The following is a 57671-nucleotide window of genomic DNA, read 5'->3' as shown; positions in this document are numbered from 1 at the left end:
CAGCTCCTTGGACAGGTACGGGTCCTCGGGCACGTCCGAATGGACCAGCTGTTCGAACGCCACCAGCTTGGAGTACGACAGCAGGATCGCCAGTTCCGGCCGGGTCAGGCCGAGGCCACGCGCCTTGCGTTCGGCGATCTCGGCGTCCGACGGCAGGTATTCGATCTGGCGATCGAGCAGGCCCTGCGATTCGAGCGTCTGGATGAAGTGCTGCTTGGAGCCCAGCCGCGACACGCTCATCCGCTCCATCAGGCTCAGCGCCTGGTTCTGGCGGTAGTTGTCGTTGAGCACCAGGCCGGCGACCTCGTCGGTCATCGACTTGAGCAGCTTGTTGCGCTCCTCGATCTTCAGCTTGCCCGCCTGCACCTGGCCGTTGAGCAGGATCTTGATGTTGACCTCGTGGTCCGAGGTATCCACGCCGGCTGAGTTGTCGATGAAGTCGGTGTTGAGCAGCACGCCGTTCTTGGCCGCGTCGATGCGGCCGCGCTGGGTGAAGCCCAGGTTGCCGCCTTCGCCGACGATCTTGCAGCGCAGCTCGCCGCCATTGATGCGGATCGCGTTGTTGGCACGGTCACCGACATCGGCGTTGGTCTCGGCAGCGCCCTTGACGTAGGTGCCGATACCGCCGTTCCACAGCAGGTCGACCGGCGCCTTGAGCACCGCGCTCATCAGCTCGTTGGGGCTCATCGTGGTGGTGCCGTCCGCCAGTCCGAGCGCGGCGCGCATTTCCGCCGACACCGGGATCGACTTGGCCGAACGCGGGAACACGCCGCCGCCCTTGCTGATCAGCGCCTTGTCGTAATCGTCCCAGCTCGAACGCGGCAGCTTGAACAGGCGCTGGCGCTCCTTGTAGGACCTGGCCGAATCCGGGTTGGGATCGACGAAGATGTGGCGGTGGTCCATCGCCGCGACCAGGCGGATGTGCTTCGACAGCAGCATGCCGTTGCCGAACACGTCGCCGGACATGTCGCCGATGCCGACGCAGGTGAAGTCCTCGCTCTGGCAGTCGTGGCCGAGCGCGCGGAAGTGGCGCTTGACCGACTCCCAGCCGCCGCGGGCGGTGATGCCCATGCCCTTGTGGTCATAGCCGACCGAGCCGCCGGAGGCGAAGGCATCGCCGAGCCAGTAGCCGTGTTCCTGGGCAATGCCGTTGGCGATGTCCGAGAAGCGCGCGGTGCCCTTGTCGGCGGCAACGACCAGGTACGGGTCGTCACCGTCGTGGCGCACCACGTTGCGCGGATGCACGACCTTGCCGTCGACCAGGTTGTCGGTGACGTCGAGCATGCCGTTGATGAACATCTTGTAGCAGGCAATGCCCTCGGCCTGCAGCGCGTCGCGGTCGGCCGGCGGCTGCTTGACGAAGAAACCGCCCTTGGAACCGACCGGCACGATCACGGTGTTCTTCACCATCTGCGCCTTCACCAGGCCCAGTACTTCGGTGCGGAAGTCCTCGCGCCGGTCCGACCAGCGCAGGCCGCCGCGCGCCACCGCGCCGAAGCGCAGGTGCGTGCCTTCGACGCGCGGGCCGTAGACGAAGATCTCGCGGTACGGGCGCGGCTTGGGCAGGTCCGGCACGCGCTCGGGATCGAACTTGAAGCCGATGTAGCCCTTGTCGCTGCCGTCGGCGTTGCGCTGGTAGTACCCGGTGCGCAGGGTGGCGTCGATGACGCCCATGAAGCTGCGCAGGATGCGGTCCTCGTCGAGGCTGGCGACGCGGTCGAGCAGCGCCGTGAGCTTCGTGCGCGCGGCCTCGTACTGCACGTCGCGGGCCTTGCCCCGCGCCTCGACCAGCGGCTGCAGGGTCTTGAACGCCTCGGCGTCGTCGCCGCACAGCTGCTTGAGCTGGCTGGCGAATTTTTCGGCGACCGCGGCGTCCGCCTTGCCCGGCTTCTCCCTGGCAGGATCAAAGCGCGCCTCGAACAGCTCCACCAGCAGCCTCGCAAGCAGCGGGTAGCGGGCGAAGGTTTCTTCCACGTAGCTCTGCGAGAACGGCACTCCCACCTGCAGCAGGTACTTGCAGTAGCCGCGCAGCATGGCCACCTGGCGCCAGTCCAGGCCGGCACCCAGCACGAGGCGGTTGAAGCCGTCGTTCTCGGCGTTGCCGCGCCAGACCTGCATGAAGGCATCCTCGAACACGTGGCCGACCGCGTCGATGTCGAACTCGCGCGTCGCCTCGACCTCGAAGTCCTGCAGGTAGGTCGCGGTATCGTCGATCGACAGCCGGTACGGGTTCTCGGTGATCACGCGCAGGCCCATGTTCTCCATCATCGGCAGCGCATCGGACAGCGGGATGTCGTTGTTCCGGCGATAGAACTTCAGGCGCAGGCCGCCGGCACCGGCGTGGTGCCGGTGCAGCGCGAGCGCGAGGTCGTCGGGCCCGCGCAGCGAGGCGAGTTGGCGCACGTCCTCGACCGCGATCCCGGTACCGGCTTCCTGCAGGTAGGCAATGGGCAGTGCGCGGCCATAGCGCGCCGCCAGCGCCAGTCCTTCCGCCTCGCCGTTCGCCGCGACCAGCGCGTCGCGCAGGTCGTCGTGCCAGTTGCGTACGATGTCGGCCAGCTGGGCCTCCAGCGCCGCCTGGTCGAGCTCGAACTTCTCGCCGGCACGCGGGCGCACGATCATGTGCAGCTGCGCCAGCGGCGATTCACCCACCTGCATGTTGGTGTCGACGTGGTCGGCGTGCAGCTCGTGCCTGAGCAGCGCTTCGACGCGCATGCGCAGGTCGGTGTTGTAGCGGTCGCGCGGCAGGTACACCAGCGCCGAGTAGAAGCGGCCGTAGCGGTCGCGGCGCAGGAACAGCTTGCTGCGCACGCGCTCCTGCAGGCCGAGGATGCCGGTGGCCAGCGCCAGCAGCTCTTCCTCGCTGGACTGGAACAGCTCGTCGCGCGGCAGCGATTCGAGGATGTGCTTGAGCGCCTTGCCGCTGTGGCTGTTCGGCTTGAGGCCGGACTCGCGCATCACGTATTCGAAGCGCTCGCGCACCAGCGGGATGTCCCACGGCCGGCGGTTGTAGGCGCTGGACGTGTAGAGGCCGAGGAAGCGCTCCTCGCCGACCGGCTTGCCCTGGTCGTCGAACTCGAGCACGCCGATGTAATCCATGTAGCCGGGGCGATGCACCGTCGAGCGCGCATTGGTCTTGGTCAGGATCAGCGCGTCGACCGCGCCCGACTGCGGCATGTAGTGCGCGGCCAGCGACTTGAGCAGGCGCGGCTTGCCGACTTCCTTCGCCCGCAGCAGGCCCAGGCCGCTGCCTTCCACCGCGCACAGGGTCTCTTCCTTGCCCTTCTTCTTCACCGCGTACTCGCGGTAGCCGAACAGGGTGAAGTGGTCGTCGGCGGCCCAGCGCAGGAACTCCTCCGCCTCGCGCCTGCCGGCCTCGTCGACCGGCATCCTGCGCGACGCGATCTCCTGCGCCACCTGCAGCATCTTTTCGCGCATCGGCGCCCAGTCGGCGACGATCCCGCGCACCTCGGCCAGCACCGACTGCAACGTGGCCTGCACGTCGTCGATGGCGTTGCCGGCCTGGCGGTCGATCTCCATGTGCATCAGCGATTCGGGATTGCCGCTGCCCACCTCGACCAGCTTGCCGGCCTTGTCGCGGGTGACCGGCACCACCGGATGACCCAGCACGTGCACGCCGATGCCCTTCTCGGCCAGCGCCATGGTCACCGAGTCGACCAGGAACGGCATGTCGTCATTGACGATCTGCAGCACGGTGTGCGGCGATTCCCAGCCGTGCTGCTTCATGTTCGGGTTGAACAGGCGCACGTTGGCGGTGCCGCGCTTGCGGCTGCGGGCGAAATCCAGGAAATCGGTCGCCAGCGCCGCCCAGCCGTCGGGGCTGTGCAGCGGCAGTTCGTCCGCGGTCAGGCGATGGTAGAAGGCATCGGCGAATGCGATCGCGTCATCCTGGCGGGCCTTGCCGGCGCGCTTGCGGACCGCCTGGAAAATAGGGTCCAGCATCGCCGCGACTTCGCGGCTGGGCTTGCGGCGTTGACCGGTGGCATCGGCCTTGCGCCCGGACGGGCGTGCGGCGGCGGCTTTGCGTTGCGTACTCATGGGAGAAGTGTCCGAGGATGGGAGCCCGTGCACAGGCCGGGCCCAGGGTGGGGATTCACCACACAGGCGTTGCAGCAGGACGTGCCGGGCCTAGGAAGGACAAGGCCAGGAGGGACATGGCCAGGACGGGGATGGCGGGCTGACCAGGCCGGGCACGACGATCCGGGTTTCGCGGCGATCGCGGCCGCGCGAGGCGGGACAGGCGGTTCTGTCCGATCTGGGAATCATGGTCGGCGCGCTCCGCTCAACGCAGCCCGGTCTCGTTGCGGGCGATGACCAGCCGCTGGATCTCGCTGGTGCCCTCGTAGATCTCGGTGATCTTGGCGTCGCGAAAGTAACGCTCGATCGGCATTTCCTTCGAGTAGCCCATGCCGGCGTGGATCTGCACCGCCTGGTGCGCGATCCACATCGCCGCTTCCGAGGCGGTGAGCTTGGCGACCGCGGCTTCGGTGGTGAAACGCTTGCCCTGCCCCTTCAGCCACGCCGCGCGCACGGTCAGCAGCAGCGCCGCGTCGAGCTTGCACTTCATGTCGGCGATCTTGGCCTGGATCATCTGGAACGCGCCGATCGGCTGGCCGAACGCCTTGCGCTCGCGCACGTACTCCAGGCTGGCCTCGTACGCGGCGCGGGCGATGCCGACGGCCTGGGACGCGATGCCGATGCGGCCGGCGTCAAGCACGCCCATCGCGATCTTGAAGCCCTGGCCTTCCTCGCCCAGCACTTCGTCGGCACTGACCACGTAATCGGTGAATTCGATCTCGCAGGTGGCCGATGCACGGATGCCGAGCTTGGGCTCGGTCTTGCCGCGGTGGAACCCGTCGCGCGCGGTGTCGATCATGAACGCGGTGATGCCGCGCGCGCCCTTGTCCGGGTCGGTCATTGCGAACAGCACGATGTACTTCGCCACCGGGCCGGACGTGATCCAGCTCTTCTTGCCGTTGACCACGAAGCTGCCGTCGGCCTGTTTCACCGCGCGGCAGCGCATCGCCGTGGCGTCGGAGCCGGACTGCGGCTCGGTCAGCGCGAATGCGCCGATTTCCTTGCCCTCGGCGATCTCGCGCACGTACTTCTGCTTCTGCGCCTCAGTGCCGTGGGTCAGGATGCCGTTGCAGAACAGCGAGTTGTTGACCGACATGATGGTCGAATGCGCGGCGTCCGCAGCGGCGATCTCGACCATCGCCAGCACATAGGCCACCGGGTCCATGCCGGCGCCGCCGTACTCGGCCGGGACCTCGATGCCCATCAGGCCGTTCTCGCCCAGCAGGCGGATGTTCTCGAGCGGGAATTCGCCGCTCCGGTCGAAGTGTTCGGCGCTCGGCCCGACCTTTTCCTGCGCGATGCGCCGCGCAACGTCCTGGATCATCAACTGCTCTTCGGTGAACCCAAAATCCACGTTGCGCGCTCCGCGATGAAGTCAGATGCGGAATTGTAGCCGGGGGGCGCGCGGAACCGAAGGGAACACCCTGGCCGCCCGCCGAAGGCATGGCCGTCCGCGGGCTCGATCCCGTACCCGCCTGGCACGCTCCGCCGGCGTGTCGCAGTGCGCAGGCCCTCGGGGCAACGCCCGGCACTTGCTTGACCTTCCCGCGCGCACGGAGGACACTTATCTCTGTATCGCGATAGGAAGATATTTATGGATCTCGAAGGCTGGTCGAGCCGCCTGAAGGTGCTCGCCGACTCGACCCGCGTGCGCCTGCTGACGCTGCTGGAGGGCGAGGAGCTGACCGTGGCCGAGCTTTCGGCCATCACCCAGCTGGCCCAGCCGCGCGTGTCCACGCACCTGGCCAAACTCAAGGAAGCCGGTCTGGTGCGCGACCGCCGCTCAGGCGTGTCGGCCTACTACCGCTTCGACGAGGCAACCCTCGACCCGGCGCAGCGCAGCCTGTGGCAGGCGCTGAGCGCCGGCAGCGACGACCCGCTGCTGCGCCAGGACGCCGAACGCGTCGCCGGCGTGCTGGCGATGCGCGCGGCCGACCAGAACTGGGCCGACTCGGTCGCCGGCGACATGGAGCGCCACTATTCGCCCGGCCGCACCTGGGAAGCGCTGGCGCGCTCGGTGCTGCCGCTGTTCGAGACCGGCGACGTGCTCGACATCGCCTCCGGCGACGGCGTGCTGGCCGAGCTGCTGGCACCGCACGCGCATCGCTACGTCTGCATCGACAGCAGCAAGCGCGTGGTCTCCGCCGCTGCCGAACGGCTGCGCCAGTACCGCAACGTCGAGGTGCGCGAGGCCGACATGCACGCCCTGCCCTTCGAAGCCGGCAGCTTCGACCTGGTGGTGCTGATGCACGCACTGACCTATGCCGCCAAGCCGGCGCAAGCCGTCGCCGAAGCGTCGCGCGTACTGCGCCCCGGCGGCCGCCTGCTGCTGTCCAGCCTGGCGCGCCACGAGCACCGCAGCGTGGTCGAGGCCTATGGCCACGCCAACCTCGGCTTCACGGAAAAGGAGCTGCGGCGCTTCGCGGAGAAGGCTGGCCTCGCCCTGCAGACTGCGGAAACGGTGACGCGCGAAAAGCGCCCGCCGCATTTCGAGGTGATTTCACTGATCGCGAAAAAGCCGTGACGGCATCCTTCGCCAGCACGGCATTCAAAGCCCTCCCCTTCGAGGGGAGGGTTGGGTGGGGATGGGTTTCCCGTCCGCCCCGATCAAACCCATCCCCATCCCGGCCTTCCCCTTGAAGGGGAAGGAGGCAAGCAAGGCTTCGGAGTGAAACGATGAAACAACTTCCATGGCTGCAGCCGGAGCGCGTCGCCGCGCTTGAATCCGCGCTGGCCGAACGCATTCTCGTGATCGACGGTGCGATGGGCACCATGATCCAGCGCCACCGCCTCGAGGAAGCCGACTACCGTGGCGAACGCTTCGCCGAAGGCTTCGACAGCCGCTTGCCTGCGCAGGCGCATGACCACGGCCCGCGCTGTGGCCATGACCTCAAGGGCAACAACGACCTGTTGCTGCTGAGCAAGCCCGAAGTGATCGCCCAGGTGCATGCCGAGTACCTGGATGCCGGCGCCGACCTGGTCGAGACCAACACCTTCAACGCCACCGCGATCAGCCAGGCCGACTACCACCTGCAGCACCTTGTCTACGAACTCAACAAGGAAGGCGCGCGCGTCGCCCGCGCCTGCTGCGACGCTGCCGAAGCCAGGACGCCCGACAAGCCGCGTTTCGTGATCGGCGTGCTCGGCCCGACCAGTCGCACCGCTTCGATCAGCCCCGATGTCAACGACCCGGGCTTCCGCAACACCAGCTTCGACGCCCTGCGCGAAACCTATCGCGAGGCGATCGAGGGCCTGGTCGATGGTGGCGCAAACCTGCTGATGGTCGAGACGATCTTCGACACGCTCAACGCCAAGGCCGCGCTGTTCGCGATCGAGGAAGTGTTCGAAGCGCGCGGCGGGCGCCTGCCGGTGATGATCTCCGGCACCATCACCGACGCTTCGGGACGCACCCTGTCCGGGCAGACGGCCGAAGCGTTCTACGCCTCGATCTCGCATGGCCGGCCGCTGTCGGTGGGGCTCAACTGCGCGCTGGGCGCGAAGGACCTGCGTCCGCACGTCGAGACGCTGGCGCGGATCGCAGAGGGCTACGTCAGCGCCCATCCCAACGCCGGCCTGCCGAACGCGTTTGCCGAGTACGACGAAACACCCGAGGAGATGGCCGCGACGTTGAAGGAATTCGCGGAATCCGGCCTGCTCAACTTCGTCGGCGGCTGCTGCGGCACCACGCCGGACCATATCCGCGCCATCGCCGAAGCCGTTGCCGGCATCACGCCCCGGCGGTTGCCGCGAACGCTGGAGGAAGCAGCATGAGCGCCGCACCGCGCCATACCCGGCTGTCCGGCCTCGAACCGCTGGTCATCACCCCCGAACTGCTGTTCGTCAACGTCGGCGAACGCACCAATGTCACCGGCAGCGCGCAGTTCAAGAAGCTGATCAAGGAAGACCGATTAGAAGAAGCCGTCGAGGTGGCGCGCCAGCAGGTCGCCAACGGCGCGCAGATCCTCGACGTCAACATGGACGAGGGCATGATCGACTCCGAGAAGGCGATGGTGCGCTTCCTCACCCTGATCGCCTCCGAGCCGGACATCGCCCGCATCCCGGTGATGGTGGACTCGTCGAAGTGGAGCGTGATCGAGGCCGGCCTCAAGTGCCTGCAGGGCAAGGGCGTGGTCAACTCGATCTCGATGAAGGAAGGCGAAGCGGCGTTCATCGAGCACGCGCAGAAAATCTTGCGCTACGGCGCCGCGGCCGTGGTCATGGCGTTCGACGAGCAGGGCCAGGCCGACACCTGCGAGCGCAAGGTCGAGATCTGCACCCGCGCCTACCGGATCCTGGTCGACGAGGTGGGCTTCCCGCCCGAGGACATCATCTTCGACCCCAACATCTTCGCCATCGCCACCGGCATGGAGGAGCACAACAACTACGCTGTCGATTTCATCGAGGCCGCGCGCATCATCCGCAAGACCCTGCCGCACTGCCATATCTCCGGCGGCGTCTCGAATGTTTCGTTCTCGTTCCGCGGCAACGAGGTGGTGCGCCAGGCGATCCACTCGGTGTTCCTGTACCACGCGATCAGCGCCGGCATGGACATGGGCATCGTCAACGCCGGCGCGATGCCGATCTACGACGAACTCGACCCGGAACTGCGCGAGCACGTCGAGGACGTGATCCTCAACCGCCGCGCCGACGCCACCGAGCGGCTGCTGGCGCTGGCCGAACGCTACAAGGGCAAGAAGGGCCAGTCGCAGGCCGAAGACCTGTCGTGGCGCGAGAAGGACGTGCGCGCGCGCCTGAGCCACGCGCTGGTGCATGGCATCGACCAGTACGTCGAGGGCGACACCGAAGAAGCGCGGCTGCAGTCCGAGCGTCCGCTCGACGTGATCGAAGGCCCGCTGATGGACGGCATGAACGTGGTCGGCGACCTGTTCGGCGCCGGCAAGATGTTCCTGCCGCAGGTGGTCAAGTCGGCACGGGTGATGAAGAAGGCCGTCGCCTACCTGCTGCCCTTCATCGAAGCCGAGAAGGTGCGCACGGGCGATGTCGGCAAGTCCAACGGCAAGATCGTGATGGCCACCGTCAAGGGCGACGTGCACGACATCGGCAAGAACATCGTCGGCGTGGTCCTGGCCTGCAACAACTTCGACGTGGTCGACCTGGGCGTGATGGTGCCGGCGCAGAAGATCCTCGACGCCGCGATTGCCGAGAACGCCGACATCATCGGCGTCTCCGGGCTGATCACGCCGTCGCTGGAGGAAATGGGCAACGTCGCCCGCGAGATGCAGCGCCGGGGCTTCACCATCCCGCTGCTGATCGGCGGCGCCACCACCTCGCGCGCGCACACCGCGCTGAAAATCGACCCGCACTACAAGTCGGCGACGGTGTGGGTGAAGGACGCCTCGCGCGCGGTCGGCGTGGCGCAGTCGCTGATTTCGAAGGAACTGAAAGGCCCGTTCGTCGCTGCCAACGAAGCCGACTACGCCGAGATCCGCGAGCGCCACCGCAACCGCGGCGACGCCAAGCGGCTGGTATCGCTGGACAAGGCGCGCGCGCAGCGCTTCGACGGCCATTGGGACGAGTACGCGCCGCCGGCGCCGATCAAGCCCGGGATCACCGTCTTCGACGACTACCCGCTGCAGGACCTGGTCGAGATCATCGACTGGACGCCGTTCTTCCAGGCCTGGGAGCTGGCGGGCAAGTTTCCGGCGATCCTCGAGGACGATGTTGTCGGCAAGTCGGCCAGCGAGCTGTACCGCGACGCGCGCGCGATGCTCGACCGGATCATCGCCGAGAAGTGGCTGACGGCGAAGGCCGTGTTCGGGCTGTGGCCGGCGAACGCGGTGGGCGACGACGTCGTCGTTTCCCTTCTCCCTCCGGGAGAAGGTGCCCAAAGGGCGGATGAGGGCACGCACTACCAGACGGCGGGAAGGGATCCGCAAGCTGGAACGTCCTTTCCCTCATCCGTCGCTTCGCGCCACCTTCCCCCGGAGGGCGAAGGAAGAACCGTCACCTTGAATTTCCTCCGCCAGCAGGTCGACAAGCCGGTCGAACGGCCGGACTTCTGCCTGGCCGACTTCATCGCGCCGAAGGACAGCGGCCGGCAGGACTGGATCGGCGCGTTCGCGGTCACCGCGGGGCTCGGGATCGACCCGCACATCGAGCGCTTCCACGCCGACCACGACGATTACAACGCGATCCTGCTCAAGGCGCTGGCCGACCGCCTGGCCGAGGCGCTCGCCGAGCACCTGCACCGGCGCGTGCGCAAGGAATTCTGGGGCTACGCCCCCGACGAATCGCTCGACAACGATGCCCTGATCGCCGAAAAGTACCGCGGCATCCGCCCTGCCCCGGGCTATCCCGCCTGCCCCGAGCACAGCGAGAAGCGCAAGCTGTTCGACATGCTTGGCGCCGAGGACAACGCCGGCATGGAACTGACCGAAGGTTTCGCGATGCTGCCCACCGCGGCGGTGTCCGGCTATTACTTCAGCCATCCGAAGAGCCAGTACTTCGTCGTCGGCCGGGTGTCGAAGGAACAGGTCGCGGACTACGCCCGCCGCAAGGGCGCATCACTGCAGCAGGCCGAACGCTGGCTGGCGTCTAACCTGGACTACGATCCGGAGTAAGGCGGGGATTCGGGATTCGGGATTCGGGGTTGGAGCAGGAGCAAACCATCCTCCGCCTTTTCGAATCCCCAATCCCCAATCCCCAATCCCCAATCCCTGCCCTCAAAGCTTCCCGTGCTCCAGCGGCCGCTCACGGTGCATCAGCGCCCATTCGGCATGCTCGGCCAGCGTGGCTTCGCCCAGTACCTGCAGGATCTCCTGCCGCTGGCGTTGGTCGGTGCACGCATCCAGCGCGTTGCGCGCGTTGCGGTAGATCCGCTGCATGAAACGATACTGCCTGACCAGTTCCTTGTCGGCCTTGCGGAATGCATACGCGGAGCGCACCGCCGCGATGATCGACAGCGTGCCGAGCGCGATCTCCAGGGCGTTGCGCACCGGCAGCGGCAATCGCGGCCACGCCAGCGCGAGCAGCAGGCAGATCCCGATCCCGCTCCACAGGCACGCCGCGCCCAGCACCTGGGTCATGCGCTCCTGCCGGCTGCGCTCCAGGGCACGGCGGGTGTACCAGCCAAGCTCGGCGCCGCCGCTGCCGCTGCCATCGTCCTCGCCCACCCACTCGTCGCAGACGCGCACGACGTCGTCGGGGGCAATCGGCCCGGTGACCTGCAGGCCCGCGAAACGCATGACGTTGCGGATCCAGCCCAGTTCCACGTCCTGCTTCTGCAGGAAGTTGTCGTGGGCGAAGTTCTGGTCGCCGGTCGCGGAGATCCCCGCCCGGCGCCAGAACCATTGCACCCGCAGCCCTTCGGCCAGCGAGCGGTAGTCGATGTACTTGCGATGCCACTCGCGTCGACGCGCAGCCCTGGCCAACAGCAGCCCGGCTGCGAACACGGCAAGGAACAGCCACAGCAGCCATCGCGGATCGGTTGCGTACTGGTACAGCAGCAGCGCGATACCCATGAGCGCAACCATCACATGGGTGACGCGCAGGGCCAGCAGCACGCGACCGCGGAAATGCACCGCCAGCCGGTCGGCCCCCGTGAACAGTTGTTGCACCACGCTGCCGTCGGCGTCCGCGGTGGGTGACTGCATCTCCGGATACTTGCGCAGGTCGCGCGCGAACGATTGCAGGCGATCGAAAATGGTGCGAAAGCCCGCGGGCATGGGCTGGCCGCCGGGACTGCTGCCGCGCGAGGTCAGCCATGCCGGCTGCTCGTCGGGCGCCTGCAGGTTGTCGGGGTGCTGCCGCCGCCCGGCCGGGATGTGGAAGACCAGGCTGTCGTCGTCACTGGCCAGCACCCTGCGCACCCGCGTGCGTGCGTCACCGGCACCGGGCATGGGCTGGCCCAGGTAGTAGCCGACCACTTGCGCGGTGCCCCCGAGTCTCGACGACGGGCGACCGTCCCACAGGGCAAGCAGGAGATGGCAGTGATCGGCCACGTACAGCCCGCAGCGTGCGTACTGCAGGTCGCGCAGCGGGCCGGGTTCGCGCAATGCCTCCGTGCTGGCGTCATCCGGCAGGGGCAGCGGCAACGCTTCGCCGCGGGCCAGCAGGTCGAGGAAGTTCGACCGCTGCGCCTGCCCATGGAAGTCGCCCAGGTAGATGTCGACCGGCAACGGCAGCGGCACCAGCAGCCGCGCGCCCTGGCGCAGCCCCTCTTCGGCAACCAGCTGGTCGCCGCCCTCGGCCAACGGCGAAAGCACCGTAAGTTCAAGGTCCGGATATCCTTCGCGAAGCCGCTTGAACAGCCCTGCAACCTGCCCGCGCAATCCGTCGAGTTCGTCTTCGCGCAGGTCGCGGTGGCTGGTGACGCCGACGATCAGCGGGATGGCGCAGGCATCGTGCATGGCCGCCACCGGTGCGGCGCTACCTGTTGATGATGCGCGGATCGATGCAGACGAGGCGCTGCGTCCGGTCATGCTCGGTCACCAGCACGTTGAGCTTGTAGGCGTACTGGTTCTTGCCCGGCCCGCCCGGATTGTCGTTGATGACCGACACCATCTGCCCGGTGGTGTCGCGGAGCACGTCGTGGAACGGCGGGGTCGCCATCCTTTCGGGACAACCGTCCGTACCGGGCACGCCGATCACCAGCGCGGGCCAGTCCTGCTCGGGCACCCCGGAACCAGTCGGCGCATCGGGCGGCCCCTTCGTGAACATCGCGCTCTTGAAGTGCTTGGGGCTCCAGACGAGCTTGAAGATGAGCAGGCACCTGTCGAAGGAAACGCAGGCGACATCGCCGTCACCGGTGACGTACTTGCCGGCGCGGAATTTGTGCACGGGCTTGCCGCCCTGCTGGGCGGGCGGCACGACAAGCACATCCACGAACACGATCTGGTCCTGGGCAAAACTCTCGAGGGTCCTGTCTTCCGGACACTGGGCTTCGTCGAATCTGGGCATGGCGTGATCCTCATTCGGTTGGGGAATACCGGCTCCCTGGGTTGCGCGGCCTGCCGGCGGCCTTCCGACGGCCGGCAGCTGGAACGACATCGCCACCTTCCCGGGCGGCCTTGCGCGGGATGTCCTCTTTCCAGGTCCTGGCCGGCACCTGCGCTACGCCGTCCAGTCCGTGGCATCCGCGGCCGGCGCAGTGCCGGCCGCGGATGCCGCTTGCATCGCGCCTTCAGCGCCGGAGCGCCACGCCGGCGCGCTCCACACCTGACGGAACCTGCCGGTAGCCTGCGGCGAGCAGGGTCGACTGCAGCCGCCTGGCCTCCGGCTCCCTTTGCACGCCCCGCATGGCATCGGCGAGAACGAACGTCGTCTCGCCATCGATCCGCTGCTCGCGGCCGTGGGCCAGCGCGATGACCTGCCTCCAGTGCGCCTGCTCCGCGCCGGCATCGCCGCGCTTTGCGTCAAGCCGGGCCTGCAGCGCTTCGTTGAAGATCCGGTAGCGCAGCGTCAGCACCTCATGCGACGGGTCCAGCGCGGCTTCCCGCAGTCGCTGCTGCGAAGCCACCAGCACGCCTTCGGCATCCTCCAGGCGATCGGCATCGAGCATCTGCGCCGCCCGCTCGAGCGCAATCTCCTCCTGGACGTCGACGCGCCATTCCCAGGTCACGGAGTCGCGCTGCAACTGTGCGTCCAGCAGCGATGCAGCAGCATCGAGGTGCTGCCGGGCCCGCTCTCCGCGGCCGGAGATGCGCGCGATCTGTGCCAGCATCACGTCCGCCTTCGCGGCCGATTCCTGCCATTCCAGGTTGTCCGGATCGAGCTCGCGCAGTTCGTCGGAGAACTCGAGCGAGCGTGCAAGCTCCTTCCTGGCGCGCTCCACCTCGCCCGCGGCCAGGTGCAGCTTGGCCAGGAAGCGGTGCGCAAGCATCTGCCGCGACTGCAGGATCGAGTCGCGCGGCGCCTTCTTCTGCAGGCGCTCATAGACGGCCAGTTCGGCTTCGCGCTCGGCGACGGCTTGCCCGAGCTGGTGGTTGGCGAAATATGCGGACGACAGCCAGGAATGATCCTGGGCGATGTCGAGCTGCGCCGGCGCGGCGTCATCGGCCAGCATCGCGCGCTTGCGGTCGATGCGCAGGCTCTGCGTGAACTGCGGGATCGCGTCGCCCGCGCGCAGTTGTCCGAACAGCATCGTGCCCAGGTTGGAGTGGGCGCTGCCGACTTCGGTGAGCCAATCGGGGTTCTCGGGATCATGGGCAAGGAGCCTGTTCGCAAGCCGCGCGTACTCGCGGAATGCACGCTCGGCCGCACGGATGTCCCCGTACTGCAGGTCGGTATAGCCATTCCAGAACACGCTCTGGGCGTGGTCGTAGATGCGTTGCGGCCGGTCCGGCTCGCGCAGCAGCAGTTCGGCCGTGGAGGCGCGCGCCCGCGTGAAGGCCGAGCGCGCGGCCTTGATGTCGCCACGGCGGTCGTCGATCTCGCCGATCAGGTGCAGCGCGCGCGCACGCTGCGCCAGCGAATCGGGATCCAGCGACTTGACCGACTGCCGGTCGTAATAGGCCAGCGCGCGCTCGCCAACTGATTCCAGGGCATCCAGCCGCCCCACCGGCTCGAGGCGCTTGCGCAGGTCCACCAGCATGAATTCGATCAGGCTTTCAGCCTGCGCCCGCTGCTCCCGCGCCTCGTCGCGCGCGCGATAGGCAAGCACGGCCAGCGTTCCCAGGACCACCGCGACCGCGATCAACGCCAGCGACAGCCAGGCCATGCGCCGATGGCGCCGCTGTGCGTCGCGCTGCACCAGCTGGTCCAGCGGCAATCCAGTCAGGCCAGCCACGATCTTGTGCACCGCAAGGCGCCAGCCGTCGCCATCCTCGCGCAGGTCGACCGCGACCGGGGTGTTGAAGTCGAGGCCGGCCCCGGTGCTGAAGCGCGCACGCGCGACCGGCGGCAGGCATTCCAGCGACGGACCGTGGCCGTTCGACGACGCCAGCGGCTCGCCGGCCAGGATCACGCAGAACAGCGGCCCCTCTTCGTGCAAGCGGATAAAGGCGCTGATCTCCGCATCCACCCAAGAGGATGCGGCCGAGGATGGCGTGCACAGCACGATCAGCGAACGACTCACCGCCAGCGCGTGTTCCACCTCCGGCCCCAAGCGGCCGCCGGCATTGAGTTCGTCGCGATCGCGGAAGATCGGCAGCAACCGTGCCGGCACCGGCCCGAACGGACCTTCAAGCCCGACCAGGCGCGCCGGGATGCGATAGGCCTCAAGCGCCTTGTGCAAGCGTTCCGCGTCACGACGGTCGTCGTGGCTGTAACTGAGGAAACCCCAGTAGCGGAAGCTGCGATACATGTGCCGTCCTCGCGTGGAGGAAGCTGAATGAAACGCTGGATCCTCCGTCCAACGCGGGACGTTTACCGGAACGGCCAACCGGCGATTGGATGGTCGGGGGCCTTACCAGACCAGGTCGTCGGGTACCTGGAAGCGCGGATCGGCATAGGGATCATCCGCCGCAGGAGCATCGGGATCGACCTTCAGCGCCACGGCAGGCGCGAACACCGCCTCGGCCTCGGCCAGCAGCGCGGCGGTGACCAGCAGGTAGCGGCCATCGAGCTGGACCACGCCAAGCTCGCCGGCATTAAGTGCCTTGAGCTGCGCGGCGTTGACGTGGATGCGCTTGATCTTGCCGCCATAGTCGAAGTGGCGCACGAGGTCGGCGCTGGCGTCGTTGAGCGCCTTGTCCTTGAGCAGCGCGGCGAGCCTGGCCTTGGCTTCTCGGCGCTCGCGTGCCTGCTCCTGTTTGGCGCGCTCGGCGGCCAGCCGCTCGTCCTTCTCGCGCTGGGCGCGGATCGCGTAGGCCTTGGCCAGGTCGATGTCCTCGCGCGTGCCGGGCTTGCGCGGGTTTGTTTTCGGCTTCCCCTTCCCCTGCCCTGCAGGACGCGAGTGCAGCGGCGGCTTGCCATCGCGCCCGCCCGTCCTTCCCTTGTCGTCGCGCGGCGGCTTCGCGGGCTTCGGGGCCGGCTTGAAGCCCAGGCCGAGGAGTTGGTCGCGCAGTGAGTCGGTCATTGGAAGCGGGGATTGGGGGTTCGGGATTGGGGATTCATCAAGGCGGCGTTTGCGAGTCTGGCATGGCACACGACTGGACGGGTGAATTGAAATCCGCCGAGGATCGCGCGCGCTTCCGAATCCCCGATCTCGGATCCCGGCTCCTCAATAGTGCGGTGGCGGCGGCTCTTCCGAAGGATCGGCATAGAACTCGCCGCGCGACTGCTTCAATGCATCGAGCGTGCGACGCAGCACCTCGGCGTTCTCCGCCGCTTCGATGCGCGAGGCGGCAAGCGCGTCGTTGAGTTCGACCAGCGCCTGTTCCTGGAAAGCCAGGCGCGTTTCCAGCTCGACGATGCGTTGCTCGAGTTGTGCGGGCAGTTCGCTGGGCATCGGGCGGTCAGTCGAGGCGGATCGAGCGGCCGCGGCCAATGCCGTAGTAGGCCAGGCCCGCGGCTTCCACGTCTTCGGGTTCGTAGAGGTTGCGGCCGTCGAAGATCACCGCATCGGTGAGCCGCTGCGCCAGCGCGCCGAAATCCGGGCTGCGGAACTGCTTCCATTCCGTGATCACCACCAGCGCTTCGGCGCCGTCGAGGGCATCGTCCGCGCTTTCGCACAGCGCCAGGTCCTCGCGCTCGCCGAAGATGCGACGGGTTTCGTCCATCGCCTCGGGGTCGAAGGCACGCACCGCCGCGCCGGCATCCCAGAGTTGCTGCAGCAGGCGCCGGCTGGATGCCTCGCGCATGTCGTCGGTGTTCGGCTTGAACGCCAGCCCCCACAGGGCAACGGTCCTGCCGCGCAGCGCGGACGCATCGCCGTAATGGCGAAGCATCAGTTCGAACAGATGGCCCTTCTGGCGTTCGTTGACGGACTCCACCGCCTCCAGCAGCGTGGGCGCATGCCCGTGCTGCTGCGATGTGCGCGCCAGCGCCTGCACGTCCTTGGGAAAGCAGGAGCCGCCGTAGCCGGCACCGGGGTAGATGAAGTGCCAGCCGATGCGCGGATCCGAGCCGATGCCCTGGCGCACCATCTCGATGTCGGCGCCGACTTTCTCGGCGATGTTCGCGATCTCGTTCATGAAGCTGATCTTGGTCGCCAGCATCGCGTTGGCGGCGTACTTGGTCAATTCCGCCGAACGCACGTCCATACTGACGATGCGCTCGTGGTTGCGGTTGAACGGCGCATACAGGCGCCGCAGCTTCTCCACCGCCGCCGGGTTGTCGGCGCCGATCACGATGCGGTCCGGACGCATGCAGTCCTCGACCGCCGCGCCTTCCTTCAGGAACTCGGGATTGGACACGACATCGAAATCGACCTGCACGCCACGTTCGGCCAATGACTCCGCGATCGCCGCACGCACCTTGTCGGCGGTGCCCACCGGCACCGTCGACTTGTCGACTACCACCGCCGGCTTGCGCAGGTGGCTGCCGATGGTCTTCGCAACCGCCAGCACGTACTGCAGGTCGGCACTGCCGTCCTCGTCGGGCGGCGTGCCGACAGCGATGAAGATCACCTCGCCGTGCGCGATCGCCTGTCCGGCATCGGTGGTGAAGCGCAACCGCCCGGCGGCATGGTTGGCCTTCACCATGGATTCCAGTCCCGGCTCGTAGATCGGGATGATGCCGTTGTCCAGGCCGTCCACCTTGGCCTGGTCGATGTCGACGCAGACCACGTCGTGACCGACTTCGGCAAGGCAGGTCCCGGTGACGAGTCCGACGTAGCCGGTTCCGAAGATTGCAACGCGCATGCGGTGGTGCTCCTTACTTCTTGATGCTTGATGCCTGGTGCTTGGTAGTTAGTGCTTCGCGTCCGCAGCGTCGGGCTTGACGATGTCGAGCAGCTCGACTTCGAACACCAGCGTCGCATTCGGCGGGATCGGGCCGCCGGGGGTGCCCTGCTCGCCATAGCCGAGCTTGCTCGGGATCCACAGCTTGTACTTGCTGCCGACCGGCATCAGCTGCACGCCCTCGGCCCAGCCCGGCGCGACCTGCTGCAGCGAGAACACGGCCGGCTCGCCGCGATCATGCGAGCTGTCGAATTCCGTGCCGTCGAGCAGTTCGCCCTTGTAATGCACCTTGACCATGGCGTCGGCGGTCGGCTTGGGGCCCTTGCCCTCGGTCAGCACCTGGTACTGCAGGCCGGACTCGGTGGTCTTGACGCCCGGCTTCTTGGCGTTGGCGGCAAGGAAGGCCGCGCCCTCGGTGGCGTTCTTCTTCGCCGCGGCCTCGGCTTCGGCCATCTTCTTTGCCTGCAGGCGCTGGTCGAAGGCCTGGGCAACCTGCTGCGCCTGCTCGTCGGTCAGCAGCACCTTGCCGCCGGACATCACGGTCTTCATCGCCTTGATCACGGTGTCTACATCGACGTCGTCCTTGATCGGTTCCAGCGACTTGCCGACCGACATGCCGACCATGTAGCTCGCCTGCTCCTTCTCGGTCTTCAGCCCGCTGCTCTTGGCGATGTCGTCGTTGCCGGCAGCTGCGGCCTTGTCTTCCTTCTTCGCGTCGTTGTCGATCGGCTTGCAGGCGGCGAAACCGAACGCCAGCGATGCGGCGAGCAGGCTGGCAACGGCGAAACGGGTTGGGGATGTCATGGCAGGGCAACTCCGGGTTGTGCGGCGGATGCCGGCGACAGGCCGGCAAGGGGGATGTGGATCAGGCAGCCAGGGATGGCGGTCAAACTGGCAGCTGGGCTGGTGCGGTCAGAGGATATCGAGCAGTTCGACATCGAACACCAGCGTCGAGTTCGGGCCGATCGCTGGATTGCCCTGCTTGCCGTAGGCCAGATCGGCGGGGATCCAGAAGCGGTACTTGCCGCCGACCGGCATCATCGACACGCCCTCGGTCCAGCCGGCGATCACCTGGTTGAGGCCGAACTCGGCGGGGCCGCCATGCTGCTCGGAGCTGTCGAACACGGTACCGTCGAGCAAGGTGCCGCGATAGTTGACGCGGACCCGGTCGCTGGGCCGCGGATGCGCGCCGGCCCCCTGGCGCAGCACCATGTACTGCAGGCCCGACGGCGTGGTGAACACGCCCTTGACCGACTTGTTCGCGGCGAGGAAACGCTCGCCCTCGGCGGCATTGCGGGTCGCGGCCTCGGCGGCTTCGGCCTGCAGCTTGGCCTGCATGCGCTCGCCGAACGACTTGCGCACGTTGTCGGCCTCGGCGTCGCTGAGCAGGGTCTTGCCCCCGGCCAGCGCCGTGCGCAGCGCCTGCATCACCACCGGCAGGTCGACCTCGTCCTTCAGCGGGGCCAGTGAGCGGCCGATGTCGGCACCGAGCAGCAGCCCCACCTTGTTCTTGTCCACGGCAGGCGGCTGCGTGCCCGGCGGCGTGCCGGCCACCGGCCGACCGCTGCGCGCCGCGACGCGCTGCATCAGCGCCTGCCCGGTTGCGATGGCGTCCTTTTCCTCGATCAGCGGCTCGCCGCCATCCAGGCCGTTGCGCACTGCGCGCTCGAACGATGCCAGGTCAAGGTCGTCCGCGGCCGGCACGAGCGACTTGGCCACGTCCATGCCAACCATGTAGCTGCTCTTCTCGCGCTCGCCCGACAGGACCTGCTTGTCCTGCGCGGTGGCGATGTCGGAGGCCGGCAGGGCGGCCAGTGCAATCAACAGCGCAGCGACGCCGCGCAGCAAGGACTTCATCCGGTACGACTCCTGTACGGCGCCAGCGGGTTGCGGCGCGAAGTCGCCTATTGTCGCGGGCCGGGCCGATGCGGGCAATCGCTGGCTAGTCATGAAGGGATATCCATACAACCCCGCTCCACCGCGGCAACAGGCGGAGTGAGTGCCGCTTGTGGCAACCGGGAAGTTGCCCCGCTTCGACGCCTCATGATGCGGGAGCGATCGGGCACGCGGGCGCAGGCAGACATGTCGCGAAAGCAGGGTGGCAAGACCGCTCGACATCGGCCCGCCCGACGAATGCCGGCGACATCCCGCGACTTCCCCCGTCCGGCCGGAGGTCAACCGGCCATGTCCGCCGGCGCATGACGGACTTCCGGACCGCCGGCAATCCCGCTCCGGAACTCCTGCGCGCATCAATCACGCGGCGGCCCCCCCCTCCCTGGGCGAGCAGCTTGGTCTCAAGACTTCTAACCAATTGATATACAAGTAAATATCATGAATCAAGCCCGCTTTCCGGGACCATGACTTCAGTTGGGTCGGACAGTGATCAAATTTCGTTGACAACGCGTGTCTTGGTGTTATAGTTACATACAACACCGATCACCCAGAGCAGGACGTTCCCCATGAACCGCAAGCTCCACAACTCGATGCTCGGCCTCGGCGCCACCGGCCTGATGCTGGTGTTCGCACTGATCGCCGCCTCCCCCGTGTTGCCCGGCCAGGACGTCTCCACGCCAGTCGCGCTTGCCGCTGACACCACAGCGGCCACGGACCACGCGGACGTGCAGGCCGACGCGCAGGCGAATGCCGAGGCCATCGAGGCCCATGCCCGCAACATCGAAGCGCACGCCCGCCGGCTGGAAAGCGAGCTCGACCGAAGCACCTCGCTCGGCGAAACCATTGCCAGCGCGGTGAGCTTCGCGGCCGTGGTATCCACCGAGGCCGCGCTCAGCGCCGCGTTCGAAGCCACCTCGGACGAAGCCGAGCGCCAGCGCGCCGCGACCAGGGAGAAGCGCCGCCACGCGCGGCAGGTGCGCGGCGCGCTGGCCGTCCCCTATTTCTCGTTCGCGCAGGGCCTGCGCCGCGGCAGCCGGAGCTGAGCCATGAGCGGAATCCAGTGGAATGACGGCGCCCCCATCTATCGCCAGCTCAAGGAGCGCGTCATCGCGATGATGCTCGATGGCGTGCTCAAGCCAGGCGATGCGCTGCCCTCGGTGCGACAGGTGGCCGCCGAATACCAGCTCAACCCGATCACCGTCTCGCGCGCCTATCAGGAGCTCGCGGATGAAGCACTCGTCGAAAAACGCAGAGGCCTGGGCATGTACGTCACCGAAGAGGCATCGAAGAAACTGCTGAGCAACGAACGCGACCGCTTCCTCAAGGAGGAATGGCCGCTGGTCCTCGAACGCATCGCGCGCCTCGGCCTGTCGATGGAAGACCTGTTGAAGCCGGCCTTCGGCGGAGGCGCGGCATGAACGCCGTCGCCACGCACGAACACGTGGTCGCCGCGCGCAACCTGCGCAAGGCCTACAGGACCACCGTCGCACTCGACAACACCAGCTTCAACATCGACAGCGGCAAGATCATCGGCCTGATCGGCCCCAACGGCGCCGGCAAGACCACCGCGCTCAAGGCGATGCTCGGGCTGACCCCGTTCGAGGGCGACCTCAAGGTCCTCGGCCGCGATCCCCGTACCCAGCGCGACGAGCTGATGAACGACGTGTGCTTCATCGCCGACGTCGCGGTGCTGCCGCGCTGGATCCGGGTCAGGGAAGCGATCGACTTCGTCGCCGGCGTGCACCCGCGCTTCGACCGTGCCCGCTGCGAACGCTTCCTGGCCAACACCCAGCTCAAGCCGCGACAGCGGGTGCGCGAGCTGTCCAAGGGCATGATCGTGCAGCTGCACCTGGCGTTGGTGATGGCCATCGACGCGAAGCTGCTGGTGCTCGACGAGCCCACCCTCGGCCTCGACATCCTGTACCGCAAGCAGTTCTACCAGCGCCTGCTGGAGGATTACTTCGACGAGCAGAAGACCATCATCATCACCACCCACCAGGTCGAGGAGGTCGAGCACATCCTGACCGACGTGATGTTCATCCGCGCCGGCAGGATCGTGCTCGACGCGCCGATGGACGCCGTGGGCGAGCGCTTCGTCGAAGTGCTGGTCAACGCCGACCAGGCCGACAACGCACGCACGCTCCAGCCCATCGATGAACGCGCCCTGCCCTTCGGCAAGACCGTGATGCTGTTCGACGGCGTGCCGCGGAGCAGCCTTGCCGCGCTCGGCGAGACCCGCACCCCGGGCCTGGCCGACCTGTTCGTCGCCACCATGAAAGGGACCTACGCATGAACGCCCCCGACATCGACACCGTGCCGCGCACCGCCGCGCCGGTCCATCCCACCCACAAGTTCAAGCTGCTGCTGCAGCGCGAGTTCTGGGAGCACAAGGGCGGGTTCCTGTGGTCGCCGCTGATCGCCGGCGGCATCTCGCTGCTGCTGACGGCGATGATGATCGTGTTCGGCCTGGTCGCCGCGCACCGCGCCGCGGCCAACGGCGACTTCCAGTTCGACGGCATCACCGTCAACGGCCTGGACCTCGCCCAGCTCACCAGCAAGATGGACGCCGGGGACATGGCCGAGTTCGCCCGCGGCATCGACCTGACCCTGTTCCTGAGCTCGTCCTGGCCGTTCATCGTGCTGGCGTTCGTGGTGTTCTTCTACTGCCTCGGCGCGCTGTACGACGAGCGCAAGGACCGCAGCGTGCTGTTCTGGAAGTCGCTGCCGGTGTCCGATGCGCAGACGGTGCTGTCGAAGGTCGCCAGCGCGGTAGTGGTCGCGCCGGTGCTGGCGGTGATCGCCTCGCTGGCCACGATGCTCGCCTTCATGGTGATGCTCAGCATCGTGGTGCTGTTCCACGGCGGCAACCCGTGGACGCTGCTGTGGGGCCCGGCCAGTCCGCTGACGATCGCCGCCAGCAGCCTGGTCTGGATTCCGGTCTACGCGCTGTGGGCGCTGCCGACGGTCGGCTGGCTGCTGCTGTGCTCGGCGTGGTCGCGCAGCAAGCCGTTCCTGTGGGCGCTCATGGTCCCGCTGTTCGCCGGCATCTTCGTCAGCTGGTTCGACCTGATGGAGCTGTTCAAGCTCGACAGCTCGTGGTTCTGGAGCAACGTGGTCGGCCGCCTGCTGCTGGGGACGGTTCCCGCCATGGACCTGGTCTACCGGAACGGCATGGCCGAGCACGCCGGCAACCAGGACATCCAGGGCATCGTCGACAGCCTCTCGCCCGCCAGCCAGCTGGCCAGCCTGGCGACGCCGCAGATCTGGATCGGCGCGGTGGTCGGCGCACTGATGATCTACGGTGCGATCCAGCTGCGCCGCCGGCGCGAACTGGCCGACTGAAACCGGCACACAGGGGCAGCGCCTGCACCACCGGCGCTGCCCCGCCACGAAACCCAGGGAAGCTCTCCATGCACAAGTCGATCATCGGCGCACTCCTGCTCCTTCCGCTGGCCCTCCTTCCGCTGGCCGCGCAGGCATCGGACGACGGCCGCTGCAAGCACAGCCAGCCGCGGCACCTGCAGCTCGACTTCTCCGGCGTGAAGACGGTGGTGTTCGACATCGGCGGCAACGACCTGGACGTGCGTGCCAGCGCTTCATCCACCGGCAAGGTCGACGGACGCGCCTGCGCCTCGGACGAGAAAACGCTTGACCGGCTGGTCCTGACGCAGGAAAGGACGGGCGACCGGCTGCTGGTCCACGCCCGGCGCGAAGGCAATTTCGGCGGCATCTTCTTCGGCAACCACTACGCCTACATGACGCTGCAGGCCAGCTTGCCCGACAGCGTCGCCGTGCAGCTCAGGATGGGGTCCGGCGACGCCAGCGTCGACGGCGCGCGCAGCGCGAGCATCGATACCGGATCGGGCGACGTCCGCGTCTCCCGCATCCGCGGCGAACTCACCGCGGCCATCGGCTCGGGCGACCTGGAAGCAGAAGACATCGGCTCGCTGCACCTGCTGTCGGCGGGCTCGGGCGACGCCACGTTCCGCAACATCCGCGGCGCGTCGAAGATCGGCAGCATCGGCTCCGGCGACCTCGGGATCCGTTCCACCCAGGGGCCGGTGGAAATCGGCTCGGTCGGCTCGGGCGACGTCGATCTCGCGGACATCGGCGGCAGCGTCAGCGTAGGCTCCATCGGCTCCGGCGACATCCAGGCCGACGGCGTGCGCGGCGACCTGGCCGTCCACTCGGCGGGCAGCGGCGACGTCGACCATCGCGGCGTCACCGGCCGCGTCGACCTGCCGCGCAAGCGGTGATCCGTCGCATTCCCTTGCTCCATACCGATGATCCATACCGACAGACGCCCATGAACCGAACCCGCTTGTTCCTTCCCCTGCTCGCCTGCCTCGCCCTGCTGGCGGCCTGCGGTCACGACGCACCCCCGACGGATGCAGCGACCTCGGCGGACGCGCCCGCAACCGTCGTCGGCAAGGTCGTTGGCAAGGCGATGTCCAAGGTCCGCGCGAAGATGGAGTCGGGCAACATCGACCTCGACACCGCGGGCAGGGACGGCGCACCGAAGGCGGCGATCACGCCCCGCGGCGACCTCCTCATCGGCGGCAGGCCGGTGGCCATCGACGACGCGCAGCGCGCGCTGCTGCTCGCGTACCGCGGGGACATCATCGACCTGGCCGTCGCCGGCGCCGACCTCGGCACTAAGGGCGCGGATTTCGGCATGCGCGCCGCCGGCAAGGCCTTGCGCGGGGCGTTTTCCGGCAGCCATGACCAGGTGGAAGCGGAGATCGAGGCCGAAGCCAGCCGGTTCGAGGCGCAGGCCCGCGAGATCTGCAAACACCTCGAGCCGATGCTGGAAACCCAGCAGCGGCTCGCCGCGCAGCTGCCCGAGTTCAGGCCCTACGCGACGATGGACCAGTCCGACATCGACGACTGCCGCAGCGAATGACCCTCGCGGCCCGGGTCATCCGCCCTGGATGCCGCCGCGCGTGAGCGCGGCCGGATCCAGCAGCTTCTTCAGCCGCGCCGCCGGCAGCCCGCTGTCCTCCAGCGCGATGTCGAACACCGGCCGGCCTTCCCTGTAGGCGCGCTTGGCGATCGCCGCAGCCTTCTCGTAGCCGATGATCGGGTTGAGCGCGGTGACCAGGATCGGGTTGCGGTCCAGCGCCGCGGCCACAGTGTCGCGGCGCACCTTCATCCCGGCGATCGTCGTGTCGGCCAGCAGGCGCGAGACGTTGGCCAGCAGGCCGATCGAATCGAGCAGGTTCGACGCGATCAGCGGCAGGGTCACGTTGAGCTGGAAGTTGCCGGTCTGTCCGGCGATCGTGATCGCGGTGTGGTGGCCCATCACCTGGGCGCAGACCATCACCGTCGCCTCCGGCACCACCGGGTTGACCTTGCCGGGCATGATCGAACTGCCCGGCTGCAGCGCCGGCAGCTCCACTTCGCCCAGTCCCGCCAGCGGCCCGGAATTCATCCAGCGCAGGTCATTGGCGATCTTCATCAGCGCCACCGCCAGCGCGCTGAGCTGGCCGGACAGCTCCACCGCGTCGTCCTGCGAGGCCAGGCCTTCGAACTTGTCGGTGGCCGATTCGAACTTCGTCTTCGCCAGCGTCGACAGCGTTCTGGCCATCGCCTTGCCGAAGCGCGGATCGGCGTTGATGCCGGTGCCGATCGCGGTGCCGCCGATCGGCAGCCGACGCAGGCGCTTGAGCGCATCCTCGATCCGCGCCTGCGCCGAGGCCAGCTGCGACGACCACGCACCGAACTCCTGCGCGAACGTCAGCGGCATCGCGTCCATCAGGTGGGTGCGGCCGGTCTTGACCACCTTGCCGAAGGCGCGGGCGCGGCCGTCGATCGTCTTGCGCAGGTGTTTCAGCGCCGGCAGCAGGTCCTCGACCACGGCGAGCTGGGTGCTCACCCGGATCGCGGTCGGGACGACGTCGTTCGAGCTCTGGCCGAGGTTGACATGGTCGTTCGGGTGCACCGCCTTCCTGCCGGCGCGCGTGGCCAGCGTTGCGATCACCTCGTTGGCATTCATGTTGGACGAGGTGCCGGAACCGGTCTGGTAGATGTCGATCGGGAACTGGGCGTCGTGCTCGCCTTCGGCCACCTGCAGCGCCGCGGCGTGGATCGCCCGCGACACGCCCTTGGGCAGCAGGCCGAGTTCGGCATTCACCGACGCCGCGGACGCCTTCACCAGCCCGAGCGCGCGGATGAATCCACGCGGCATCGGACGCCCGGATACCGGGAAGTTCTGCACCGCACGCTGCGTCTGCGCGCCCCAGAGGGCGTCGGCGGGCACCTGCAGTTCGCCCATGCTGTCGTGTTCGATGCGGTAGCGTTGCGTGGCCATGGCGTTCTCCAATGCGATACGCCGAGGATACGCCCGGAGGCATGGACTCCCCGTAGGAGCGCCCCATGGGCGCGACCAATGCCTTCCCGGCAAAGCCCATCGCGCCCACGATGCGCTCCTGCGAAGACATCGGCCATTCCGGCCGCAGTAGAATGCCCGGCTCCCCGACCCATGCCGCCGCCATGCCCGCCGAATCGCAACTGCTCGCCCTGTCCCCGATCGACGGCCGCTACGCCGGCAAGGTCGACGCCCTGCGGCCGATCTTCTCCGAGTACGGCCTGCTCAAGGCGCGGGTGCGGGTCGAGGTGGAGTGGCTGCTGGCACTGGCCGCCGAACCGGGCATCGTCGAACTCGCGCCGTTCGGCGACGCCGCGATCGCGCGCCTGCGCGCGCTGGCCAACGATTTCTCCGTCGCCGACGCCGCCCGGGTCAAGGAGATCGAGCGCACCACCAACCATGACGTCAAGGCGGTCGAGTACTTCATCAAGGAGCGGCTGAAGGACGACGCCGAACTCGGCCTGGCGCTCGAATTCGTGCACTTCGCCTGCACCAGCGAGGACATCAACAACCTCTCCTACGCGCTGATGCTCAGCCAGGCACGCGAATCGGTGCTGCTGCCGAAGCTCGACGCCCTGATCGAGGCCCTGCGCGCGATGGCCCACGAACACGCGGCGCTGCCGATGCTCTCGCGCACCCACGGCCAGACCGCTTCGCCGACCACCGTCGGCAAGGAAATCGCCAACGTCGTCGCCCGCCTCCGGCGCCAGGGCGAGCAACTGGCCGCGGTGTCGCTCAGCGGCAAGATCAACGGCGCGGTCGGCAACTACAACGCCCACGTCGCGGCGTATCCCGACGTGGACTGGCCCGTGTTCGCCCGGCGCTTCGTCGAATCGCTGGACCTTGACTTCAACCCGTACACCACCCAGATCGAGCCGCACGACTGCATCGCGGAAATCTGCGACGTGCACAAGCGCATCGACACGATCTGCATCGACCTGTGTCGCGACGTCTGGGGCTACATCTCGCTGGGCTACTTCAAGCAGGCGGTCAAGGCCGGCGAAGTCGGCAGCTCGACCATGCCGCACAAGGTCAACCCGATCGACTTCGAGAACGCCGAGGGCAACTTCGGCATCGCCAGTGCGCTGTTCGAACATTTCGCGACCAAGCTGCCGGTCAGCCGCTGGCAGCGCGACCTCACCGACTCCACCGTGCTGCGTGCGCTGGGCACCGCGTTCGGCCACGCCCTGATCGGTTACGACGCGCTGCTGCGCGGCCTCGGCAAGCTCTCGGTCAATCCGCAGCGGCTGGCCGCCGACCTCGACGCCTCGTGGGAAGTGCTCGCCGAAGCCGTGCAGACGGTGATGCGCCGCCACGGCCTGCCCAACCCCTACGAACAGCTCAAGGCGCTGACCCGCGGCCAGGGCATCACCGAGGCCTCGATGCGCGAATTCATCGCCTCGCTGGACCTGCCGGAAGCCGACAGGCAACGGCTGCTGGAGATGGCGCCCGGCAGCTACACGGGCCTGGCCGAGCCACTGGCAAAGGCGACCTGAGCGATGGCCGGCGACGCGCCGGACCACGAAGGCGGGCGGGGCTTCGCGCAGGGCGTCGTCGAAATCGTCGGCGCCGACCTCGGGCGCATCGTGCAGCAGTCCGACCCCTTCGGCCACGGCTGGTGCCTGCTCGAGTTCCACGGGCGCGGCTACGACGAAATCGCCGGCATGCAGTAGCCGCGATCGCGGTCGAGCGCCGCGGTTCCATCGCGGCCACGCATCCCGGCTGCGGGCAGCAGCCGTCGCGCATTTGGCGCGACAATGGGCGTCCGCCGACTCCCGGACCCCTGCATGGCCCGCCCCCGCCCCACCCTGCCCATCGAAGTCGACGCCAGCGCGCAGCAGCCGCTGGGCATGCCCGCCGCCGACTTCCTGCGCGATTACTGGCAGAAGAAGCCGCTGCTGGTCCGCAATGCGTTCCCGGGCTTCGTCTCGCCGATCGAACCCGAGGACCTCGCCGGGCTGGCCTGCGAGGACACCGCGCTGTCGCGGCTGATCCAGCACGATCGCGAACGCGACGCGTGGAAGGTGCGGCACGGCCCGTTCGCGGAGGAAGAGTTTCCCGGCCTCGGTGACCACGACTGGACCCTGCTGGTGCAGGACGTGGACAAGTGGGACGCCGACATCGCTGCGCTGCTGTCCAGATTCGACTTCCTGCCACGCTGGCGGATCGACGACGTGATGGTCAGCTTCGCCGCGACAGGCGGCTCGGTCGGCGCGCATGTCGATCAGTACGACGTCTTCCTGCTGCAGGCGCAGGGCCACCGGCGCTGGCAGATCGACACCCGCGACGCCCCGCCGCTGCACTTCCGCAAGGACGTCGAGCTGCGGCTGCTGCAGCGCTTCACCCCGGACCACGACTGGGTGCTCGGCCCGGGCGACATGCTCTACCTGCCGCCCGGCGTGCCGCACCACGGCGTCGCCGAGGATCCCTGCCTGACGTTCTCGGTCGGCATGCGCGCGCCGTCGGCGGCGGAGCTGCTCGGCGACTTCGTCGACACCCTCGCGTCGGAATCCGATGACGGCCTGCGCTATGCCGACCCGGACCTCGAGCCGGCCCGGGATACCAATGAAATCGACGCCGCGGCGATGCAGCGGGCGGTCGAGGCGCTGAACGTGCTGCGCATGAACGACCCCGATCGCCTCGGCGACTGGTTCGGCCGCTTCGTCACCCTGTACCGCAGCAGCGGCGAGGCGGTGCCGGCCGACGACGGACGCTCGCGGATCGAGATCGAATGGGACCTGCAGCAGGGCCACATGCTGCATCGCCACCCGTGGACGCGCATGGCCTGGCGACGTGCGACGCGCGGCGCGCGGCTGTACGCGGCCGGCCATGTCTACGAGCTGCCCGTGCGCGACGCCCAGGCGATCGCCGCCGCGCCGGTTTTCGACGGCACGGCCTACGCGAAGCTCTCGGACCGCGGCCGCGACGCGGTCTACGACCTGCTGGCCGGCGGCCACTACCACCTCGCCGAACCCGACGGCGGCGCGCCGTGAGCACGGCGCAGGCACGCGGGCCGTTCCGGATCGAGGCGGTGACTTTCGCCGAAGCGGCCGACGCACTGCTCGCGGTGCGCGAAGCGGTGTTCGTGCGGGAACAGCACGTTCCGGTCGAGGAAGAACGCGATGCGCTGGATCCGCAGTGCCGGCATGTCATTGCCCGCGATCGCGGCGGCGCCCCGATCGGCACCGGCCGGCTGGTGCCGCCCCGCGCCGACGACGCCCCGGCGCGCATCGGCCGCATGGCGGTACTGCGCGAGTGGCGCGGTGCGGGCGTCGGCGACGCGATGCTGCATGCGCTGCTGCGCCAGGCGCGCGAACTGGGCTGGCACGACATCGCACTCAATGCACAGCTCCCGGCGCAGACGTTCTATGCGCGCCACGGCTTCGTGCCGGTCGGCGAGCGCTTCATCGAGGCCGGCATCGAGCACCAGGCGATGCGGCGCCGGATCGATCGCCCGCACGCCATCGAGGAACGCGAAGCGGCCGTGGCCGCGACCAGCGGCCTGATCCGGCAGGCGCGGCGCGGGCTGTACATCTACAGCCGCGAACTCGACCCGGGACTGCTCGACGCGCCTCGCGTGCTCGAGGCGATGCGCGACCTGTGCACCCGCGGCGACGGCGCGCAGGTGCAGGTGCTGTTGCAGGACGCAGCCGCGCCGCAGCGCGCGCTGGCGCCGCTGCTGGCGCTGGCACAGCGGCTGCCCAGTGCGATCGCGTTCCGCGAGGTCGCCGACCCGGTCGACCGCGGCTATCCCTCGGCCTACGTGGCCAACGACGACGGCGGCTACTACTTCCGCGCGCTCGGCCATCGCTTCGACGGCGAAGCCGAAACCGGTGCCGGTGGACGCGCCCGGCAGCTGGTCGAACACTTCCGCCCGGTCTGGGAGCGTTCACGTCCGTGCAGCGAATACCGCGCATTGGGCCTGTAGGAACGCCCCGTGCGCGTGATGCTTTCCCGGGAATCGGTCGCTCGGCAGCGGGCTCCTCGCCCGAGGGACGCTCCCGCGGGCCAGTGTGTCCGGGAAATCGACCGCGCCCATGCCGAGGGCCGTCGGGACGCGGCGTCCCTGCCGTGGAAAGCCGTCCATGATGCACCGCGGCAAGCTCGCGGGCTATAATTGCGGTTCTTTCCCGAGCCGTTCCACGGGCCAGCGAAAATCCCGTCGAATCAGGCATTTGCCCCTCCCTTTTCGAGCCCGATACGCCCGACGTGGACAGTCTCCTCAAGCAGTTTGCGCAGTCCTCCCAACTCGGCTCCAACGCCGCCTACATCGAAGACCTGTACGAGCAGTACCTGGTCGCCCCCGACAGCGTGGGGCCGCAGTGGAAAGCCTGGTTCGACGGGTTCAAGGGCCGCGAGGCCGGTGACGTCCCGCATTCGGCAGTGATCGCGAGCGTGGCCGCTGCCGGCCGCCTGGCCGCGCGCGGCGTGGTCGCGCAGGGCGCCGGCGACGAGCGCGAGCGCAACGTCGGCCGCCTGATCACCGCCTACCGCTCGCGCGGCCACCTGGGCGCGGCGCTGGATCCGCTGGCGATGCAGGACAAGCCGGAGGCGCCGGACCTGGGCCTGGCGTTCCACCGCCTGTCCGAGAGCGACCTGTCGAGCGAGTTCAGCACCGGCGGCGTCGGCGGCCACGCGCGGATGAAGCTGGGCGACCTGCTGGCACGGCTCAAGGCCACCTACACCGGGTCGATCGGCGCCGAGTTCATGCACATCACCGACGCCGAGCAGCGTCGCTGGATCTACGAGCGCCTGGAGGCGGCCGGCGGCGATTACGGGCGCACGGCCGATGACAAGCGCCGCATCCTCGAACGCCTGACCGCGGCCGAGGGCCTGGAGCGCTACCTGCACACCAAGTACGTCGGCCAGAAGCGCTTCTCGCTAGAGGGCGGCGACTCGATGATCCCGCTGCTCGACAACATCGTCCGCCGCGCCGGCGTCGACGGGGTCAAGGACATCGTCGTGGGCATGGCCCACCGCGGCCGCCTCAACGTGCTGGTCAACACGCTCGGCAAGTCGCCGCGCAAGCTGTTCGACGAGTTCGAGGGCAAGTTCGAGCACGCGCATGACGATCGCGCCCACACCGGCGACGTGAAGTACCACATGGGCTTCTCCGCCGACATCGCCACCCCGGGCGGCCCGGTCCACCTGGCGCTGGCCTTCAACCCCTCGCACCTGGAGATCGTCGACCCGGTGGTCGCCGGCTCGGTGCGTTCGCGCCAGCATCGCCGCGGCGACAGGCAGCGCAAGCAGGTGCTGCCGATCCTGCTGCACGGTGACGCTGCGTTCGCGGGCCAGGGCGTGGTGATGGAGCTGTTCCAGATGTCGCAGGCGCGCGGGTTTGCCGTCGGCGGCACCGTGCACATCGTCATCAACAACCAGGTGGGCTTCACCACCAGCGCGACCGAAGACGCGCGCTCCACGCTGTACTGCACCGACGTGGCGAAGATGGTCGGCGCGCCGGTGCTGCACGTGAACGGCGACGACCCGGAGGCGGTGGTGTTCTGCGCCGAGCTGGCGTTCGATTTCCGCCAGCGTTTTGGCAAGGACGTGGTCATCGACCTGGTCTGCTACCGCCGCCACGGCCACAACGAGGCCGACGAACCGGCCGCGACCCAGCCGCTGATGTACCAGACCATCCGCGCGCACAAGACCACGCGCGAGCTGTACGCGCAGCGCCTGACCGCGGACGGCACGCTGGCGGACGGCGACGCGCAGAAGATCGTCGACGACTACCGCGACACGCTCGATGCCGGCAAGGTCACCACCGAGCTGGCCACGGTCAAGCCCGATGAATTCACCATCGACTGGTCGAAGTACCTCGCCGGCAAGCTGTCCGATCCGGTCGACACCACGGTCAAGCGCGCCACGCTCGACAAGCTGGCCAAGGTGATCAACACCATCCCCGCCGAGATCGTGCTGCATCCGCGCGTGGCCAAGATCTACGACGACCGCCGCAAGATGGCCGCCGGCGAACAGCCCGGCGACTGGGGCTTCGCCGAGAACCTCGCCTACGCCACCCTGCTCGACGAAGGCCACAAGCTGCGCCTGGTCGGCCAGGACAGCGGCCGCGGCACCTTCTTCCACCGCCACGCCGTGCTGCACGACCAGAAGGCGGACGCCCGCTACCTGCCGCTGCGCCAGCTGGTGAAGAATCCGGAGGACGCGACCATCATCGACTCGCTGCTCAGCGAGGAAGCAGTGATGGCGTTCGAGTACGGCTACGCCACCGCCGATCCCGACACGCTCGACATCTGGGAAGGGCAGTTCGGCGACTTCGCCAACGGCGCGCAGGTGGTGATCGACCAGTTCATCAGCTCCGGCGAGGCCAAGTGGAACCGCCTGTGCGGGATGGCGCTGTTCCTGCCGCACGGCTACGAAGGCCAGGGCCCCGAGCACAGCTCGGCGCGCCTGGAGCGCTTCCTGCAGCTGTGCGCGCTCGACAACATGCTGGTCTGCGTGCCGACCACCCCGGCGCAGGCCTTCCACATGATCCGCCGGCAGATGCGCATGGACACGCGCAAGCCGCTGGTGGTGATGACGCCCAAGTCGCTGCTGCGCCACAAACTGGCGGTGTCGTCGCTGGACGAACTGGCCGAGGGCAGCTTCCAGCACCTGATCGCCGACAGCACCAGCAGCCCGAAGAAGGCCCGGCGCGTGGTGCTGTGCTCGGGCAAGGTCTACTACGACCTGCTCGAGGACATGCATGCGCGCGGGGCCGACGACGTGGCGCTGATCCGGGTCGAACAGCTGTATCCGTTCCCGCGCGAACTGCTCGCCGCGCAGCTCAAGCGCTACGCCAAGGGCACCGACGTGGTCTGGTGCCAGGAAGAGCCGCACAACCAGGGCGCGTGGTACCAGATCCGCCACCACCTCGTGGCTTGCCTGGCGCCCGGGCAATCGCTGCACTACGCCGGGCGTTCGCGCTCGCCGTCGCCCGCGGTCGGGCACTTCAACGACCACGTGGTCGAGCAGAAGCAGCTGGTCGCCGACGCGCTCGTCAATCCGCTCGACGGCGAAGCCGCCGCCGAGTAACCCCACTTCCCCTTCAACGTTTCCATCAGGACGCCGCCCAACATGGCCACCGAAATCAAAGTCCCGGTCCTTCCCGAATCCGTCTCCGACGCCACCATCGCGTCGTGGCACAAGAAGGTGGGCGACGCGGTCAAGCGCGACGAGAACCTCGTCGACCTCGAGACCGACAAGGTCGTGCTCGAAGTGCCCTCGACCGTCGACGGCGTGCTCAAGGAGATCAAGTTCGAGGAAGGCGCCACCGTCACCAGCCAGCAGATCATCGCGGTGATCGAGGAAGGCGCGGCCGCCGAAGCCCCGAAGGAAGACGCAAAGCCGGCCAAGCCCGCCAACGACAAGGCAACCGATGCCCCGGCCACCACGCCGTCGAAGCCGGCCGCCGGCGCCGAGGAAGTCCAGCCCAGTTCCGCCGCCGGCAAGCCCGGTGCTTCCGCGAAGACCGATGACCTGCCGCCCGGCGCGCGTTTCACCGCGGCGAAGGAAGGCATCGACCCGGCGCAGGTCGAGGGCACCGGCCGCCGCGGCGCGGTCACCAAGGAAGACCTGGTCAACTACGCCAGCGGCAGGACCGCGGGCGTGGCCGGCGGCGCCCGCCCGGAAGAGCGCGTGCCGATGACCCGCATCCGCAAGCGCATCGCCGAGCGCCTGATGCAGTCGAAGAACTCGATCGCCATGCTCACCTCGTTCAACGAGGTCAACCTGGCCAACGTCATGGCGATGCGCAAGCAGCTGCAGGACGATTTCGTGAAGGCCAACGGCATCAAGCTCGGCTTCATGAGCTTCTTCGCCAAGGCCGCCGCCAACTCGCTGGCCAAGTACCCGGCGGTCAACGCCTCGGTCGACGGCGAGGACATCATCTACCACGGCTACGCCGACATCTCGATCGCGGTCTCCACCGATCGTGGCCTGGTCACGCCGGTGCTGCGCAACGTCGAGCGCATGTCGTTCGCGGACGTCGAAAAGGGCATCGACGGCTACGCGCGCGCCGCACGCGAAGGCGGCCTGAAGCTCGAGGACCTGCAGGGCGGCACGTTCACCATCACCAACGGCGGCACCTTCGGCTCGCTCATGTCGACGCCGATCGTCAACCCGCCGCAGTCGGCGATCCTCGGCATGCACACGATCAAGGAGCGGGCCATCGTCGAGAACGGCCAGGTCGTCGCCGCGCCGATGATGTACATCGCGCTGAGCTACGACCACCGCATCATCGACGGCAAGGACGCGGTGCTGTTCCTGGTCGACATCAAGAACCAGCTCGAGAATCCGCACCGCATGCTGCTGGGCATGTGATTTTCCCCTTCCCCTTCAAGGGGAAGGCCGGGATGGGGATGGGTTTCCCCACCGGCGCCGCGAGGCAACCCATCCCCACCCTAGCCCTCCCCTTGAAGGGGAGGGAACCAGGACCAAGGACCACGCAATGAGCGAACAACAGCAATTCGACGTCATCGTCATCGGTGCCGGCCCCGCCGGCTACCACGCCGCCATCCGCGCCGCGCAGCTGGGCATGAAGACCGCCTGCATCGACGCCGCGCTGGGCAAGGACGGCAAGCCGGCGCTCGGCGGCACCTGCCTGCGCGTGGGCTGCATCCCGTCCAAGGCGCTGCTCGACTCGTCGCGCCAGTACTGGAACATGGGCCACCTGTTCGACCAGCACGGCATCACGTTCAAGGACGCGAAGATGGACGTGGCGAAGATGGTCGGCCGCAAGGACGCCATCGTGAAGCAGTTCACCGGCGGCATCGCGATGCTGTTCAAGGCCAACAAGGTCACGGCCTTTTACGGCTTCGGCCAGCTGCAGCCGGGCAACGTGGTGAAGGTCAAGCAGCATGACGGATCCGAGGTCGAGCTCAAGGCCGCCAACGTCGTCCTCGCGGCCGGCTCGGACTCGATCGAGCTGCCGTTCGCGAAGTTCGACGGCGAATGCATCGTCGACAACGTCGGCGCGCTCGACTTCACCGAGGTGCCCAAGCGCCTGGGCGTGATCGGCGCCGGCGTGATCGGGCTGGAGCTGGGCAGCGTGTGGAAGCGCCTCGGCAGTGAAGTCACCGTGCTCGAGGCCCTGCCCGACTTCCTCGCCGTCGCCGACGCCGAGGTCGCCAAGACCGCCGCGCGCGAGTTCAAGAAGCAGGGCCTGGACATCCGCCTGGGCGCCAAGGTCAGCAAGACCGAGGTCACCGGCAAGGGCAAGAAGAAGGAAGTGGTCGTCACCTACACCGACAAAGACGGCGAGCAGACGATCACGTTCGACAAGCTGCTGGTCGCCGTCGGCCGCCGCGCCGCGAGCAAGGGCCTGCTGGCCGAAGGCACCGGCGTGAAGCTCGACCAGCGCGGCGTGATCGAGGTCGACGCGCACTGCCACACCGGGGTCGATGGCGTCTGGGCGGTCGGCGACTGCGTGCGCGGGCCGATGCTGGCGCACAAGGGCTTCGAGGAAGGCATCGCGGTGGCCGAGCTGATCGCCGGCCTGCCCGGCCATGTCAACTACGACACCATTCCCAACGTGATCTACACCGAGCCGGAAGTCGCCTGGGTGGGCAAGACCGAGCAGCAGCTCAAGGCCGACGGCACGCCGTACAAGACCGGCAGCTTCCCGTTCGCCGCGCTCGGCCGCGCCGTGGCCATGGCCGAGCCGGCCGGCTTCGTGAAGGTGATCGCGCACGCCGAAACCGATCGCGTGCTCGGCCTGCACCTGGTCGGCGTGGGCGTGTCCGAACTGGTCCACGAAGGCGTGTTGGCGATGGAGTTCAAGGGCTCCGCCGACGATCTCGCACGCATCTGCCACGCCCACCCGACCTTGTCCGAGTCGATCCACGACGCGGCGATGGCGGTGGACAAGCGGGCGATCCACAAGGCGAACTGAGGTTCGCCTGGGGATCAGGGAATCGGGATTGGGGATTTGCGAAAGCCCCACCCACCCGCATCCTCACGGTCAACGCCGGGCACAAGCCCGGCGTCTGCTTTTCCGCATCCCCAATCCCGAATCCCCACTCCCATGAAAAGCATCTGCGTCTACTGCGGCTCCAACTCCGGCCTCCGCGCCACGTACGCCGAACGTGCGAAGGCACTGGGCGCGCGCATCGCCAGCGAAAAACTGGCGCTTGTGTATGGCGGCGGCAACGTCGGGCTGATGGGCATCGTCGCCGACGCGGTGCTCGAGGGCGGCGGCGAAGTCATCGGCGTGATCCCGCAGCAGCTGGTGGACATGGAGGTCGCGCACCGCGGCGTGACCAAGCTGGAAATCGTCGGTTCGATGCACGAACGCAAGGCGCGCATGTTCGACCTGTCCGACGCCTTCGTCGCCCTGCCCGGCGGTTTCGGCACGCTCGACGAGATGTTCGAGATGCTGACCTGGCGCCAGCTCGGCCTCGGCGAGAAGCCCTGCGCGTTCCTCGATGTCGACGACTTCTACGACCCGCTGCTGGCGATGATCGACCGCATGGTCGCCGAACGCTTCCTGCATCCCGACCAGCGCGCAGACCTGTGGCACGGCGATGACATCGACGGGCTGTTCTCGTGGCTCGATGGCTACAAGCCCGCGCACGCGCTGAAGTGGCTCGACGCCAAGCACAAGAGCCAGCTGCGCTGAGCCGCGCCGCGTTCTCCAGCCGTCAGGGCATGCGCGCGCATCGTGCGGGCTCGTCACGGTGAACTAAGCTCGCGCTCCCCTTCGCTACGTGAACATCGCCGCACGCCCGGTGGCATGCGCGTCCCGCCTTCGTGTAGCATCGCGCCCCTTGTTCGCCGAGGGGCAGCAACCATGCGGATCGTCGCCAGAACCTGAAGCCTCGCGCTTCCCCGCCCCACGGGACGGGTACGTTCATGCATCCCCGCCACCGCGCGGGGCCTTCGTGCATCCGCACGCCGCGCCGGCACCCGGCGCACACCCCGGAAACCAGCCCCATGTCCCCTGTCGCCTTCCGCGCCAGCAAGGCCGCGATCGCCTTCATCCTCGTCACCGCGATGCTCGACGTGCTGTCGATGGGCATCGTCATCCCGGTCCTGCCGATCCTGATCGAGCAGTTCACCGGTTCCAACGCGCGCGCCGGCGTTATCAACGGCCTGTTCGTCGCCCTGTGGGCGCTGATGCAGTTCCTCGCCTCGCCGGTGATCGGCTCGCTGTCCGACCAGCACGGCCGGCGCCCGGTGATCCTGGTGTCCACCGCGGGCCTGGCCATCGACTACGTCCTCATGGCGCTCGCACCGGACCTGTGGTGGCTGGCGCTGGGCCGGATCATCGCCGGCGTGACCTCGGCCAGCTTCACCACCGCATTCGCCTACATGGCCGACATCACCGAACCCGAGCACCGGGCGCGCGGCTACGGCCTGATCGGCGCGGCTTTCAGCGCCGGCTTCGTCGCAGGCCCCTTGCTGGGCGGCGTGCTGGGCGAATGGTCGCCGCGGGCGCCGTTCTGGGCGGCCGCCGCGTTGAGCAGCGTCGCATTCCTGTATGGCGCGTTCGTGCTGCCCGAATCGCTTCCACCCGAGCGTCGCATGGCGTTCTCGTGGAAGCGCGCCAATCCGCTCGGCGCGCTGCGCCTGCTGCGCTCGCACCCGGAACTCACCGGCCTTGCCGGAGTGAACTTCCTGCTCTACTTCTCCCACCACGTGTTTTCGGCGGTGTTCGTGCTGTACGCGGGCTATCGCTACGGCTGGAGCCCCTGGCAGGTCGGCGTGCTGCTGGCGCTGGTGGGCGTTCTCGACATGATCGTGCAGGGCACCCTGGTCGGGCCCGCGGTCAAGCGCTTCGGCGACCGCCGGGTGATGATCACCGGGCTGTGCTTCGGCGCCGTCGGCATCGCCTGCATGGGGCTCGCGCCGACCGGCCTGCTGTTCACCCTGGCGATGCTGCCCAACGCGCTGTGGGGGCTGGCGATGCCGACCATCCAGTCGCTGATGACCCGGCGCGTGTCGGAGTCAGAGCAGGGCCAGCTGCAGGGCGCGAACAACAGCGTCGGCGCGATTGCAGGCGTGCTGTCGCCGCTGTTCTTCGGCGCGGTGTACGCCGTCTCGGTGGGCCCGGAAGCGTGGTTCCCGCATCCGGGCACGGCATTCCTGATCGCATCGGCGGTGCTGCTGGGCGCGGCGATCATCGGCTGGCGCGTCGCAGTGCGCGCGCGGGCGGCGGCGGTCGCGCGGTGAGTGCGGCGGCAGCCCCGGCCACGCATCGCTCCCCATGCCTGCCTTGACGTCGCAGCAACGGGCGAAGGCGGATATTGGCGACATGCTCCCGGGAACCGCCGATGCAGCGGATCGTGGCAGGCATCCGCGCATGCGCCGGAGACCGGGGGCGGCACGCACAATGAGGAGCACTGCAATGGGCAATCACCGCGACCGCAAGGATCCACCGGCCGGGGAAGACAGGCACGTTCCCCCCGAAACGCCCGGGGAGAAGCAGCAACGCAAGCAGCACGAGAGTGACAACCAGGACGAGGCGCTGGACGAAAGCTTCCCGGCCAGCGATCCGCCGTCGCCGTTCGTTCCGGCGCGGGCACCCGACTGATCCGACGCCGTCCGCTCACTTTGCCGCGACGCGCCTGCGCCTAGGGTCGCTGCAGGCAACCTTGACAGACCACGGCATGGCCAGAACCACCAAGAAGACGTCGCGCGCGCCGGCGGCCGCGACGGCCGCACGCCACCGCGCCCTGCAGAAGCAGGCGGACGCAAAGGAAAAGACGCAAGCGGCGAAGAAGAAGACGGCGAGGAAGAAGAAGCCGGTGCAGGCCGGCACGCGACGACAGCCGGAAAATCCGATGCCCGCGCAGCACCTCGCCAAGCCCGGCAACGAAGACGAGCTCAGGCTGCAGCCCAGGTTCCTCGCGCCCGACTACGTGGGCAGCGGCAAGCTCGACGGCATGGCCGCGATCGTCACCGGCGGCGATTCGGGCATCGGCCGCGCGGTGGCGGTCCTGTTCGCGCGCGAAGGCGCCGACGTGGCGGTGTTCCATCTCGACGAGGACGCCGACGCCCGGAAAACGCGGCGCCACGTCGAAGCCGAGGGTCGCAGGTGCCTGGTGGTGGCCGGCGACGTCGGCGACCCCGCGTTCTGCAAGACCGCGGTCGGCAAGGTGGTCAAGGCCTTCGGCCGCCTCGACGTGCTGGTGAACAATGCGGCCTTCCAGCTGCACGCCGCGGACATCGATGACATCACCGATGCACGCCTGCAGGAAACCCTGCGCACCAACATCGGTGGCTACTTCAACATGGCGCGCGCCGCGCTCGAACACATGAGCGAAGGCGCCTGCATCATCAACACCGGTTCGGAAACCGGCATCTTCGGCAACCCCAAGCTGCTGGACTATTCCGCGACCAAGGGCGCGATCCATACCTTCACCCTGTCGCTGGCCTCGAACCTGCTCGCCCGCGGCATCCGGGTCAACGCGGTCGCGCCCGGTCCGGTGTGGACGCCGCTCAACCCCGCAGACAAGTCCGCCGGCGACGTCGCCGCGTTCGGCGAGGACAGTGACATGGGACGCCCGGCGCAGCCAGAGGAAATCTCGCCGGCCTATGTCTTCCTCGCGTCGCCGGTGACCGCCTCCTACGTCAACGGCGTGGTTCTGCCCGTGATGGGCGGCCCGCGCGGCTGAGAAACCGACCAGGCGCCGGCGCGCGCTTTCTACCGACGAGGGCCACCATGAATAAGTCCAAGGCATTCACGCGCTTCGCCCAGGCCGCGGCGCGATTCACGGGCAAGCCGATGTGCTTCGCAATCGCCGCCCTCCTGATCGTCATCTGGGCAGCGACCGGGCCGATCTTCAAGTTCAACAACACCTGGCAGCTGGTGATCAACACCGGCACCACCATCATCACCTTCCTGATGGTGTTCCTGATCCAGAACACGCAGAACCGCGACACGGAAGCGCTGCAGATCAAGCTCGACGAACTCATCCGCGCCACGCGCGATGCCAGCAACACCCTGCTCGCGCTGGAGGAACTCGACGACGACGCCCTGGAGAAGCAGCGCAAGCGCTTCGCCCACCTCGCCCGGAAAGCCCGGGAGGCCTGCGCTTCGGACGACGAGCCCAACGCCGTCGACGATGCGCAGCGCTGAGCCGGACCACCTGACCCGCGCGGCCCTTGCGCCGGGAAAGCGGCGGTGCTTTGATCTGCCGCCATGACGACCGACATCCATCGCACAGTCGAGGCCGTGTGGCGCATCGAGTCCGCCAAGCTGATCGCCGCGCTGGCGCGCATGGTGCGCGACGTGGGCCTGGCCGAGGAACTGGCGCAGGACGCGCTGGTCGCCGCGCTGGAGCGCTGGCCGGAGACCGGCGTACCGGACAATCCGGCCGCCTGGCTGATGGCCACCGCGAGGCACCGCGCCATCGACCGGTTGCGGCGCAGCAAGCTGCAGTGGAGCAAGCACGCGGAGATCGCGCGTGAACTGGAGGAGCAGCAGGACATGGCCGCGTCCGGACTCGAAGACCGGCTTGACGACGACATCGGCGACGACCTGCTGCGGCTGGTGTTCACCGCCTGCCATCCGGTGCTGCCGCGCGAGGCCCGCGTCGCGCTGACCCTGCGCCTGCTCGGTGGCCTGTCCACCGACGAGATCGCGCGCGCGTTCCTGGTGCCGGAAGCCACGATGGCCCAGCGCATCGTGCGCGCCAAGCGCACGCTGTCGGACAAGCAGGTGCCTTTCGAGGTACCGCGCGGCGACGACCGGTTCGAACGCCTGGCCTCGGTGCTCGAAGTCATCTACCTGGTCTTCAACGAGGGTTATGCGGCGACCGCCGGCGACGACTGGCTGCGCCCGGCGCTGTGCGAGGAAGCGCTGCGGCTGGGCCGCATCCTCGTCGGCCTGGTGCCACGCGAGCCGGAAGTACACGGACTGCTTGCGCTGATGGAACTGCAGGCCTCGCGCAGCAAGGCGCGCGTGGGCCCGGCTGGCGAACCGGTGCTGCTCGCCGACCAGAACCGCGCGCGCTGGGACCAGCTGCTGATCCGTCGTGGCCTGGCGGCGCTCGAACAGGCGATCAAACTCGGCGGCGCGAGCGGGCCTTACGTGCTGCAGGCCGCGATTGCCGCCTGCCATGCTCGCGCCACGAGCGTGGAAGCAACCGACTGGCCGCGCATCGTCGCGCTGTACGACGCGCTTGCGCGGGCAATGCCTTCCCCCGTGGTCGAACTCAATCGCGCCGTGGCCGTGTCCATGGCGTCAGGCCCCGACGCGGCTCTCGCCGCGGTGGACGCGCTGGCCAGTGAACGCAGGCTGCAGAACTACCATCTGCTGCCAAGCGTCCGCGGCGAATTGCTGCGCAAGCTCGATCGCCACGCCGAAGCGCGCAACGAGTTCGAACGCGCCGCCGGCATGACCCGCAACGCACGCGAGCGCGAGCTGCTGCTGGCAAAGGCGCGCGACTGCAGGTAGGAGCGCCCCATGGGCGCGAACGATTTGATTGCAAAAGGTGATCGCGCCCATGGCGCGCCCCTGCAACGGGCGCGTTCACTGCGACGCGGGAGAGAATCCCGGCACGCGACTACGCGAAGCAGCCTCCCCCGTCTCCTGCGCGATCGCCTCCACCTGGATCCGCAGCGTCACTGCCATGCTGAAGCCGTAATCCTTGCCAGCCGGCATGCCGAACTCGTCGCGCTGGATCGTCGCCAGCGCATCGGCGCCACACACTTCGCGCTTGAGCATCGGGTGCGGCATGCACTTGAAGCTGTTGATCTTCAGTCCCACCGGACGCGTCACTCCGTGCAGGGTCAATTCGCCCGCCACGCGCGTCGGCTTGCCGTCGACGAAATCCTCCAGCCGGCCGCGGTAGGTCGCCTGCGGGTACTTCGCCACGTCGAACAATTCCGCTCCGCGCGCGTGCTCGTTGAGCGCATCGTTGCCGAAATCGATGCTGGACACGTCGATGGCGACCTCCACCGCGCCGGTGCCGGCCTCCTTGTCGAGTGCGACCGTGCCGCTGCTGTGGTTGAACTTGCCACGCCAGACCGACAGCCCGGCCATGTGGTCGGCCTCGAAGCTGGGATAGGTGTGCTCGGGATCGATGTCGTAGTGGACCGTGGCCGCGGCGGCAATGCCGTTGGCCGCCAGCAGCGCGACAAGCGCGAGCGGCCCGAAGGCAAAGCGATTCCGGATTTCCATCGTCGTCGTCACAGTTCCACGATCGGCTTGAAGCCGCCAAAGAACATGCGCTTGCCGTCGAATGGCATGTCCTTGGGACCCAGGTTCGCCAGGCGCGGATCGGCCATGACCTTCTTGTTGATCCGGTCGCGCTGCGCGCGCGACTTGTAGACGATCCAGGAAAAGACCACCACCTCGCCGGGCTTGAGCTTGACGCTCTGCGGGAACGAGGTGTGCTTGCCCGGCTGGACGTCGTCGGCCACGCACTCGACGTACTCCAGCGCGCCGTACTCCTTCCAGATCGCCCCGGCCTTGCGGGCCAGGCGGCGATAGGCGGCCAGGTTCTTTTCGGGCACGGGCAACACGAAACCGTCGACATAACTCATGATCGTTCCTCGCTTTGGGTTGGTCCTGGACCGAACAGGTTCGACCGTGATGGCGCGATGCCCCAGTGAGCAATCCGCCGCAGGCAGTCTTGCGAGATCGTCGTTTCGCGGCGGGCGATATCGACGATTGACCGGACGCGCTTCGGTCGTGTTCATCCGCCGTTTAGACAAGATTCGAGCGATGCCGAATCGGGGGCTTGATTTCAATTCCATATTTCCGGAATATTCGAATCATGGAGTCCCCAGCCGCCCTCGCCTCCCTGAACGCCCTCTCGCACCAGCACCGGCTGGCCGCGTTCCGCGCCCTGGTGCAGGCCGGACCGGCCGGCCTGGCGGTCGGCGAGCTGCGTGACCGGCTCGACATCCCGCCGGCAACGCTTACCGCCCACCTCAACATCCTGCGCGCGGCCGCGCTGGTCTCCGACTTGCGCGAGGGACGCAGCATCCGGGTCAGCGCGGACTTCGACCAGATGAATGCGTTGATCACCTTCCTCACCGAGAACTGCTGCGGGGGCGCGCCGTGCGCCACGACGGCTGCCGGCGACAGCAACCTCGATACCTCGACTGCCTGAGCCACGGCAATGAATCAACGTGCCTGCAACGTGCTGTTCCTGTGTACCGGCAATTCGGCGCGCAGCATCATGGCCGAGGCCCCGCTCAACATGCTCGGCGAAGATCGCTTCCGGGTGTTCAGCGCTGGCAGTCGTCTGGGCGGGAAAGTCCAGCCCGAGGCAGCGGAACTGGCGCAATCGCCCGGATGCCCGGCCGAGCGCATGCGCAGCAAGAACCGGGACGAATTCGCAGCCGCAGGCGCACCGGAAATGGACATGGTGATCACCGTCTGCGACAACGCCGCGGGTGAATCCTGCCCCGTGGGGCCCGGTCACCCTGCGGTCGCACACTGGAGCGTGCCCGATCCGGTCGCGGTCGACGACAGCGAGGACAGGCGCAGGCGCGCGTTCGTCCCTGCTTTCGCGACGCTGCGCCGGCGCGTCGAGTTGCTGGTCGCATTGCCATTGGACAAGTTCGGTCGCCTTGCCGCACAGGGCAAGCTGCGCGAAATCGGCGGGCAGTGACGCCATGACCAGCATGCAGCGCGACATGGCCGATCGCGGGAAGCCCGTCGCTGCAATGGGCGTGTTCGACCGTTACCTCTCGGTGTGGGTGCTGCTGTGCATCGTCGCGGGCATCGCGCTTGGCCAGATCGGCCCGGCCGTTTTCGAGTCGATCGGCCGCATGGAAATCGCCCGGGTCAACCTGCCCGTGGGCGTTCTGATCTGGGTGATGGTGATCCCGATGCTGCTCAAGGTCGATTTCGGCGCACTGGGCCAGGTCGGCAGGCATTGGCGCGGGATCGGGGTGACCTTGTTCGTCAACTGGGCCATCAAGCCGTTTTCGATGGCGCTGCTCGGCTGGCTGTTCGTGCGCCATGTCTTCGCGGCGTGGCTCCCGGTCGACCAGCTCGACAGCTACATCGCCGGCCTGATCCTGCTGGCCGCGGCGCCGTGCACGGCGATGGTCTTCGTATGGAGCCGCCTTGCGGGCGGCGACCCGCTGTTCACGCTGTCGCAGGTGGCCTTGAACGACACGATCATGGTGTTCGCCTTCGCCCCCATCGTCGGCCTGCTGCTTGGCATCTCGTCGATCACCGTGCCCTGGGACACGCTGCTGACGTCTGTGGTGCTGTACATCCTGGTCCCGGTGACCATCGCGCAGCTGGTTCGCCGCGCCTTGCTGCGCCGTGGACAAGCAGTTTTCGATCGCATGTTGAAGCGGGTTGCGCCGATGTCCATCGGCGCACTGCTGCTGACGCTGGTCCTTCTGTTCGCATTCCAGGGCGAGGCGATCCTTCAGCAGCCGCTGGTGATCGCCATGCTCGCGGTGCCGATCCTGATCCAGGTGCTCTTCAACGCGTGGCTCGCGTACTGGCTCAATCGCCGGGCCGGCGAACCGCACAGCGTCGCGTGCCCGTCCGCGCTGATCGGCGCGTCCAATTTCTTCGAACTCGCCGTGGCCGCGGCGATCAGCCTTTTCGGGCTGAAATCAGGCGCCGCGCTGGCCACCGTGGTTGGCGTGCTGGTCGAAGTGCCGGTCATGCTGCTGGTCGTCCACGTGGTCAATCGCACCCGTGGCTGGTACGAACAATCGCATGAACATGCAACCGAAATCCCGGAGCCCCATCCATGAATGACATCACCATCTACCACAACCCCGCCTGCGGCACTTCGCGCAACACGCTCGCGCTGATCCGCAATGCCGGCATCGAGCCGCGAGTGATCGAGTACCTCAAGGACCCGCCCGACCGCGAAACGCTGGCCGGCCTGATCGCGGCAATGGGCGTCCCTGCACGCGATCTACTGCGCGCGAAGGAAGCGGCCTACGCGGAACTGCACCTCGACGATCCGGCGCTCGGCGACGACGCACTGATCGACGCGATGCTCGAACACCCGGTCCTGATCCAGCGGCCGATCGTCGTATCGCCGCTCGGCACGCGGATGTGCCGGCCCTCGGAAGCCGTGCTCGACCTGCTGCCGTCGCCGCAGCGCGGCCCGTTCGCGAAGGAAGACGGCGAAGTGGTCATCGATGCACAGGGGAACCGCGTTGTCTGAGTCGATCACGCTGCCGAACGTCGACACCGCGCTGCTCGAACGCGCCTTGCCCGAGCGTTTCGCGGCGGTCGGCAGCGCCACGCACCCGCCACGGGTGCTGCTGCTGTACGGCTCGCTGCGCACGCGCTCCTACAGCAAGCTGCTCGCGCTCGAAGCCGCGCGCCTGCTCGAGGCGCTGGGGGCGGAGACGAGGTTGTTCGATCCTTCCGGCCTGCCGTTGCCCGACGATGCGCCGGCCACGCATCCGAAGGTGCAGGAACTGCGGGACCTCGTGCGCTGGTCGGAAGCGATGGTGTGGTGTTCGCCGGAGCGCCATGGTGCGATGACCGGGATCATGAAGGCGCAGGTCGACTGGATCCCGCTCACCGAAGGCGCCGTCCGCCCCACCCAGGGCAAGGTGCTGGCAGTGATGCAGGTCTCCGGAGGCTCGCAGTCGTTCAACGCGGTCAACCAGCTGCGGGTGCTGGGGCGCTGGATGCGGATGCTCACGATTCCCAACCAGTCGTCGGTGCCCAAGGCCTGGCAGGAGTTCGACGAAGCAGGCCGGATGAAGCCGTCCGCGTATTACGACCGCGTCGTCGACGTGATGGAGGAACTGGTGAAGTTCACCCTGCTGACCCGCGACGTCAGCCCCTGGCTGGTGGACCGCTACAGCGAACGCAGGGAAACCGCCGCCGAGCTGTCCGCGCGCGTCAACTTGCGCAGCAGCGCCTGAACCCGCAGCTGCGCTAGCATCGCCCCATGTGCCTGATTGCCATTGCCTGGCGCGTGCATCCGCGCTTCCCGCTCGCACTGATCGCCAATCGCGACGAGGCCCATGCGCGACCCGCGGCCGCGGCCGGATTCGACCCCGACGCATCCGATGTCTATGGCGGCCGCGACCTCGTACAGGGCGGAAGCTGGCTGCAGGTTTCCACGCGTGGGCGGTTGGCCGCCGTGACCAACGTCCGCGCGGGGATCGCCAACGAAACCGCCCCGCGTTCGCGCGGTGCGCTGGTGCGTGACTTCGTGCGAGGGGAATCCTGCTCGGGCGCGGCGCTGGCGGCGCTTGCACCGGCCGCGGCACAGTTCGGCCGCTTCAACCTGCTGGCATGGGACGGAGACTCGCTGGCGTTCGCCAGCAACCATCCCGGGTTTGCCACCCGCAACGTGGAACCGGGCCTGCATGCAATGTCGAACGGCGCATTCGACGCGCCCTGGCCGAAGAGTGCGCGCGCCACCGGCGCACTTGACGCATGGCTACGGTCATCGGAAGCCGACACCGCGCAGGCGCGCGGTATCACCGCGCTCGCACCCCTGCTCGACGCGCTGGCCGACACCAGCGTTGCACCGGATGACGCGTTGCCGAGCACCGGCGTGGGACTCGAACTCGAACGCGCGCTGTCGCCCCCATTCGTGCGCGGCGAGCACTACGGCACGCGCTGCAGTTCCGTGGTGCTGGTCGGCACCGAATCGATCCTGTTTGCCGAACGACGCTTCGGCCCGGATGCCGCGCTGCTCGGGGAAAGCGTGGCCAGCCTGCCGCTGGCAGCGCGACGCGGCCGCTGATCGTTCAGCGCGAGCTCGCGGTACAGCGCGCCGGCGCGTCGCCCACCACTTCCTGTTCCCAGCCGTTGTCCGCGCGCACCGCGATCGTCCCGCCGATGCACGCGCGCGTTTCGCCGTCGCGCCGCGCACTGCTCGGCCCTGGCAGGTTCACCGGCGCCAGCACCGGCATGGCCTTGTCTGCCTCTGCTTTCTTCGCTTCGCCGGCCGCTGGCGCAGGCCCGGATCCGTCGGCGGCATCGGCGGGCTCTCCGGCCTCCACGGCTGCAGCCGCTGCTGGCCCGGCAGGCGCATCGTCGTGGTCGAACAGCGCCGCGCCCAGCGCATTGGCCACCAGCACTCCCAGCATCACCGCCAGCGAAACCGGCAGGAAAAACGACCATGGCGTCAATGTCCGGTACTCGTCTCGGCTCATGCGCTGCCCTCCCCTCGCTGGCGCGAGCCTAGCGCATGTGCCGCGGGCCCGCATTCATATCAGGCGGGAACGCAGTTCAACCGGTTGCGGCCGCATGCTGCCAATGCACCTTCACCGGAACCGGCATCCACCTGGGCCGGAAGACACGAGCCTCGCCCGATGCGCAGAGCGGCATCCGGAAAAGTAGAAGGCCCAGTCTTCCGGATTTCTCCGATTGGCTGAGCCTTCTTTTGCCGAAGCGATTGCTTCCGGCTTTCGCCTTCCGCTTTTTCCTCGACGCGTGCAGGTTAATCCAGTGGCCGTTACCGGGACGTAAAACCCGTCGACCATTCGTCGGCACGCCTGCCCAGGCGTCAGGCAGGCTGCGTCACCAGGGCCACCAGTCGCGCCCGGACCGCGCGTAGCGGTCCGCGGCACGCTCGAAGCGGTTGCGTGCACTGATGCCACCGCATGCCAGGTACAGCGGCAGGAACAGCGGACCAAGCACCATGTACTGGAAGACGTGCGCGCGCTCGTGGTCGGCGAGCAGGATCGGCACTTCATCTCCACGGCCTGCGTGATGCGCGTATGTCATGCACGGCGAGTCCAGCGAATCGCCGGTGTGCAGGATCACGTTGCCGAGCGTCAACGCGCCGCCCGGGCCCCACGGCCATCGATGGAACACGAGGGCCAGGTCGCGCCGGCGCACATGGGCATGGGCGCCGAAGGCCAGCCCGACAACGCCCAGCAGGAGGCCTGCGACCGTGTTCGGCAGCGTCCAAACAGCGCCCAGTCCCTGCAACACGCGCAGCACCGCACGCGGCACCCGGCGCGCGGCGAGTGCTGCGTTCAATCGTCGCCTTCGGGCATCAGCAACCACAGGATCAGGTAGGCGAGGATGCCGGGGAACGCCGCAGACGCCACCGAAACGATGACGTAGATCGCGCGCAACAGCGTCGAGTTCCAGCCGAAACGATGCGCGATGCCACCCATCACGCCGGCAAGGACACGGTCGTTGATCGATCGGGTGAAACGCTGCGTCTGGTTCATCTGCAAGGGCACCTGGGGGACGGCGGAAGTCTAGCGTGGCCCGCGTTAAGGCAGCGCGGATCGGGTCACGGGGCCGAGCGCGCCGCCAGCCACTCGTGGATCGTGCCCGGGACTTCCTTCTGCGCGCGGCTGGAAACATAGATGCCGATGTGGCCGCCGCGGAACGACAGCTCGGAATAATCCCTGCTGCCCACGAGTTCCTTCAATCGCTTCGACGCGGCGGGCGGCACCAGGTGGTCCTGCTCGGCATAGATGTTCAGCACCGGCATCTCGACCAGCCCGAGGTGGACCTCGCGATCGCCGATCACGATGCCGCCGTTGACGAAGCCGTTGGCCTGGTAGAACTGCTTGACGAACTGGCGGAACGCCTCGCCGGCCTGGTCGGGCGAGTCGAAAATCCACTTCTCCATGCGCAGGAAATCCTCGAGCGCGCGCCTGTCGTCGAGGATGTCCACCAGCCCGACGTACTTCTGCGCGAACAGCCGCCACGGCTTGAGCGTGAGGTAGCACAGGTTCATCAGGTCGGCCGGCACGTTGCCCAGCGTGTCGACGAACAGGTCCACGTCCATGCCGCGGGTCCAGTTCGACAGCATGTTGTCGTCGGTGTGGAAGTCGACCGGCGTGACCATCGTGACCAGGTTGCGGACCTTGCCCGGATGCAGCGATGCGTAGCACAGCGAGAACGCGCCGCCCTGGCAGATGCCGAGCAGGTTGATCGAATCCAGTCCGTGCGCCTCGCGCAGGTAATCGACGGCGCCGCCGAGGAAGCGCTCGATGTAATCCTCCAGCGTGAGGAACCGGTCGGAGCGGTCGGCGTAGCCCCAGTCGATGATGTAGACATCCTCGCCGCGCGCCAGCAGGTTGCGCACGATCGACTTGTCGGCCTGCAGGTCGACCATGTACGGCCGGTTGACCAGCGCGTAGCTGATCAGCAGCGGCACCGACGCGGTGGGCTTGCCCTCGCCGCGATAGCGATACAGCACGACCTTGCCGTCACGCCAGACTTCTTCCTTCGCGGTGGCGCCGTAGTCCACGTCCTCGACCTCGCGCAGCGTCTGCAGGCCGGCCATCAGCTTCTGCTGGAATGCGGCCGCCTCCGCCGCGAGGCGGTCGGGAGTGATGTCGATGGGCCCGGTCATGTCAGCGCTTCCTCTTCGCGGTCTTCGCAGCGGCCGGCTTCTTCACCGCCGCCGGCTTGCGGGCTGCAGCGGCCTTCTTCGCAACCGGCGCATTCGCCGCGGCCTTCTTCGCGGGCGACCTGCCTGCAGCGGCCTTCCCGGCGTCGTGCTTCTTCGCCGCGGGCCGGGGCGTGGCTGCGCGATCCCCTGCACTCCCGCGCTCGATGCCGTCGCGAAGCCGTCGCACCTGCCGCTCCAGCTCCACGATCTTGCGGTGCGCACCATCGAGTTCGGTGCGGGTCGGCATTCCAAACAGCGCGCTGGCCTGCTCCACCTCGCGCTGAACGCCGCCGCGCAGGCGCATCTGCGCGTCGACCAGCTTGCCGTAGACGTCGCGGAACTCGTGCGACAGCGCGATCTTCGCGTACGCATCCTCCGCGGCATCCACCCACAGGTCGAACAGCGCGCGTGCCGACTGGACCTGCCGTCCCGGCTCCTCGCGCTCGGCGAGCTTGTCCTCGAAGACCGCGAATGCATCCTGCGTGGCCTTGCGCATCAGTTCGTCGTAGGCCTGCGTGCACTTCCGGTAGTCGGCCATCGCCAGGCCGAGCTGCTGCCAGCGCTGCTGGTGTTCGCGCGTGAAACCGAAGGTCGGCGTGCGCAGCCACGACAACGACTCGTTGCGCAGGCCTTCGAGGTACGGGGAAGCCTGTTCGAACCATTGTTCGAATCCCTGGAGCCCGTGCCCGCGCATGCCGCGCATCAGGTCGCCGAAGGGGTTGCCACCGGCCGATTCCATCGCGCGTTTCCACGCCGCCACGATCTCGCGCGGGCTGGCCTGCTGACCGCCGAACTGCGCCGCCACCTGCTGCATCTGCGCGAGCCAATGCCCGGCCTGCGCGTTGAAACGCGCGAGCACGTCGTTATCCTGGCCGCGGCCACCCGGGGCGAAGCGGCCCCACCAGTCCAGCACGTCCTGCCACGGCTGCGTGCCCGCCTTCGCGGCATCCGGCGAAGCGCCACGCAGCGCCTCGCCCCAGGCGTTCCAGTACTGGCGTGCCAGCGCCTCGAAATCGTCCGGAGCCGAAAACCCGTCTTTCCCGATGTCGCGCATCACTTTCCTCCCGGACCAGGCCACGATGATAGCAACGCACCGGTGTGGCGGTTCCCCGGTTCAGGGCTTGGGAATGCGCAGGGTCTTGCTGATCATCAGCGAGCCCGACACTGCATACACCAGCACCAGCGGATGCAGCTGCCACGGACCGACCTGCCACGCGCCGAACCACAGCTCGTCGCCGATGCGGCCGAGGCCGGCGGCCACGGCCAGCAGGATGACGATCGCCAGGCTGGTCGGGATCGGCGTGCCCTCGAAGAACTTCACCTTGTCGCCGCCGTCGGCGAGGGTTTCGGCGGTGACGTTGTAGCGCGCCAGCCGGCTGACGCCGCAGCCGACGAAATAGCTCAGCACCACCCAGTCCCAGCCGCCCTGCAGGCCGCAGGCGTAGCCCAGCGCCGCCGGGGCGACGCCGAACGAGATCACGTCGGCCAGCGAATCGAGCTCGCGCCCCAGCGTGGAGGCGACCTTGCGCCAGCGCGCGATGCGGCCGTCGAGGGCGTCGAAGATGAAGGCGAGCGGGATCAGCGCCATGCCGACCATCAGGTCGCGGACCACGCCGTCCTGCAGGAAGCGCATCGCCGCGAACACCGCACCCGTGCCGCAGAACGCGTTACCCAGGGTGAACCAGTCGGCGAGCTGGAACTCGCGGAGCATCGAGAAATGGCGGGGGCGCTGCATGGTCGCTTCCTTGTCGCGGGAACCGACAGGCTGCCAGATCCGGCGTGTCCGCGCGATGCAGGCCTCACCCGCCCTTGTAGGAGCGGCTTCAGCCGCGAGCTCTGGATCTTTGCAGGAGCGGCGGAAGCCGCGAGCTCTTGATTTTCGCTTCACCCGAAGATCAAAAGCTCGCGGCTTCCGCCGCCCCTGCAGGGACTCGCGCGGGGCTGGATTACCGCGGAATCGCCAGGTTCGCCGCCTCCAGCGGCTTGCCCGCGCCGCGCGGCACGGTGGTGATCACCGCGTCGGCCGGCAGCGTCGCCTTGCCGTCCAGGTAGGCGTCGACGCGGTCCAGCGCCGCATACACGTACGGCAATGACGGCACGTAGCGCGCCGCGTAGTCCGGGAATCCGAGGAAGGCGTCGAAGTGCTCGACGTTGCGCACCTGCCAGTAACGCACTTCGCGTCCGGCGGCCTGCGCCGCGGCCACGTAGGGTGCGCTGCTGAAAGCCGGCGGCACCAGGCCGTCATCGAGCCCGTGCACCACGATCACCGGCAGGCCGGCGCGCGGCAGCGAAGCGCGGGTTTCGGCGATGCCCTTGCGCACGCGGTCGGCGTCGGCGCCCTGCCCGTCCCACAGCGCGCGCAGGCACTGCAGGCCCGGCAGGGTGAAATCGGGCGCCGCGACCTTCGTGTCGACGAGGCCGACGCCGTTGCCCGGCGGGATGCCGGCAGCGTCGGACCACCAGGCGGCACGCTCCTGCGCGGTCGCGGCGCGCGGGCTGAAGTCCGCGTTCTGCGCCGAAAAGCCGTAGCCGCAGGGGTGCTCGCCAACGCCATAGCGGCCATAGGCGGAGGCATAGGTCGCGGCCACCGAACGCCACAGGTCGAAGCCGCTGGAAGCGGCGCCCGAGCGCAGAGCCTCGTCGGTCCAGCCGCTGGCGCGCATCGCGTCGTAGGCCGATCTCGCCTGCGCGGCCGTATCGTCCCCGGACACCAGACCGGCAGCCTTGAGCGCCGCGCAGCGCAGTGTCCACAGCGGCTCGACCTGCGCGCGCATCGGCGGCTGCGCCAGCGACTCCGGCGCCAGGTGCAGCAGCGCGCACGGCTGCAGCAGCGCGGCCTCGGTGGTGAAGTCGTAGATCGGACGCCCGCCCTCGACGAACACGTTGGGCTCGCCGGCCACGACCGCATCCAGCCAGTCGCCGTCAAGCTCGGCCGCCCGCAGCACCGCGCCGCCGCCGTTGGAGATGCCGACTGCGATCACCCGGGTGTTGTCGAAAGTGAACGGCGCCGCGCCGGGCATGGCTTCGTCCAGCGCGTGCAGCGCGAACTGCGCCGCCTGCTTCACGTGCCGGCCCCAGTCGGCCTCCGGGTTGTCCTTCGAATGCGCGTGCTTGAACGCGACGCCGCTGGCGACTGCCGGCGCGTCCGGCACGAAGGCCACGTCGCCGTCCGCTGGCGAGCCCGCCGTGCCGTCGACGCGCACGCCCGCCCGCGCATCGAGGTCGAAGTAATCGCTCCCCGCGCCCTTGTCGGTGTAGGCGACCGCGCAGCCCTTCGGCAAGCCCCAGGCCGCCGCGATGGAGATCGCGCCGTACACGCCGCGCGAACCCGAGGCCGGCGCCACCACGACGCAACGCTTGGCCGTGTCGAAAGCGTCGGGAACCTGCACCAGCACGCGATGCGGCTGGTTCGCGCCTTCTATCTTCGCCAGCGCAGAGAATTCGCGTCCCGGCACCGCCTGCGTGGTGCCGTACAGCGTGCCGTAGCCGCCGCCCGGGGCAAGGTCGGCGATGCCGCGCCAGTTGCTCCAGATCGCACGGCGGCGCAGTTCGGCCGCGGTCGGATGCGCTGCATCGGCAAAGGCCGGCGGCACCATCGCACGCAGGCCGTCGAGGCCGAGGCCCGCGGTCAGCAGGTCGTCGCTGCCGCGATGGTCGCTGCTGCGTTCGGACGTGAACATCGGGGCCTCCGTGGCATCACGCTGCGGCCCGCTGGCGCAGGCGCCCAGCAGCAGGGCAAGGGACAGGACGGTCGCGGCACGGGCAGGAATTCTGGTCATGCCGCGACAGTAGCAAGCCCGGTCGGTTCGATCATCGTACTTTGGTACCAGTGTGCCGCGGGCCGCCAGCGCGCGGATTCCTGCGAGAATCGCGGCAATGCCCACCTTGCTGATCGCCGACGACCACCCGCTGTTCCGCGCCGCCCTGCGCCAGGCCGCGGCCGACGCCGTGGACGCGCTGCAGGTGCGCGAAGCCGATTCGCTCGACAGCGTGCTGGCCGCGCTCGACGCCGAACCGGGCATCGACCTGGTCCTGCTCGACCTGCACATGCCCGGCAACCATGGCCTCGCCGGGCTGGCCGCGATCCGCGCCCAGCATCCGGGCGTGGCGGTGATCGTGGTGTCCGCCAACGACGACCCGCGCGTGGTGCGGCGCGCGCTTGACCACGGCGCCGCCGGCTACCTGCCCAAGAGCGCCGGGCTGGACGAGCTGCGCGACGCGATCCGCAGCGTGATGGCCTGCGAACAGTGGCTGCCGGCGTCGCTGCGCGCGGCGGTGACGCGCGCGCAGTCTTCCGCCGACGACAGCGCGCTGGCCGCGCGCCTGGCCAGCCTGTCGCCGCAGCAGTTCCGGGTGCTGGTGCTGGTCGCCGAGGGCCTGCTCAACAAGCAGATCGCCGACCGCCTCGACGTGCAGGAGCGCACGGTGAAGGCGCACCTGTCGGCGATCTTCGACCGCCTCGGCGTGCGCAACCGCACCCAGGCCGGCGTGGTGCTGCGCGAACTCGAACTCAGCGACCCGGCGCGGCATCTGGAGCCGTAGGTCGGGGCTACGCCCCCGACGCGTTGGCCATCGGGAATGCGGGCGCATCGATTGGCCCGCCGCATCGGTTGACCCGAATTCCGCAGGAGCGCCCCAGGGGCGCGATGCTTTTCCGGGATTTGATCGGACATCATGAAGCGTCGCGCCCATGGGGCGCTCCTGCGCACACCAGGCGTAGACCCGCGGTTCAAAACGTCTGGGGCGTAGCCCCGACCTACGCCGCACGCGCGGCCAGCAGGCGGTCGAGCACCGACTTGAGCGCCAGCGGCTTGACCGGTTTGGCCAGCAGCGGCAGGCCGGCCTCGTGCACCGCACGACGCACCGCATCGCCGCCATCGCCGCTGAGGATCAGCGCCGGCCGCGCGCCGAAACGCCGCGCCAGCCGCGCGTGCAGCGCCGCGCCGGTGTCGCCGTCGTCGAGGTGGTAGTCGAACAGCCACAGCGATGCGTCGTTCGCGGCCATGGCGGCTTCCGCCGCATCGCCGTCGGCCACGGCGTCCACCTCGCATCCCCAGCCTTCCAGCAGCACGCGCAGCGACTGCAGGCCCGCGGGCTCGTTGTCGACGATCAGCACGCGGGTGCCGGCAATGCCCCGCCTTCCGGCTGCGGCGGCGCTCGCGCGCGTCGGCACGCGCGGGACTTCCAGCGCGAACACCGTGCCGCGACCGACGCGGCTGCGCAGCGTCAGCGGGGCTTCCAGCAGCTTCGCGATGCGGTCGGCGATCGCAAGGCCCAATCCGAGCCCCTGCCCGACCGCGCCGTCGCCGCGGCGGAACTCCTCGAAGATCGCCGCCTGCTGCGCCGGTTCGATGCCCGGTCCGGTGTCGTGCACCTCGACCCGCAGCGAACCGCCGGCGCGGCGCACGCCGAGCAGGATGCCGCCGCTTGCGGTGTAGCGCACCGCGTTGGCGAGGAAATTCTGCAGCACCCGCCGCAGCAGCTGCGGATCGCTGCGCACCCAGGCCGCCGTGGGCACGCAGGCGAACGCGAGCCCGCGCTCGCCGGCCATGGCGCGGAACTCCGACGCCAGCGGCTCCAGCACCTCGGCCAGTGGGAACTCGCGCGGCTGCGGCACCAGCCCGCCCGCCTCCAGCCGCGACATGTCGAACAGCCCGGTCAACAGGTCGGTGGTCGAATCGAGCGCGCCGCGGATCTGCACCACCGCGTCGCGCTGCGCGGGGTCGGCGAGCTGCTGCGACAGCGTGTCGGTGAACAGGTGCGCGGCGTGCAGCGGCTGCATCAGGTCGTGGCCGATCGCGGTGAGGAAGCGGCTCTTGGCATCATTGGCGTGCTCGGCCTCGCGCTTGGCTGATTCGAGCAGCGCCGTGCGCTCGCCAACGCGCTGTTCCAGCGTCTCGTTGGCCTGGCGCAGCCCGCGCTCGACGCTGCGGAACTCGGTGACGTCGGTGTACGTCGCGACGAATCCGCCGCCGGGCATCGGGTTGCCGCGGATCTCGACGATGCTGCCGTCGGGCATCACCCGCTCGGTCAGGTGCGGGCTGCCGGCGCGCATGTACGCCAGGCGCCGCTGCAGCGCGCCTTCGAGGTCGCCGCCGGGCGGCAGCCGGGACAGCGCCCAGCGGCTGAGGTCGGCGATCGGGCGGCCGACCTGCAGCAGCTCCGGCGGGAAATCAAACAGCTCCGCGTAGCGCCGGTTCCACGCCACCAGCCGCAGCTGCGCGTCGACCACGCTGATGCCCTGGCTCATGTTCTCCAGCGCACCCTCCAGCACGCGCTGGTTGAAGCGCAGGTCCTGCGAGGCCTCGCCGACGATCGCGGCGACGGTGTCGAGGTCCGGCCCCGCCTGGCGGCGCGCGGCATCGAGCAGCAGCCGCGCCGACGCGCTGCCGAGCACCGCGGCCAGTTCGCGTTCGAGCCGCGCCTCGATCCGCGCCGGCACCGGCCCGGTCGCCGGCGCACCTTCAAGCAGCTCGTCGACGCTGCGCGCCGGCAGGAAGCGCCGCCCGGCGCTGCGCAGCGTGCGCAGGTCCGAGCCGCGTGCAGTGCGGCGGTCGGGCGCCACGCGCGCCGTGGCGACCAGGATCGTCGCCAGCGTGCCGGAGAACAGGCTCGCGCCCACCGCGCGCCCGAGCCGGCTCCAGCCGGTCAGGCCGAACAGTCCATCGGGCGACAGCCACGCCAGGCCCAGCGGACCGCGCTGCAGCCAGCCCGCATCGCCGCCGGTGGCGGCCACCCACATCGGCACGAGCATCACCCAGGCCCAGACCACGAAGGCGACGACGATGCCGACGGTCGCGGCGCGCGCCGGCGTCTGCGGCCGCCACACCGCGAACGCCAGCGCCGGCGCCAGCGTCGCCAGCGCCGAGAACGACACCGCGCCCACGTCCGCCAGCGCATCGCTGCCGGCGACCTGACGGCTGTAGGCCCAGGCCAGCAGCATGGTGGCGGCGATACCGACCCGCCGCAGCAGCAGCACGTCGCCGCGGCGGTCTCCGTCGTCTCCGCCCCGCGACCACGCCCCGCGCAGCAGCCCCGGCGCGAACCAGTGGTTGCCGATCATCAGGCTCAGCGTCAGCGTGCTCACCACCACCATGCCGGTGGCCGCGCTGAGCCCGCCAAGGAAGGCGAAAAGCGCCACGCCTTCGTGCCCGCGCGAGAACGGCAGCGCCAGCGCGTACATGTCCGACGGCACGCCGTCGCCGAGCAGCGCACCGCCCGCGCGCGCCAGCGGCAGCGCCGGCAGCGCGATCAGCAGCAGGTACAGCGGGAACTGCCAGCGCGCGGTGCGCACGTCGCCCTCGTCGCGGCACTCGACCACGCCGACGTGGAACTGGTGCGGCAGGATGAACATCGCCAGCGCGCCGAGCAGCACCAGCGGCGCGAAGCCGTCGGTGGTCTGCTGCGCGATCGGCGGCGGCGCCTCGGGCAGCTCACCCAGCCCGAACCAGACGAACGCGCCCAGCGCGAGCATCGCCGCGAGCTTGAACATCGACTCGAACGCGATCGCCAGTACCAGGCCGCGGTTGTGCTCGACCGCGCTCGCGCGCCGGGTGCCGAACAGCATCGCGAACAGCGCCATCGCCAGCGCCACGTACAGCGAGCCGTCGCGCCACAGCGACACGTCGCCGCGCGCGCCGTCGCCGGTCAGGGTGACGAAGCTCATCGTCACCGCCTTGAGCTGCAGTGCGATGTAAGGAATCAGCCCGAGCGCCGCGACCAGTGTCACCACCGCGGCCAGCCACGCGTCCTTGCCTAGGCGCGTGGCGATCAGGTCCGCGAGCGAGGTAGCGTTGGTCTCGCGCGCCAGCCGCACCAGCCGCACCATGAAGGCCACGGCCAGCGCGTAGAACGCGATCGCGCCGAGGAAGGTCGGCGGCAGCGGCCAGCCGTAGCGCGCAGCCTGGGTGACGGTGCCGTAGAACGACCACGAGGTGCAGTGCACCGCCAGCGACAGCGCGTACACGTGCCGCCAGTGCCGCGCCAGCAACGCAGGATGGCGCTCGCCGTACAGCGCGGTGCCGAACATCAACGCCAGCCACAGCACCGCGGCCAGCACGACGACGCCGATGCTCAGCATCGGCGTGGTCCTAGTGTGCGCGGCGATTTCAGGCTGTCGTCCAAACGTGCTTCCCCGTCACGGGCGAGCATATCCGTCGCCGTCGATCTCCGCGACAGGCCGAACCTCCACATCCAAGAACAGGTGGCCTGTGCGCGGGCTACGGAGGCAGCGACGTCCCGACCGGGGCCTGCGCGGTTGATCTGCTTGCCCGTCCCGGTGGACCGGGAAAGAAGGCGGGCCGA

49 protein-coding genes and 1 pseudogene (1 of these 50 only partly in view) are annotated in these 57671 nt (G+C 68.5%); 29 read left to right on the top strand and 21 right to left on the bottom strand.

The genetic code is table 11. The annotated features are described in order from the left end of the window. Positions 1 to 4059: the 5' portion of an NAD-glutamate dehydrogenase gene (locus H570_RS0108470; RefSeq protein ID WP_084499971.1), read on the bottom strand. The gene continues 909 nt to the left of window position 1, outside the view; the window shows 4059 of its 4968 coding nt (coding positions 1-4059); it begins with the start codon at positions 4057 to 4059; its stop codon lies off the left edge, out of view. A gap of 244 nt (positions 4060 to 4303) precedes the next feature. Then, positions 4304 to 5452, bottom strand: coding sequence for an acyl-CoA dehydrogenase family protein (locus H570_RS0108465; RefSeq protein ID WP_027080353.1), 1149 nt, complete (start codon positions 5450 to 5452; stop codon positions 4304 to 4306). A gap of 240 nt (positions 5453 to 5692) precedes the next feature. On the opposite strand from H570_RS0108465, the pseudogene H570_RS0108460 reads away from it, so the two are divergent. From H570_RS0108460 to metH, 3 genes and pseudogenes are all read left to right on the top strand, one after another. Next, positions 5693 to 6619: pseudogene (locus H570_RS0108460) on the top strand (ArsR/SmtB family transcription factor); the annotation flags it as partial. Positions 6620 to 6774: 155 nt separating this feature from the next. Then, the gene (locus H570_RS0108455) at positions 6775 to 7869 is read left to right on the top strand and encodes a homocysteine S-methyltransferase family protein (protein WP_027080351.1); all 1095 of its coding nucleotides are present in this window, start codon (positions 6775 to 6777) and stop codon (positions 7867 to 7869) included. After that, positions 7866 to 10679 (top strand): methionine synthase, encoded by a 2814-nt coding sequence (metH, locus tag H570_RS0108450; RefSeq protein WP_027080350.1) that lies wholly within the window; start codon positions 7866 to 7868, stop codon positions 10677 to 10679. The genes H570_RS0108455 and metH overlap by 4 nt, the downstream gene beginning before the upstream one ends. Positions 10680 to 10781: 102 nt before the next feature. On the opposite strand, the gene H570_RS0108445 is transcribed toward metH, so the two are convergent. The 8 genes from H570_RS0108445 to H570_RS0108410 all read right to left on the bottom strand — a co-directional run bounded on the left by H570_RS0108445 (position 10782) and on the right by H570_RS0108410 (position 19697). Then, entirely contained in the window at positions 10782 to 12467 is a 1686-nt protein-coding gene (locus tag H570_RS0108445; protein WP_036135664.1) for a hypothetical protein, read from the bottom strand. A 19-nt stretch (positions 12468 to 12486) separates the two neighbouring features. Next, entirely contained in the window at positions 12487 to 13107 is a 621-nt protein-coding gene (locus H570_RS0108440) for a hypothetical protein (RefSeq protein WP_156899904.1), read from the bottom strand. Positions 13108 to 13240: 133 nt separating this feature from the next. Next, on the bottom strand, positions 13241 to 15361 hold the full coding sequence (locus H570_RS16945) for a toll/interleukin-1 receptor domain-containing protein (protein ID WP_051176242.1): 2121 nt from the start codon (positions 15359 to 15361) through the stop codon (positions 13241 to 13243). Positions 15362 to 15463: 102 nt separating this feature from the next. Continuing rightward, positions 15464 to 16075: a DUF2058 domain-containing protein gene (locus H570_RS0108430; protein ID WP_027080347.1), complete on the bottom strand. Its 612-nt coding sequence runs from the start codon at positions 16073 to 16075 to the stop codon at positions 15464 to 15466. A 144-nt stretch (positions 16076 to 16219) separates the two neighbouring features. Beyond that, positions 16220 to 16447 (bottom strand): SlyX family protein, encoded by a 228-nt coding sequence (locus tag H570_RS0108425; RefSeq protein ID WP_027080346.1) that lies wholly within the window; start codon positions 16445 to 16447, stop codon positions 16220 to 16222. A 7-nt stretch (positions 16448 to 16454) separates the two neighbouring features. Then, positions 16455 to 17801, bottom strand: a complete 1347-nt coding sequence (locus H570_RS0108420) for a UDP-glucose dehydrogenase family protein (RefSeq protein WP_027080345.1) — start codon at positions 17799 to 17801, stop codon at positions 16455 to 16457. Positions 17802 to 17849: 48 nt separating this feature from the next. Further along, the gene (locus H570_RS0108415; protein ID WP_027080344.1) at positions 17850 to 18644 is read right to left on the bottom strand and encodes an FKBP-type peptidyl-prolyl cis-trans isomerase; all 795 of its coding nucleotides are present in this window, start codon (positions 18642 to 18644) and stop codon (positions 17850 to 17852) included. Positions 18645 to 18752: 108 nt separating this feature from the next. Beyond that, positions 18753 to 19697, bottom strand: a complete 945-nt coding sequence (locus H570_RS0108410) for an FKBP-type peptidyl-prolyl cis-trans isomerase N-terminal domain-containing protein (RefSeq protein ID WP_027080343.1) — start codon at positions 19695 to 19697, stop codon at positions 18753 to 18755. A 602-nt stretch (positions 19698 to 20299) separates the two neighbouring features. Between H570_RS0108410 and H570_RS0108405 the strand changes: the two genes are divergently transcribed. The 6 genes from H570_RS0108405 (at position 20300) to H570_RS0108380 (ending at position 24636) form a co-directional block, all read left to right on the top strand. Beyond that, entirely contained in the window at positions 20300 to 20776 is a 477-nt protein-coding gene (locus tag H570_RS0108405) for a hypothetical protein (RefSeq protein ID WP_027080342.1), read from the top strand. A gap of 3 nt (positions 20777 to 20779) precedes the next feature. After that, positions 20780 to 21151 (top strand): GntR family transcriptional regulator, encoded by a 372-nt coding sequence (locus H570_RS0108400; RefSeq protein ID WP_027080341.1) that lies wholly within the window; start codon positions 20780 to 20782, stop codon positions 21149 to 21151. After that, positions 21148 to 22026, top strand: a complete 879-nt coding sequence (locus tag H570_RS0108395; RefSeq protein WP_027080340.1) for an ABC transporter ATP-binding protein — start codon at positions 21148 to 21150, stop codon at positions 22024 to 22026. Before H570_RS0108400 ends, H570_RS0108395 begins: the two co-directional genes overlap by 4 nt. Continuing rightward, entirely contained in the window at positions 22023 to 23075 is a 1053-nt protein-coding gene (locus tag H570_RS0108390; protein ID WP_245559572.1) for a hypothetical protein, read from the top strand. The genes H570_RS0108395 and H570_RS0108390 overlap by 4 nt, the downstream gene beginning before the upstream one ends. Positions 23076 to 23143: 68 nt before the next feature. Next, positions 23144 to 23989: a DUF4097 family beta strand repeat-containing protein gene (locus H570_RS0108385; RefSeq protein WP_036135659.1), complete on the top strand. Its 846-nt coding sequence runs from the start codon at positions 23144 to 23146 to the stop codon at positions 23987 to 23989. 50 nt (positions 23990 to 24039) lie between these two features. Beyond that, positions 24040 to 24636 carry a YggN family protein gene (locus H570_RS0108380; RefSeq protein ID WP_027080337.1) on the top strand — a complete coding sequence of 199 codons (597 nt, stop codon included), beginning with the start codon at positions 24040 to 24042 and terminating at the stop codon, positions 24634 to 24636. Positions 24637 to 24651: 15 nt separating this feature from the next. On the opposite strand, the gene H570_RS0108375 is transcribed toward H570_RS0108380, so the two are convergent. Next, a complete protein-coding gene (locus H570_RS0108375; RefSeq protein WP_036135657.1) occupies positions 24652 to 26043 on the bottom strand; it encodes a class II fumarate hydratase in 1392 nt (463 codons plus the stop codon). A gap of 182 nt (positions 26044 to 26225) precedes the next feature. Between H570_RS0108375 and purB the strand changes: the two genes are divergently transcribed. The 13 genes from purB (at position 26226) to H570_RS0108305 (ending at position 41500) form a co-directional block, all read left to right on the top strand. Beyond that, positions 26226 to 27596, top strand: a complete 1371-nt coding sequence (purB, locus tag H570_RS0108370) for an adenylosuccinate lyase (protein ID WP_027080335.1) — start codon at positions 26226 to 26228, stop codon at positions 27594 to 27596. A 3-nt stretch (positions 27597 to 27599) separates the two neighbouring features. After that, entirely contained in the window at positions 27600 to 27773 is a 174-nt protein-coding gene (locus H570_RS19205) for a hypothetical protein (protein WP_211219096.1), read from the top strand. Positions 27774 to 27887: 114 nt separating this feature from the next. Beyond that, positions 27888 to 29093, top strand: coding sequence for a ribosomal protein uL16 3-hydroxylase (locus H570_RS0108360; RefSeq protein WP_027080334.1), 1206 nt, complete (start codon positions 27888 to 27890; stop codon positions 29091 to 29093). After that, positions 29090 to 30028 (top strand): GNAT family N-acetyltransferase, encoded by a 939-nt coding sequence (locus tag H570_RS0108355; RefSeq protein ID WP_051176241.1) that lies wholly within the window; start codon positions 29090 to 29092, stop codon positions 30026 to 30028. Before H570_RS0108360 ends, H570_RS0108355 begins: the two co-directional genes overlap by 4 nt. A gap of 281 nt (positions 30029 to 30309) precedes the next feature. Then, entirely contained in the window at positions 30310 to 33135 is a 2826-nt protein-coding gene (locus H570_RS0108350; protein ID WP_027080332.1) for a 2-oxoglutarate dehydrogenase E1 component, read from the top strand. A 42-nt stretch (positions 33136 to 33177) separates the two neighbouring features. After that, the gene (gene sucB / locus H570_RS0108345; protein ID WP_027080331.1) at positions 33178 to 34422 is read left to right on the top strand and encodes a dihydrolipoyllysine-residue succinyltransferase; all 1245 of its coding nucleotides are present in this window, start codon (positions 33178 to 33180) and stop codon (positions 34420 to 34422) included. 127 nt (positions 34423 to 34549) lie between these two features. Next, complete coding sequence (lpdA, locus tag H570_RS0108335; protein ID WP_027080330.1) at positions 34550 to 35992, top strand: dihydrolipoyl dehydrogenase; 1443 nt, start codon at positions 34550 to 34552, stop codon at positions 35990 to 35992. A gap of 132 nt (positions 35993 to 36124) precedes the next feature. Next, entirely contained in the window at positions 36125 to 36718 is a 594-nt protein-coding gene (locus H570_RS0108330) for an LOG family protein (RefSeq protein ID WP_027080329.1), read from the top strand. A gap of 314 nt (positions 36719 to 37032) precedes the next feature. Continuing rightward, positions 37033 to 38271 (top strand): TCR/Tet family MFS transporter, encoded by a 1239-nt coding sequence (locus H570_RS0108325; RefSeq protein WP_027080328.1) that lies wholly within the window; start codon positions 37033 to 37035, stop codon positions 38269 to 38271. A 175-nt stretch (positions 38272 to 38446) separates the two neighbouring features. After that, positions 38447 to 38632 (top strand): hypothetical protein, encoded by a 186-nt coding sequence (locus H570_RS0108320; protein WP_027080327.1) that lies wholly within the window; start codon positions 38447 to 38449, stop codon positions 38630 to 38632. 76 nt (positions 38633 to 38708) lie between these two features. Then, positions 38709 to 39716, top strand: a complete 1008-nt coding sequence (locus H570_RS0108315) for an SDR family oxidoreductase (RefSeq protein WP_027080326.1) — start codon at positions 38709 to 38711, stop codon at positions 39714 to 39716. Positions 39717 to 39763: 47 nt separating this feature from the next. Then, positions 39764 to 40180 carry a low affinity iron permease family protein gene (locus tag H570_RS16935; protein WP_051176240.1) on the top strand — a complete coding sequence of 139 codons (417 nt, stop codon included), beginning with the start codon at positions 39764 to 39766 and terminating at the stop codon, positions 40178 to 40180. A 63-nt stretch (positions 40181 to 40243) separates the two neighbouring features. Beyond that, positions 40244 to 41500: an RNA polymerase sigma factor gene (locus tag H570_RS0108305; RefSeq protein ID WP_027080325.1), complete on the top strand. Its 1257-nt coding sequence runs from the start codon at positions 40244 to 40246 to the stop codon at positions 41498 to 41500. 75 nt (positions 41501 to 41575) lie between these two features. Here the strand turns inward: H570_RS0108305 and H570_RS16930 are convergent, their stop codons facing one another. Then, positions 41576 to 42226 carry a YceI family protein gene (locus H570_RS16930; protein ID WP_051176239.1) on the bottom strand — a complete coding sequence of 217 codons (651 nt, stop codon included), beginning with the start codon at positions 42224 to 42226 and terminating at the stop codon, positions 41576 to 41578. Between the two features lie 8 nt (positions 42227 to 42234). Then, positions 42235 to 42591 carry a DUF1428 domain-containing protein gene (locus H570_RS0108295; RefSeq protein ID WP_027080324.1) on the bottom strand — a complete coding sequence of 119 codons (357 nt, stop codon included), beginning with the start codon at positions 42589 to 42591 and terminating at the stop codon, positions 42235 to 42237. 233 nt (positions 42592 to 42824) lie between these two features. Between H570_RS0108295 and H570_RS0108290 the strand changes: the two genes are divergently transcribed. Genes H570_RS0108290 through H570_RS16925 form a run of 6 tightly spaced genes read left to right on the top strand, consistent with a single transcriptional unit; the run spans position 42825 to position 46748 of the window. Next, a complete protein-coding gene (locus H570_RS0108290; protein WP_027080323.1) occupies positions 42825 to 43163 on the top strand; it encodes an ArsR/SmtB family transcription factor in 339 nt (112 codons plus the stop codon). A gap of 9 nt (positions 43164 to 43172) precedes the next feature. After that, positions 43173 to 43667 carry an arsenate reductase ArsC gene (locus tag H570_RS0108285; protein WP_027080322.1) on the top strand — a complete coding sequence of 165 codons (495 nt, stop codon included), beginning with the start codon at positions 43173 to 43175 and terminating at the stop codon, positions 43665 to 43667. A gap of 55 nt (positions 43668 to 43722) precedes the next feature. Next, a complete protein-coding gene (arsB, locus tag H570_RS0108280) occupies positions 43723 to 44778 on the top strand; it encodes an ACR3 family arsenite efflux transporter (RefSeq protein ID WP_425411556.1) in 1056 nt (351 codons plus the stop codon). Next, complete coding sequence (arsC, locus tag H570_RS0108275) at positions 44775 to 45200, top strand: arsenate reductase (glutaredoxin) (protein ID WP_027080320.1); 426 nt, start codon at positions 44775 to 44777, stop codon at positions 45198 to 45200. The genes arsB and arsC overlap by 4 nt, the downstream gene beginning before the upstream one ends. A 10-nt stretch (positions 45201 to 45210) precedes the next feature. After that, positions 45211 to 45915 (top strand): arsenical resistance protein ArsH, encoded by a 705-nt coding sequence (gene arsH / locus H570_RS0108270; RefSeq protein ID WP_425411555.1) that lies wholly within the window; start codon positions 45211 to 45213, stop codon positions 45913 to 45915. A gap of 26 nt (positions 45916 to 45941) precedes the next feature. Beyond that, a complete protein-coding gene (locus H570_RS16925; RefSeq protein ID WP_051176238.1) occupies positions 45942 to 46748 on the top strand; it encodes an NRDE family protein in 807 nt (268 codons plus the stop codon). A gap of 4 nt (positions 46749 to 46752) precedes the next feature. Here H570_RS16925 and H570_RS0108260 read toward each other — a convergent pair whose 3' ends face one another. From H570_RS0108260 to H570_RS0108230, 7 genes are all read right to left on the bottom strand, one after another. Beyond that, positions 46753 to 47160 carry a hypothetical protein gene (locus H570_RS0108260; RefSeq protein ID WP_156899903.1) on the bottom strand — a complete coding sequence of 136 codons (408 nt, stop codon included), beginning with the start codon at positions 47158 to 47160 and terminating at the stop codon, positions 46753 to 46755. 367 nt (positions 47161 to 47527) lie between these two features. After that, the gene (locus tag H570_RS0108255) at positions 47528 to 47992 is read right to left on the bottom strand and encodes a hypothetical protein (protein ID WP_245559570.1); all 465 of its coding nucleotides are present in this window, start codon (positions 47990 to 47992) and stop codon (positions 47528 to 47530) included. Further along, a complete protein-coding gene (locus tag H570_RS0108250) occupies positions 47989 to 48189 on the bottom strand; it encodes a PspC domain-containing protein (protein WP_027080316.1) in 201 nt (66 codons plus the stop codon). Before H570_RS0108250 ends, H570_RS0108255 begins: the two co-directional genes overlap by 4 nt. Positions 48190 to 48254: 65 nt before the next feature. Further along, the gene (locus H570_RS0108245; RefSeq protein ID WP_027080315.1) at positions 48255 to 49328 is read right to left on the bottom strand and encodes a class III poly(R)-hydroxyalkanoic acid synthase subunit PhaC; all 1074 of its coding nucleotides are present in this window, start codon (positions 49326 to 49328) and stop codon (positions 48255 to 48257) included. A gap of 1 nt (position 49329) precedes the next feature. After that, a complete protein-coding gene (gene phaE / locus H570_RS0108240) occupies positions 49330 to 50421 on the bottom strand; it encodes a class III poly(R)-hydroxyalkanoic acid synthase subunit PhaE (RefSeq protein ID WP_027080314.1) in 1092 nt (363 codons plus the stop codon). 60 nt (positions 50422 to 50481) lie between these two features. Continuing rightward, positions 50482 to 51102 carry a CDP-alcohol phosphatidyltransferase family protein gene (locus tag H570_RS0108235; protein WP_036135649.1) on the bottom strand — a complete coding sequence of 207 codons (621 nt, stop codon included), beginning with the start codon at positions 51100 to 51102 and terminating at the stop codon, positions 50482 to 50484. 211 nt (positions 51103 to 51313) lie between these two features. After that, positions 51314 to 53146: a 3-hydroxybutyrate oligomer hydrolase family protein gene (locus tag H570_RS0108230; RefSeq protein WP_084499969.1), complete on the bottom strand. Its 1833-nt coding sequence runs from the start codon at positions 53144 to 53146 to the stop codon at positions 51314 to 51316. 97 nt (positions 53147 to 53243) lie between these two features. On the opposite strand from H570_RS0108230, the gene H570_RS0108225 reads away from it, so the two are divergent. Then, positions 53244 to 53909, top strand: a complete 666-nt coding sequence (locus H570_RS0108225; RefSeq protein ID WP_027080311.1) for a response regulator transcription factor — start codon at positions 53244 to 53246, stop codon at positions 53907 to 53909. 214 nt (positions 53910 to 54123) lie between these two features. Here H570_RS0108225 and H570_RS0108220 read toward each other — a convergent pair whose 3' ends face one another. Beyond that, complete coding sequence (locus H570_RS0108220) at positions 54124 to 57447, bottom strand: hybrid sensor histidine kinase/response regulator (RefSeq protein WP_027080310.1); 3324 nt, start codon at positions 57445 to 57447, stop codon at positions 54124 to 54126. Between the last annotated feature and the right edge of the window lie 224 nt (positions 57448 to 57671).

The sequence above is a fragment of the Luteimonas mephitis DSM 12574 genome (assembly GCF_000422305.1).
GTDB lineage: Bacteria > Pseudomonadota > Gammaproteobacteria > Xanthomonadales > Xanthomonadaceae > Luteimonas > Luteimonas mephitis.
The sequence above is the reverse complement of the archived record's forward strand: the minus strand, read 5'-3'. Positions and strand labels throughout refer to the sequence as shown.

Coding starts and splice junctions, on each gene's coding strand:
- metH (WP_027080350.1), top strand. CDS start 7,866: ATGAGCGCCGCACCGCGCCATACCCGGCTGTCCGGCCTCGAACCGCTG.
- H570_RS0108455 (WP_027080351.1), top strand. CDS start 6,775: ATGAAACAACTTCCATGGCTGCAGCCGGAGCGCGTCGCCGCGCTTGAA.
- H570_RS0108375 (WP_036135657.1), bottom strand. CDS start 26,043: ATGGCCACGCAACGCTACCGCATCGAACACGACAGCATGGGCGAACTG.
- H570_RS0108445 (WP_036135664.1), bottom strand. CDS start 12,467: ATGCACGATGCCTGCGCCATCCCGCTGATCGTCGGCGTCACCAGCCAC.
- H570_RS0108415 (WP_027080344.1), bottom strand. CDS start 18,644: ATGACATCCCCAACCCGTTTCGCCGTTGCCAGCCTGCTCGCCGCATCG.
- sucB (WP_027080331.1), top strand. CDS start 33,178: ATGGCCACCGAAATCAAAGTCCCGGTCCTTCCCGAATCCGTCTCCGAC.
- H570_RS0108260 (WP_156899903.1), bottom strand. CDS start 47,160: ATGAGCCGAGACGAGTACCGGACATTGACGCCATGGTCGTTTTTCCTG.
- H570_RS0108220 (WP_027080310.1), bottom strand. CDS start 57,447: ATGCTGAGCATCGGCGTCGTCGTGCTGGCCGCGGTGCTGTGGCTGGCG.
- H570_RS0108405 (WP_027080342.1), top strand. CDS start 20,300: ATGAACCGCAAGCTCCACAACTCGATGCTCGGCCTCGGCGCCACCGGC.
- H570_RS0108245 (WP_027080315.1), bottom strand. CDS start 49,328: ATGACCGGGCCCATCGACATCACTCCCGACCGCCTCGCGGCGGAGGCG.
- H570_RS16930 (WP_051176239.1), bottom strand. CDS start 42,226: ATGGAAATCCGGAATCGCTTTGCCTTCGGGCCGCTCGCGCTTGTCGCG.
- H570_RS0108425 (WP_027080346.1), bottom strand. CDS start 16,447: ATGCCCAGCGAACTGCCCGCACAACTCGAGCAACGCATCGTCGAGCTG.
- H570_RS0108230 (WP_084499969.1), bottom strand. CDS start 53,146: ATGACCAGAATTCCTGCCCGTGCCGCGACCGTCCTGTCCCTTGCCCTG.
- arsC (WP_027080320.1), top strand. CDS start 44,775: ATGAATGACATCACCATCTACCACAACCCCGCCTGCGGCACTTCGCGC.
- H570_RS0108360 (WP_027080334.1), top strand. CDS start 27,888: ATGGCCCGCCCCCGCCCCACCCTGCCCATCGAAGTCGACGCCAGCGCG.
- H570_RS0108430 (WP_027080347.1), bottom strand. CDS start 16,075: ATGACCGACTCACTGCGCGACCAACTCCTCGGCCTGGGCTTCAAGCCG.
- H570_RS0108410 (WP_027080343.1), bottom strand. CDS start 19,697: ATGAAGTCCTTGCTGCGCGGCGTCGCTGCGCTGTTGATTGCACTGGCC.
- H570_RS16945 (WP_051176242.1), bottom strand. CDS start 15,361: ATGTATCGCAGCTTCCGCTACTGGGGTTTCCTCAGTTACAGCCACGAC.
- H570_RS0108315 (WP_027080326.1), top strand. CDS start 38,709: ATGGCCAGAACCACCAAGAAGACGTCGCGCGCGCCGGCGGCCGCGACG.
- H570_RS0108285 (WP_027080322.1), top strand. CDS start 43,173: ATGAATCAACGTGCCTGCAACGTGCTGTTCCTGTGTACCGGCAATTCG.
- H570_RS19205 (WP_211219096.1), top strand. CDS start 27,600: ATGGCCGGCGACGCGCCGGACCACGAAGGCGGGCGGGGCTTCGCGCAG.
- H570_RS0108330 (WP_027080329.1), top strand. CDS start 36,125: ATGAAAAGCATCTGCGTCTACTGCGGCTCCAACTCCGGCCTCCGCGCC.
- H570_RS0108420 (WP_027080345.1), bottom strand. CDS start 17,801: ATGCGCGTTGCAATCTTCGGAACCGGCTACGTCGGACTCGTCACCGGG.
- H570_RS0108320 (WP_027080327.1), top strand. CDS start 38,447: ATGGGCAATCACCGCGACCGCAAGGATCCACCGGCCGGGGAAGACAGG.
- arsB (WP_425411556.1), top strand. CDS start 43,723: ATGGGCGTGTTCGACCGTTACCTCTCGGTGTGGGTGCTGCTGTGCATC.
- H570_RS0108440 (WP_156899904.1), bottom strand. CDS start 13,107: ATGTCGTTCCAGCTGCCGGCCGTCGGAAGGCCGCCGGCAGGCCGCGCA.
- H570_RS0108325 (WP_027080328.1), top strand. CDS start 37,033: ATGTCCCCTGTCGCCTTCCGCGCCAGCAAGGCCGCGATCGCCTTCATC.
- H570_RS0108225 (WP_027080311.1), top strand. CDS start 53,244: ATGCCCACCTTGCTGATCGCCGACGACCACCCGCTGTTCCGCGCCGCC.
- H570_RS0108380 (WP_027080337.1), top strand. CDS start 24,040: ATGAACCGAACCCGCTTGTTCCTTCCCCTGCTCGCCTGCCTCGCCCTG.
- H570_RS0108395 (WP_027080340.1), top strand. CDS start 21,148: ATGAACGCCGTCGCCACGCACGAACACGTGGTCGCCGCGCGCAACCTG.
- phaE (WP_027080314.1), bottom strand. CDS start 50,421: ATGCGCGACATCGGGAAAGACGGGTTTTCGGCTCCGGACGATTTCGAG.
- H570_RS0108400 (WP_027080341.1), top strand. CDS start 20,780: ATGAGCGGAATCCAGTGGAATGACGGCGCCCCCATCTATCGCCAGCTC.
- H570_RS0108235 (WP_036135649.1), bottom strand. CDS start 51,102: ATGCAGCGCCCCCGCCATTTCTCGATGCTCCGCGAGTTCCAGCTCGCC.
- purB (WP_027080335.1), top strand. CDS start 26,226: ATGCCCGCCGAATCGCAACTGCTCGCCCTGTCCCCGATCGACGGCCGC.
- H570_RS16935 (WP_051176240.1), top strand. CDS start 39,764: ATGAATAAGTCCAAGGCATTCACGCGCTTCGCCCAGGCCGCGGCGCGA.
- H570_RS0108390 (WP_245559572.1), top strand. CDS start 22,023: ATGAACGCCCCCGACATCGACACCGTGCCGCGCACCGCCGCGCCGGTC.
- H570_RS0108385 (WP_036135659.1), top strand. CDS start 23,144: ATGCACAAGTCGATCATCGGCGCACTCCTGCTCCTTCCGCTGGCCCTC.
- lpdA (WP_027080330.1), top strand. CDS start 34,550: ATGAGCGAACAACAGCAATTCGACGTCATCGTCATCGGTGCCGGCCCC.
- H570_RS0108295 (WP_027080324.1), bottom strand. CDS start 42,591: ATGAGTTATGTCGACGGTTTCGTGTTGCCCGTGCCCGAAAAGAACCTG.
- H570_RS16925 (WP_051176238.1), top strand. CDS start 45,942: ATGTGCCTGATTGCCATTGCCTGGCGCGTGCATCCGCGCTTCCCGCTC.
- H570_RS0108305 (WP_027080325.1), top strand. CDS start 40,244: ATGACGACCGACATCCATCGCACAGTCGAGGCCGTGTGGCGCATCGAG.
- H570_RS0108290 (WP_027080323.1), top strand. CDS start 42,825: ATGGAGTCCCCAGCCGCCCTCGCCTCCCTGAACGCCCTCTCGCACCAG.
- H570_RS0108250 (WP_027080316.1), bottom strand. CDS start 48,189: ATGAACCAGACGCAGCGTTTCACCCGATCGATCAACGACCGTGTCCTT.